This is a genomic window from Streptomyces sp. NPDC107471 (assembly GCF_055582845.1).
The window spans coordinates 1-56,405 of record NZ_JBVJPC010000020.1; the positions used below are offsets into that span (position 1 = coordinate 1).

General features: G+C 71.4%; 48 protein-coding genes and 3 pseudogenes. 21 read left to right on the plus strand and 30 right to left on the minus strand.

Features of this window, described 5'->3' with window-relative positions; translation table 11 throughout:
• The 6 genes and pseudogenes from ACZ66S_RS39420 to ACZ66S_RS39445 form a co-directional block, all read right to left on the minus strand.
• Nucleotides 1-122 (minus strand): annotated as a pseudogene (locus ACZ66S_RS39420) (transcriptional regulator); the annotation flags it as partial.
• A gap of 105 nt (nt 123-227) precedes the next feature.
• Nucleotides 228-1,088 carry an alpha/beta fold hydrolase gene (locus ACZ66S_RS39425; RefSeq protein WP_469906402.1) on the minus strand — a complete coding sequence of 287 codons (861 nt, stop codon included), beginning with the start codon at nt 1,086-1,088 and terminating at the stop codon, nt 228-230.
• Nucleotides 1,089-1,242: 154 nt separating this feature from the next.
• Nucleotides 1,243-2,001, minus strand: a complete 759-nt coding sequence (locus tag ACZ66S_RS39430) for a creatininase family protein (RefSeq protein ID WP_469906403.1) — start codon at nt 1,999-2,001, stop codon at nt 1,243-1,245.
• 219 nt (nt 2,002-2,220) lie between these two features.
• Entirely contained in the window at nt 2,221-3,288 is a 1,068-nt protein-coding gene (locus ACZ66S_RS39435; RefSeq protein WP_469906404.1) for an alpha/beta fold hydrolase, read from the minus strand.
• A 239-nt stretch (nt 3,289-3,527) separates the two neighbouring features.
• The gene (locus tag ACZ66S_RS39440) at nt 3,528-6,275 is read right to left on the minus strand and encodes a helix-turn-helix transcriptional regulator (protein WP_469906460.1); all 2,748 of its coding nucleotides are present in this window, start codon (nt 6,273-6,275) and stop codon (nt 3,528-3,530) included.
• 233 nt (nt 6,276-6,508) lie between these two features.
• Nucleotides 6,509-6,994, minus strand: a pseudogene (locus tag ACZ66S_RS39445) (TetR/AcrR family transcriptional regulator); the annotation flags it as partial.
• Between the two features lie 189 nt (nt 6,995-7,183).
• Between ACZ66S_RS39445 and ACZ66S_RS39450 the strand changes: the two are divergent.
• Nucleotides 7,184-8,626 (plus strand): aldehyde dehydrogenase, encoded by a 1,443-nt coding sequence (locus tag ACZ66S_RS39450; RefSeq protein ID WP_469906405.1) that lies wholly within the window; start codon nt 7,184-7,186, stop codon nt 8,624-8,626.
• 91 nt (nt 8,627-8,717) lie between these two features.
• Here the strand turns inward: ACZ66S_RS39450 and ACZ66S_RS39455 are convergent, their stop codons facing one another.
• Both ACZ66S_RS39455 and ACZ66S_RS39460 read right to left on the minus strand, forming a co-directional pair.
• A complete protein-coding gene (locus ACZ66S_RS39455) occupies nt 8,718-9,575 on the minus strand; it encodes an SDR family NAD(P)-dependent oxidoreductase (RefSeq protein WP_469906406.1) in 858 nt (285 codons plus the stop codon).
• A gap of 75 nt (nt 9,576-9,650) precedes the next feature.
• Nucleotides 9,651-10,490: an oxidoreductase gene (locus ACZ66S_RS39460; RefSeq protein ID WP_469906407.1), complete on the minus strand. Its 840-nt coding sequence runs from the start codon at nt 10,488-10,490 to the stop codon at nt 9,651-9,653.
• A 311-nt stretch (nt 10,491-10,801) separates the two neighbouring features.
• Here ACZ66S_RS39460 and ACZ66S_RS39465 point away from each other — a divergent pair, with 311 nt between their 5' ends.
• The 3 genes from ACZ66S_RS39465 (at nt 10,802) to ACZ66S_RS39475 (ending at nt 13,198) form a co-directional block, all read left to right on the plus strand.
• Nucleotides 10,802-11,830 carry an alpha/beta fold hydrolase gene (locus tag ACZ66S_RS39465; RefSeq protein ID WP_469906408.1) on the plus strand — a complete coding sequence of 343 codons (1,029 nt, stop codon included), beginning with the start codon at nt 10,802-10,804 and terminating at the stop codon, nt 11,828-11,830.
• Nucleotides 11,831-11,945: 115 nt separating this feature from the next.
• The gene (locus ACZ66S_RS39470) at nt 11,946-12,143 is read left to right on the plus strand and encodes a hypothetical protein (RefSeq protein ID WP_469906409.1); all 198 of its coding nucleotides are present in this window, start codon (nt 11,946-11,948) and stop codon (nt 12,141-12,143) included.
• A 254-nt stretch (nt 12,144-12,397) separates the two neighbouring features.
• Nucleotides 12,398-13,198 carry an SDR family NAD(P)-dependent oxidoreductase gene (locus ACZ66S_RS39475; protein ID WP_469906410.1) on the plus strand — a complete coding sequence of 267 codons (801 nt, stop codon included), beginning with the start codon at nt 12,398-12,400 and terminating at the stop codon, nt 13,196-13,198.
• A gap of 27 nt (nt 13,199-13,225) precedes the next feature.
• Here the strand turns inward: ACZ66S_RS39475 and ACZ66S_RS39480 are convergent, their stop codons facing one another.
• The gene (locus ACZ66S_RS39480; RefSeq protein WP_469906411.1) at nt 13,226-13,846 is read right to left on the minus strand and encodes a TetR/AcrR family transcriptional regulator; all 621 of its coding nucleotides are present in this window, start codon (nt 13,844-13,846) and stop codon (nt 13,226-13,228) included.
• A 181-nt stretch (nt 13,847-14,027) separates the two neighbouring features.
• Here ACZ66S_RS39480 and ACZ66S_RS39485 point away from each other — a divergent pair, with 181 nt between their 5' ends.
• The 4 genes from ACZ66S_RS39485 (at nt 14,028) to ACZ66S_RS39500 (ending at nt 17,225) form a co-directional block, all read left to right on the plus strand.
• Nucleotides 14,028-14,963, plus strand: a complete 936-nt coding sequence (locus ACZ66S_RS39485; protein ID WP_469906412.1) for an SDR family NAD(P)-dependent oxidoreductase — start codon at nt 14,028-14,030, stop codon at nt 14,961-14,963.
• A 45-nt stretch (nt 14,964-15,008) separates the two neighbouring features.
• Nucleotides 15,009-15,713, plus strand: a complete 705-nt coding sequence (locus tag ACZ66S_RS39490; RefSeq protein ID WP_469906413.1) for an alpha/beta fold hydrolase — start codon at nt 15,009-15,011, stop codon at nt 15,711-15,713.
• A 65-nt stretch (nt 15,714-15,778) separates the two neighbouring features.
• Nucleotides 15,779-16,342: a TetR/AcrR family transcriptional regulator gene (locus ACZ66S_RS39495; RefSeq protein WP_469906414.1), complete on the plus strand. Its 564-nt coding sequence runs from the start codon at nt 15,779-15,781 to the stop codon at nt 16,340-16,342.
• Nucleotides 16,343-16,433: 91 nt separating this feature from the next.
• On the plus strand, nt 16,434-17,225 hold the full coding sequence (locus ACZ66S_RS39500; protein ID WP_469906415.1) for a GNAT family N-acetyltransferase: 792 nt from the start codon (nt 16,434-16,436) through the stop codon (nt 17,223-17,225).
• A 91-nt stretch (nt 17,226-17,316) separates the two neighbouring features.
• Here the strand turns inward: ACZ66S_RS39500 and ACZ66S_RS39505 are convergent, their stop codons facing one another.
• The 6 genes from ACZ66S_RS39505 to ACZ66S_RS39530 all read right to left on the minus strand — a co-directional run bounded on the left by ACZ66S_RS39505 (nt 17,317) and on the right by ACZ66S_RS39530 (nt 22,932).
• A complete protein-coding gene (locus tag ACZ66S_RS39505; RefSeq protein WP_469906416.1) occupies nt 17,317-17,703 on the minus strand; it encodes an ankyrin repeat domain-containing protein in 387 nt (128 codons plus the stop codon).
• A gap of 29 nt (nt 17,704-17,732) precedes the next feature.
• Nucleotides 17,733-19,184, minus strand: a complete 1,452-nt coding sequence (locus tag ACZ66S_RS39510) for a catalase (RefSeq protein ID WP_469906417.1) — start codon at nt 19,182-19,184, stop codon at nt 17,733-17,735.
• Nucleotides 19,185-19,321: 137 nt separating this feature from the next.
• The gene (locus ACZ66S_RS39515; protein WP_469906418.1) at nt 19,322-20,542 is read right to left on the minus strand and encodes an ABC transporter permease; all 1,221 of its coding nucleotides are present in this window, start codon (nt 20,540-20,542) and stop codon (nt 19,322-19,324) included.
• Nucleotides 20,539-21,255, minus strand: coding sequence for an ABC transporter ATP-binding protein (locus ACZ66S_RS39520; RefSeq protein ID WP_469906419.1), 717 nt, complete (start codon nt 21,253-21,255; stop codon nt 20,539-20,541). The genes ACZ66S_RS39515 and ACZ66S_RS39520 overlap by 4 nt, the downstream gene beginning before the upstream one ends.
• Nucleotides 21,252-22,361: an efflux RND transporter periplasmic adaptor subunit gene (locus tag ACZ66S_RS39525; RefSeq protein ID WP_469906420.1), complete on the minus strand. Its 1,110-nt coding sequence runs from the start codon at nt 22,359-22,361 to the stop codon at nt 21,252-21,254. Before ACZ66S_RS39525 ends, ACZ66S_RS39520 begins: the two co-directional genes overlap by 4 nt.
• A complete protein-coding gene (locus ACZ66S_RS39530; protein WP_469906421.1) occupies nt 22,345-22,932 on the minus strand; it encodes a hypothetical protein in 588 nt (195 codons plus the stop codon). The genes ACZ66S_RS39525 and ACZ66S_RS39530 overlap by 17 nt, the downstream gene beginning before the upstream one ends.
• 157 nt (nt 22,933-23,089) lie before the next feature.
• Between ACZ66S_RS39530 and ACZ66S_RS39535 the strand changes: the two genes are divergently transcribed.
• Nucleotides 23,090-24,163 (plus strand): trypsin-like serine peptidase, encoded by a 1,074-nt coding sequence (locus ACZ66S_RS39535; protein ID WP_469906422.1) that lies wholly within the window; start codon nt 23,090-23,092, stop codon nt 24,161-24,163.
• 3 nt (nt 24,164-24,166) lie between these two features.
• Here ACZ66S_RS39535 and ACZ66S_RS39540 read toward each other — a convergent pair whose 3' ends face one another.
• From ACZ66S_RS39540 to ACZ66S_RS39560, 5 genes and pseudogenes are all read right to left on the minus strand, one after another.
• The gene (locus ACZ66S_RS39540) at nt 24,167-26,044 is read right to left on the minus strand and encodes a sensor histidine kinase (protein WP_469906423.1); all 1,878 of its coding nucleotides are present in this window, start codon (nt 26,042-26,044) and stop codon (nt 24,167-24,169) included.
• Nucleotides 26,034-26,789, minus strand: a complete 756-nt coding sequence (locus ACZ66S_RS39545; RefSeq protein WP_469906424.1) for a response regulator transcription factor — start codon at nt 26,787-26,789, stop codon at nt 26,034-26,036. Before ACZ66S_RS39545 ends, ACZ66S_RS39540 begins: the two co-directional genes overlap by 11 nt.
• A gap of 146 nt (nt 26,790-26,935) precedes the next feature.
• Complete coding sequence (locus ACZ66S_RS39550; RefSeq protein WP_469906425.1) at nt 26,936-28,666, minus strand: dolichyl-phosphate-mannose--protein mannosyltransferase; 1,731 nt, start codon at nt 28,664-28,666, stop codon at nt 26,936-26,938.
• A complete protein-coding gene (locus ACZ66S_RS39555; RefSeq protein ID WP_469906426.1) occupies nt 28,666-29,028 on the minus strand; it encodes a hypothetical protein in 363 nt (120 codons plus the stop codon). The genes ACZ66S_RS39550 and ACZ66S_RS39555 overlap by 1 nt, the downstream gene beginning before the upstream one ends.
• 157 nt (nt 29,029-29,185) lie before the next feature.
• Nucleotides 29,186-29,686, minus strand: a pseudogene (locus ACZ66S_RS39560) (SigE family RNA polymerase sigma factor); the annotation flags it as partial.
• Between the two features lie 290 nt (nt 29,687-29,976).
• On the opposite strand from ACZ66S_RS39560, the gene ACZ66S_RS39565 reads away from it, so the two are divergent.
• The gene (locus ACZ66S_RS39565; protein WP_469906427.1) at nt 29,977-30,621 is read left to right on the plus strand and encodes a TetR/AcrR family transcriptional regulator; all 645 of its coding nucleotides are present in this window, start codon (nt 29,977-29,979) and stop codon (nt 30,619-30,621) included.
• Between the two features lie 228 nt (nt 30,622-30,849).
• Here the strand turns inward: ACZ66S_RS39565 and ACZ66S_RS39570 are convergent, their stop codons facing one another.
• Entirely contained in the window at nt 30,850-31,980 is a 1,131-nt protein-coding gene (locus tag ACZ66S_RS39570) for a glycosyltransferase (protein WP_469906428.1), read from the minus strand.
• Nucleotides 31,981-32,189: 209 nt separating this feature from the next.
• Here ACZ66S_RS39570 and ACZ66S_RS39575 point away from each other — a divergent pair, with 209 nt between their 5' ends.
• The 5 genes from ACZ66S_RS39575 (at nt 32,190) to ACZ66S_RS39595 (ending at nt 35,597) form a co-directional block, all read left to right on the plus strand.
• Entirely contained in the window at nt 32,190-32,615 is a 426-nt protein-coding gene (locus ACZ66S_RS39575; RefSeq protein WP_469906429.1) for an organic hydroperoxide resistance protein, read from the plus strand.
• A gap of 91 nt (nt 32,616-32,706) precedes the next feature.
• Nucleotides 32,707-32,904, plus strand: coding sequence for a hypothetical protein (locus tag ACZ66S_RS39580; protein ID WP_469906430.1), 198 nt, complete (start codon nt 32,707-32,709; stop codon nt 32,902-32,904).
• A 159-nt stretch (nt 32,905-33,063) separates the two neighbouring features.
• Nucleotides 33,064-33,510, plus strand: a complete 447-nt coding sequence (locus ACZ66S_RS39585; protein ID WP_469906431.1) for a VOC family protein — start codon at nt 33,064-33,066, stop codon at nt 33,508-33,510.
• A 45-nt stretch (nt 33,511-33,555) separates the two neighbouring features.
• Nucleotides 33,556-35,001, plus strand: a complete 1,446-nt coding sequence (locus tag ACZ66S_RS39590; protein ID WP_469906432.1) for a dihydrolipoyl dehydrogenase family protein — start codon at nt 33,556-33,558, stop codon at nt 34,999-35,001.
• Entirely contained in the window at nt 34,998-35,597 is a 600-nt protein-coding gene (locus ACZ66S_RS39595; protein ID WP_469906433.1) for a GPP34 family phosphoprotein, read from the plus strand. The genes ACZ66S_RS39590 and ACZ66S_RS39595 overlap by 4 nt, the downstream gene beginning before the upstream one ends.
• 140 nt (nt 35,598-35,737) lie before the next feature.
• Here ACZ66S_RS39595 and ACZ66S_RS39600 read toward each other — a convergent pair whose 3' ends face one another.
• The 3 genes from ACZ66S_RS39600 to ACZ66S_RS39610 form a co-directional block, all read right to left on the minus strand.
• A complete protein-coding gene (locus ACZ66S_RS39600) occupies nt 35,738-36,292 on the minus strand; it encodes a hypothetical protein (RefSeq protein WP_469906434.1) in 555 nt (184 codons plus the stop codon).
• A gap of 206 nt (nt 36,293-36,498) precedes the next feature.
• The gene (locus ACZ66S_RS39605) at nt 36,499-36,957 is read right to left on the minus strand and encodes a YbaB/EbfC family nucleoid-associated protein (RefSeq protein ID WP_469906435.1); all 459 of its coding nucleotides are present in this window, start codon (nt 36,955-36,957) and stop codon (nt 36,499-36,501) included.
• Nucleotides 36,958-37,240: 283 nt separating this feature from the next.
• Nucleotides 37,241-41,332: a discoidin domain-containing protein gene (locus ACZ66S_RS39610; protein WP_469906436.1), complete on the minus strand. Its 4,092-nt coding sequence runs from the start codon at nt 41,330-41,332 to the stop codon at nt 37,241-37,243.
• Between the two features lie 754 nt (nt 41,333-42,086).
• On the opposite strand from ACZ66S_RS39610, the gene ACZ66S_RS39615 reads away from it, so the two are divergent.
• On the plus strand, nt 42,087-42,590 hold the full coding sequence (locus ACZ66S_RS39615; protein ID WP_469906437.1) for a sigma-70 family RNA polymerase sigma factor: 504 nt from the start codon (nt 42,087-42,089) through the stop codon (nt 42,588-42,590).
• Here the strand turns inward: ACZ66S_RS39615 and ACZ66S_RS39620 are convergent.
• From ACZ66S_RS39620 to abc-f, 4 genes are all read right to left on the minus strand, one after another.
• A complete protein-coding gene (locus ACZ66S_RS39620; RefSeq protein WP_469906438.1) occupies nt 42,587-44,737 on the minus strand; it encodes an AfsR/SARP family transcriptional regulator in 2,151 nt (716 codons plus the stop codon). The genes ACZ66S_RS39615 and ACZ66S_RS39620 overlap by 4 nt on opposite strands.
• Nucleotides 44,738-45,124: 387 nt before the next feature.
• A complete protein-coding gene (locus tag ACZ66S_RS39625) occupies nt 45,125-45,688 on the minus strand; it encodes a CGNR zinc finger domain-containing protein (protein ID WP_469906439.1) in 564 nt (187 codons plus the stop codon).
• Between the two features lie 114 nt (nt 45,689-45,802).
• Entirely contained in the window at nt 45,803-47,476 is a 1,674-nt protein-coding gene (locus ACZ66S_RS39630) for an ABC-F family ATP-binding cassette domain-containing protein (RefSeq protein WP_469906440.1), read from the minus strand.
• Between the two features lie 81 nt (nt 47,477-47,557).
• Nucleotides 47,558-49,192 carry a ribosomal protection-like ABC-F family protein gene (gene abc-f / locus ACZ66S_RS39635; protein ID WP_469906441.1) on the minus strand — a complete coding sequence of 545 codons (1,635 nt, stop codon included), beginning with the start codon at nt 49,190-49,192 and terminating at the stop codon, nt 47,558-47,560.
• Nucleotides 49,193-49,573: 381 nt separating this feature from the next.
• Here abc-f and ACZ66S_RS39640 point away from each other — a divergent pair, with 381 nt between their 5' ends.
• The 5 genes from ACZ66S_RS39640 (at nt 49,574) to ACZ66S_RS39660 (ending at nt 54,167) form a co-directional block, all read left to right on the plus strand.
• Nucleotides 49,574-50,296: a molybdopterin-dependent oxidoreductase gene (locus ACZ66S_RS39640; RefSeq protein ID WP_469906442.1), complete on the plus strand. Its 723-nt coding sequence runs from the start codon at nt 49,574-49,576 to the stop codon at nt 50,294-50,296.
• Complete coding sequence (locus ACZ66S_RS39645; RefSeq protein ID WP_469906443.1) at nt 50,244-50,945, plus strand: cytochrome b/b6 domain-containing protein; 702 nt, start codon at nt 50,244-50,246, stop codon at nt 50,943-50,945. Before ACZ66S_RS39640 ends, ACZ66S_RS39645 begins: the two co-directional genes overlap by 53 nt.
• A 256-nt stretch (nt 50,946-51,201) precedes the next feature.
• A complete protein-coding gene (locus ACZ66S_RS39650; protein WP_469906444.1) occupies nt 51,202-52,824 on the plus strand; it encodes a DUF6351 family protein in 1,623 nt (540 codons plus the stop codon).
• Nucleotides 52,825-52,868: 44 nt separating this feature from the next.
• Nucleotides 52,869-53,459 carry a DUF308 domain-containing protein gene (locus ACZ66S_RS39655; protein ID WP_469906445.1) on the plus strand — a complete coding sequence of 197 codons (591 nt, stop codon included), beginning with the start codon at nt 52,869-52,871 and terminating at the stop codon, nt 53,457-53,459.
• Nucleotides 53,460-53,690: 231 nt separating this feature from the next.
• Nucleotides 53,691-54,167 carry a DUF6924 domain-containing protein gene (locus ACZ66S_RS39660; protein ID WP_469906446.1) on the plus strand — a complete coding sequence of 159 codons (477 nt, stop codon included), beginning with the start codon at nt 53,691-53,693 and terminating at the stop codon, nt 54,165-54,167.
• Nucleotides 54,168-54,273: 106 nt separating this feature from the next.
• Here the strand turns inward: ACZ66S_RS39660 and ACZ66S_RS39665 are convergent, their stop codons facing one another.
• Together ACZ66S_RS39665 and ACZ66S_RS39670 are read right to left on the minus strand one after the other, a co-directional pair.
• Entirely contained in the window at nt 54,274-55,131 is an 858-nt protein-coding gene (locus ACZ66S_RS39665; protein ID WP_469906447.1) for a Bax inhibitor-1/YccA family protein, read from the minus strand.
• Between the two features lie 202 nt (nt 55,132-55,333).
• Nucleotides 55,334-55,807 carry an SsgA family sporulation/cell division regulator gene (locus ACZ66S_RS39670; protein WP_469906448.1) on the minus strand — a complete coding sequence of 158 codons (474 nt, stop codon included), beginning with the start codon at nt 55,805-55,807 and terminating at the stop codon, nt 55,334-55,336.
• Between the last annotated feature and the right edge of the window lie 598 nt (nt 55,808-56,405).

The window sequence follows — 56,405 nt, forward strand, 5'->3', positions numbered from 1 at the left end:
CGCAGTCCTGTGACGCGGCGGGTGGAGTCGGTTGCGGGCAGGCCGCATTCCTGGGGGTCCAGTTGTGCCCGCCGAGCCCGCAGAAAGGCACCGAGGGCATGCGGGTCGGGATGTGAGCTCATGTCGTCGATTCTCCTGCGGATCACACACATGGGCGATGTGCGACGGGATCGGGAACGGCCGAGGGCGGCGGGACCGTCGATCGGTCCCGCCGCCCTGCGGGGGTGTCAGCGGACGGTGGCGCGGGCCGCGCGCTCGATCACGTTCGCCACCAGGCGGGGGTGGGAGACGGCGACCGAGTGGGAGGCGGCGACCTCCGTGGTGTGCGCGTGGGCGCGCTTGGCCATGAAGCGCTGCACGGCCGGCGGGATGTTGAGGTCCTCGGTGGTGATGATGTCCCAGCTCGGGATGGTCTTCCAGGCCGCGGTGGTGGCCTTCTCCTCCAGGGCGGCCTGGGCGATGGGGCGCTGTTCGGCGGCCATGAGGGCGGCCTGGCCGGCCGGGACGTCGGCGGCGAACTGGTGGTGGAACTTGTCCTGCTGGATGTACAGGTCGGTGGCGGTGGAGCCATCGGCCTGCTGGTAGGTGACCGGGTCCAGGGTGCCGGGGAGGGTGGAGCCCGGGTACTTGTTCGTGAGCTCCAGGGCGCTCTCGCCGGGGGCGGGCAGGAAGGCGGCCACGTAGACCAGGGCCTTGACGTCGGGGTCGTCGGTGGTGGCCTGGCTGATGACGTTGCCGCCGTAGGAGTGGCCGACGACGATCTTGGGACCCTTGACGTGGTCGAGGACGGTGCGCAGGGCGGCGGCGTCGGAGGCCGGTCCGCGCAGCGGGTTGGCGGCGGCGACGACCGGGTAGCCGTCCGCGCGGAGCTTGGTGATGACGCCGTTCCAGCTCGAGCCGTCGGCGAAGGCGCCGTGCTCCAGGACGATGGTGGGCTTGGCGTGCTTGGTGGCGCCGCCCGCCGCGGCGGTCTCGGTCGCGCCGTTGGCGGTGCCGCTGAGGGCGAACGCGCCGAGCGCCACACCTGCCGCCGCCGTCGCGACCGCGCCCGTCACCAGCCGCCTGCGTCCACCCTTGATGCTCACCACGACAAAACCCCTCTCAGGAATGCTTCTTGGTCTCGGTACTCACGGTGTTCCGGTTCACCCGGAACGCGTCACCGTTCTGACTGGTGACGAATCTTTCACGTAGATCATCACCTGTCAAGGTGGTGACGAATGAAAGGTCGGCGGATGCGGCCGGCTACTTCGCCCAGGGGTCGCGCACGATGATGTCCGCCAGTGCCGACGCGCAGCCGGAGAGCATCCGCTCGCCCTTCTCGGCGCTCGCGACCCGGGCGTCGCCGGCGACCCCCGACTCGGTGATCCGGTCGAAGGGCACGGCCATGTACACGGGGTCGGTGGACTCCGCGGGCAGGGTGATCCGCGGCCCGTGCGCCTCGGGCAGGTGCTCGGCGCGGATCAGGTCCGGGTGGGCGGCCATCATCATGGACGTCTCCCCCTCGCACGCGTGCATGAGGCCGTCCTGGGTCTCCAGGGTCTCGCGGACCACCTCCCGGCCGGCGCCGAAGTAGCTGGCGAACGCGATCGGCGTCGACAGCTCCGTGGTCAGCTCGGTCGTCAGGGCGTTGAGGGCGGTCATGTTCCCGCCGTGTCCGTTGACGATGAGGATGCGTGCGAAGCCCGCCCGGATCACGGAGCGGCAGATGTCGCGCAGCAGCGCGTGCAGGGTGGGCAGGCTGAGGGTGAGGGTGCCGCCGAACGCCATGTGGTGCTCCGACAGGCCGGTCGGCACGGACGGAGTGACCACCACCCCGGTGTGCTCGGCGGCCAGGAGCGCCGCCCGGTGGCACACCTCCGCGGCCAGGAAGTCGTCGACGCCGGTGGGCAGATGGGGACCGTGCTGCTCGGTGGCCCCGATGGGCAGCAACACCACCGCGTCCCGTGCCGCCAGGGCACGCAGCTCGGCGGCGGTCAGCCGGTTCCACTGGACTTCGCTCATCAGGGGCTCCTCCTGGGCGCCCCGGCACGGTGTGCGGGACGCCCGGTGGGTGGCGGGGGGTGGACGGGCGCGGACGAGCGCGCGGGGGTCCGGGCGACGGCCGTGCACGGTCGGTACTCGCGTCCGGTGCGGGGAGGCGTCCGGTGCGATGGCAGATGGCCGTTGCCGGGTGCGGTGGCCGTTTCCGGGCGGTGGCCGGGACTTGAAGGTGGCCGGGACTCAGAGGTGGTCGGCGTCCACCACGGCCTGGGCGAAGGCGGTGGGCGCCTCCTGCGGCAGGTCGTGACCGATGTTCTCGATCGTCCGGTGCAGGTAGGGGCCGGTGAAGTGGTTGCGGTACGAGGAGCCGTCGCCCGGTGCCGTGAACGGGTCCAGGGCCGCGTCGAGGGTGACGGTGGGGACGGCGATGGAGGGCTGGGCGGCCAGCAGGCGCTCGTAGCGGTCGTAGCGGTGGTCGCCCTCGATCAGGCTGATGCGCCAGCGGTAGTTGTAGAGGACGATCTCGGCGTAGTCGGGGTTCTTGAAGGCCTCCGCGGTGCGCGCGAAGGTGGCGTCGGAGAAGTTCCAGTTCGGGGAGACGAGCGTCCACACGTAGCGGCACAGGTCGATGCGCTTGTCGACGTCCGTCATGGCCTGCACGCCGCGGTCGGTGGCGAAGTACCACTGGTACCACCAGTTGTGCTCCACGGCCGGGATCGCGGGACCCAACTGCGCCTTGCGGTCGGTGATGAGGTAACCACTGGTCGACACCAGGGACTTGACGCGCTCGGGCCACAGCGCGGCGATGATGTCGGCGGTCCGCGACCCCCAGTCGAAGCCGGCGAGGACCGCCTTCTCGATCTTCAGGGCGTCCATGAACGCGATGATGTCCAGCGCGATCGCGGACTGCTCGGCGGTGCGGGGCGTGTGGCGGGACAGGAAGCGGGTGCTGCCGTGGCCGCGCAGGTACGGGACGAGGACCCGGTAGCCGAGGTCGGCCAGGAGCGGGGCCACGTCGACGAAGCTGTGGATGTCGTACGGCCATCCGTGCAGGAGCACGACGACCGGGCCGTGCGCGGGGCCCGCCTCGGCGTAACCGATGTCCAGGACACCGGCCTTGACGTGCTTCAGCTTGCTGAACTCGGTGTGCGTGCCGGGCGTGATGGCCGGCACCGTCGGAGCCGCGGCGCCGCTCGACTGCTGCGAGCCGGTCGCGGCGGACGCCTGGGTCTGCAGGCCGGCCAGGGAGACCGCGGCCGCGCCGGTGCCGAGGCCGACGGCCTTGCTGAAGGTACGCCTGTTGATCATGAGAAGTCCTCCGAGGTGCGTTCGAGATGACCGGCCGTGCTCGTCGAGCCCGTGGCGCGACGACCCTCGCACAGCGTGCGTCACCTGTCAAACAGGTGACGACCGGGGGTGATGCCCATACTCTCTCCCGTAACGAAACCGGACACATCAGTCATGTGACGGTCGGATCCGTCCGGTCGGCACAGGTGTGCGGAGCTCAGCCCGGTCAGTCATTCGACTGAGGGAACACTTCTCGCCGGTCAGACGCTCTGCTCGCCCTCCCACTTGGCCAGGGCGTCGCGTAGGGCGGCTCGGCTGGTGATGCCGAGTTTGGGGAAGACGCGGTAGAGGTGTGAGCTGACGGTGCGGGGGGAGAGGTGCATGCGTTCGCCGATCTCCTTGTTGGTGAGGCCGCCGGCGGCGAGGTCGGCGATGCGGCGTTCCTGCCAGGTCAGCGCCGCGAGATGGGCCGCCGTCGTACGGGTGGCCAGGCCCGTCGCGCGCAGTTCGGCGCGGGCGCGTTCCGCCCAGGTCTCCGCGCCCAGCCGCTCGAACGCCTCCACGGCCTGGACGAGGAGGTGGCGGGCGCTCTTCGGCCCTTGGGTGTGGCGTTGGCGGGTGCCGTGGGCGAGGCGGATGCGGGCGAGTTCGAAGGGGAAGGTGGTGGCGTCGGGGTGGTTTTGGGCGTGGTGGTAGTGGGTGTCGGCTTGGGTGGGGTCGGGGGTGGCGAGGGCGAGGGCGCCGTGGGTGAGGAGGTGCAGGCGGGGGGAGATGTCGGGGAGTCCGGCCTGCTGGGCGGCGGTGGCGTGTTGGTGGGCTTGTTCGGTGCGGCCGGTGTGGAGGGCTGCTTCGGTGAGGTCGAGGAGGGTGCGGGGGGCTTGGTGGGCGTAGGGCTGGAAGGTGCCTGGGGCGGTGATGCCGATGGCGTGGAGGTAGGCGGCTTCGTAGTCGCCTTCGGCGAGGGCTGCGGTGGTGCCGATGGTGTCGGTGATCTGGGTGAGGAAGCCGATGCCGCGGGGGCGGGCCCATGCGTCGACGCCTGCTTGGAGTTCCCGGGCGCGTTCGACCTGGCCGCGCAGTGCGGCGAGCAACCCCAGATAGGCCTGCGTGTGGTGAACGAGCAACACATAGCCGTGCGACGTGGTGAGTTGCAGGCAGCGCTGCCCGGTACGCTCGGCTTCGTCCCACTCGCCGACCGCGATCTGGTCCAGCATGATCAGGTGCAGCGCGGTGCTGCTGTTGCGCAGGAACCCCGTGTCGGCCTCGGCGTCCACGGTGCGCTGGAGGTGCGGTCGGTACCGGCTCAGCGTGTCCACGTGGTAGGCGGCCACGGCCAGCCGGGTGAGGTCCCACGGCTCCATGTCCGCGAGACCGGCGAAGGCGCGGTCCACCCGCTCCGCCACCCCGGCGCCATGGCGGACCACGTCACCCCACGCGTCGCGGTAGAGCAGCGAGCGTGACGGGACCAGTCGGCCCAGCGAGCCGAGCAGCGTGCGGGTCTCCTCCCACTGGGCCGGGTCGCCGGCGTACTGGTCGATCGACAGCAGCAGGTTGACCAGCCGTGTGAGTGTCTCGGACGTTTCCTGCGGCCCTTGCGCGTGCAGCCGCTCTATCGCCGCTGTCACCTGCCGGTGCGAGCGCCGTACGTCGCCGTCCTCGAACAGCGCCATGTAGGCCGAGGTCACCACCGACGCGGGGGACTCGTCCGCGCCCGGTGCCCGATCGGAGCGCACCAGCCGTTGCGCCTGGTCGAAGTGTCCCGCGTGTCCGGCGACGAAAGCTGCGTCGCCCAGCCGGCGGGAACGGTCCTCGTGGTGCTCACTGAGCTCCGCGGCACGGGTCAGCCAGGCGACCGCGGCCGCAGCGCCGCCCCGCCGGGTCGCGGACGCGGCCGCCGCCTCCAGCGCCGTCGCCACCTCCTCGTCCGGGTCGACCGTCGAGGCCGCCAGGTGAGTGGCCCGCCGCTCGACGTCGTCGCGGTGGACCCGGGCGAGGGCGGCGTGGGCCGCACGCCGTTCGTTGGGGGTGGCCGTCTGCACCACGGTGGACCGCACCAGCGGATGCCGGAACACGAAGTCGCCGCTGAGCGGGTCGATGTCCAGCAGCCCGGCGGTCACCGCCTCGTCGGCGTCCCGCATGCGGTAGCGACCGGGCGCGGATGCCGTGCCCGGAGTCGCACCGACACCGTCGAGCGCGCCCCGCAGCAGCTCCTCACGGACACGGCTGTCGAGCCGCTTGATACGTGTGCCGTAGACGTGTTCCAGACGCCGGGGCAGTGGCAGTGCGGTGTCGCGGAGACCGAGGGCTCCGGCGGTCGTCAGTTCCGTGGGCCCGACTTCGATGTGCGCGGGCAGTTCCAGCAGGGCCAGCGGGTTCCCCCGGGCGTGGTCCAGCACCAGTTGGCGGAGCGGTGCGGCCAGGCCCGGATGGCGCTGGTCCAGCAACTGTCGGGAGGCCGCGTCCGGCAGCGCCGTGACCGGCAGTTCGGGCAGGGCCGCGGTGTCGAAGTCCGAGGCGATGTCCGAGCGCAGCGCGACCACGAGCCGCACCGAGCCGCCGGTGAGACGGCGCCCCACGAAGCCGAGCACCGCGACGCTGGAGGAGTCCAGCCACTGGCCGTCGTCGAGGACCAGCAGCAGTTGCTGTGCCGAGGACGCCAGCGACAGCAGGTCCAGGACGGCGATGCCCAGCGACATCACCGACGGAGGCTTTCCGGAGCTGCGCCCGAACGCGGTCTCGAACACCGCGCGGTGCACCTGGTCCAGGCTGTCGGCGGACGGCAGCAGGGAGTGCAGCATCTGATGCAGACCGGCGAACGGCAGGCCGGACTCCGCCTCGACTCCGGCGGCCCTGACCACCGTATGGCCGGACCGGGCCGCGGCCTGGGCGACATGGTCGAGCAGGGCGCTCTTGCCCACGCCGGTCTCTCCCCTGAGGACGAGGGCCTGGCCCTCGGTGGCCGTCACGAACGCGGACAGCCGACCTCGCTCGACGTCCCGACCGATCATCGTCATGACCGACTCCACGGCACCCCACTCCTCCCACTGACGAACTCGTCACATGTGTGCACATGTCGAGCCTAGGTGTGTGCTGCTCTGTTTTCGCGGCGAAGCGAGTCGCGGGGCGCGGCCTGCGACGACTCCGGCCACTCGCCTGTCATGGTCAACTGCCCTTCCGTACCCGTCGGGTGCGTGCCCCCGCTCGCTCCCGGGTGCGCGGTGCGGTCACCCGGAAGACCGGCCGTGCCGCCGAGCCCGCGGAGATACGTGTCGACCGCCACGTCGGCCGCCTGTCCCGGACTCAGGTGGGCGAGCTGATGTGCCGCCAGATGCACCAGCTCGGGCAGCAGCGGTCCCGCCCAGCCCCGTGGCTGGTCCCGGCGCAGCAGGCCCTCGTCGGCCGCCCGCCGCAGGAAGGTCTCCACCTCGGCGATACAGGTGTTCCGGCGCCGCCGGATCGCCTCGTCGGTGAGCATGCGGGCGAGGTCGACGGGCCAGGTGCGGTTGACGGTGATGATGTTCTCGACGTAGCGGTGCAGGGCGACGGTGACGGGTGCTTCGCGTAGTCGGGCGTCGTGGATGGCGTGTTCGATGGCGGTGAGGCGGGCGTCGTAGATGGCTGCGAGGAGGTCTTCGCGGGAGGCGAAGCGTCGGTAGACGGTGCGTCGGTCGACTCCGGCTTGGGTGGCGATGCTGGCGATGCTCGTGCCGGGGTCGGCGGCGAGCATGCGTGCGCCGGTGGTCAGGACGGCTTCGAGATTGCGCGCTGCATCAGCTCTCATCCCACAAGAGTAACGCTCATGTAGAAAATGAAGCCCTTCAGGGCACGCTTATGAGAACTTAACCAAACGAAGTGCTACATTGAAGTGGCAATTAGAAGTCACGGTCTACGAACTGCACGGGAAGAGAGAACGCACATGATCACCTACGGCCGACTTTTCATCGGAGGCACCTGGGTCGAGCCGAGCAACCCGGAGCTGCTCGACATCTCCTCCCCGCACGACCGGTCCGTGGTCGGCCGCGCCGCCCAGGCGCAGCCGGCGGACATCGACCGTGCCGTCGCCGCGGCACGGGCCTCCTTCGAGAAGGGCGAGTGGCGTCTGACCCCGCCCGCCGAGCGCATCGCCACTCTGCGCCGGTTCAACGCGCTGCGTGAGGAGAACGCCGAGAAGATCGCCCACCTGATCTCGCTGGAGAACGGCTCGGCCGGCTGGTTCACCCGCGCAGGGCAGCCGGGCCTGACCCGGCAGGCCAACGCCTACCTCAAGGCGGCGGAGGAGTTCCGCTGGGAGGAGACCCTCGTGCCCTCCGACCCGGCGTCCCCGGTGCGCAGCGTGGTGCGCCGGGAGGCGATCGGCGTCGTGGCCGCTGTCATCCCGTGGAACTCGCCCTTCTCCTCCGCCACTTCGAAGATCATCCCCTCGCTGCTCGCGGGCAACTCGGTGGTCCTGAAGGTCTCCCCGGAGAACTCGCTGAGCATGGGCTTCCTGGCCGAGCTGCTGGAGCAGGTGGGCCTGCCCGAGGGCGTGATCAGCGTCCTGCCGGCGGACCGGGAGACCAGTGAGTACCTGGTGTCGCACGGCGACGTCGACAAGATCGCCTTCACCGGCTCCACCCGGGCCGGCCGGCGCATCGCCGCGATCGCCGGCGAGCAGCTCAAGCGGGTCAGCCTGGAGCTCGGGGGCAAGTCCGCCGCGATCATCCTGCCCGACGCCGACATCGAGAAGGCCGTCGCGGGCGTGAAGTTCGGCTCCCTGCTCAACAACGGCGAGTCCTGCATCGCCCAGACCCGCATCCTGGCCCCGCGCAGCCGGTACGAGGAGGTCGTGCGCGGGCTCAAGACGCTGGTGGAGTCGCTGAAGGTCGGCGACCCGAACGACCCCGACACCTTCATCGGCCCGATGATCCGCCCCGACCAGCAGGAGCGGGTGCGCAACTACATCCAGCTCGGCATCGAGGAGGGCGCCCGCCTGGTCACCGGCGGCCCGCACATCCCCGAGGGCCTGGAGAAGGGCAACTACGTCACGCCCACCCTCTTCGCCGACGTCGACAACTCCATGCGCATCGCCCAGGAGGAGATCTTCGGCCCGGTCCTGGTGGTCATCGCCTACGACGACGAGGACGAGGCCGTCCGCATCGCCAACGACTCCGAGTACGGCCTGTCCGGCGGCGTCTGGTCCGCCGACGAGGCCCACGCCCTGGAGGTGGCCCGTCGCGTCCGCACCGGCACCATCACGGTCAACGGGGCGTCCATCGCCTTCGACGGCCCGTTCGGCGGGTTCAAGGCCAGCGGCATCGGCCGCGAGTACGGCGCGGTCGGCCTCGGCACCTACACCGAGTACAAGACCATCACCGTCTGACCCGCACCGTGCGCACCGCACGGCCCACGACGAACGCCGACGGCGGCAGGTGGCCCGTACCACCTGCCGCCGTCGGCGTCGCTTCTCGCGTTCAGAGCACCGCGTTGTCCGCGGCCCCCGGGAAGTCCGTGCTGAACGCCAGCTCCCGGCCCGCCTCGAACTCGGCCCGCAGTTGGTCGAGCTTGACGCCGATGCGCCGCTGGGCGTCACTGCCCAGCACCACCCAGTGCGCCAACTCCGGTGCCCCGACGGCCTCGTAGATCGCCTCGGCGGCTCGCTCCGGGTCACCGGGGAACATCTCCGGGGTGAGGCTGCCCATCATGGCCCGGAAGGCCCCGGCGGTGGCGGCGTAGTCGTCGATGCCCTCACCGGAGACCTTCGTCCGGTTCTCTATGCCGGTCCGGAAGGAACCCGGCTGGATGATCATCGCGTGCAGGCCGATGGGCTCGATCTCCTGCCACAGGGCCTCGGTGAACCCCTCCAGCGCGAACTTGCTGGCGGAGTAGTAGCCGTTGGCGGGCAGACTCGCCAGCCCGTCCATGGAGGACACGTTGACGATGACGCCGTTGCGCCGCGCTCGCATACCGGGCAGCACCGCCCGGGTGAGGGCGACCGCGCCGAAGAAGTTGACCTCGAACAGCCTGCGGTAGTCGTCCTCCTCCTGTTCCTCCAGGGCGCCCACGAAGTCGATGGCGGCGTTGTTGACGAGGATGTCGATGCTCCCGAAGCGCTCCTCGGCGGCACGCACGGCGGCGATCCGGTCCCCGGCGTCGGTGACGTCGAGCTTGACCGCCAGCGCGGTCTGCGGGTAGCGCGCGGCCAGTTCGGTGGTGGCCCGTGTCGAACTCGCCGTCGCCACCACCTGGTCGCCCTGGGCGAGGACGTGTTCGGCGAGGGCCTTGCCCAGGCCGCTGGAGGCGCCGGTGATGAGCCAGGTCTTACGAGACATGGAGTGATCTCCTTCAGATGCGGTTGCGAATGAGAGTGAGGTTGAAGAGGCAGGTGAGACGGGGGAGGGGAAGGGCTACTCCCCGGCCGGGAAGTCCGCGGCGCTGCTCGCCTCGGCCCACTTGCGGGTCTCCGCGGCCCGCGCCTCGCCCGCCTCCAGGGCCATGGCCACGGCCTGCGCCCCGAGCAGCAGCCGGCGCGGCGGGTCGTCGTGCCGTACGACGTCGACGAGGACCCTGGCCGCACGGACCGGGTCGCCGGGCTGCGTGCCGTTGTTCTCCGCCCGGTACGTGTTCATGGCGCCGACGGTCTCCTCGTAGTCGGCACCCACCGCGTGCAGCTCCATCGACGAGCCCTGCCAGTCGGTCCGGAAGGCGCCCGGCTCGACGATGACGACCTTGACCCCGAAGGGCGCGACCTCGGTGGCCAGCACCTCGGAGAAGCCCTCCACGGCGAACTTCGCGCTCTGGTACGCCCCCATCCCGGCCGTGCCGCCCACCCGGCCGCCCAGTGAGGAGAACTGCACGAACAGGCCCGAACGCTGCGCGCGCAGCACCGGAAGGGCGGCGCGGGTGACATTGACGACGCCGAAGAAGTTGGCCTCGAACTGGCCGCGGAAGTCGTCCTCCGCCATCTCCTCGATCGGGGCGCTGTTGGCGTACCCGGCGTTGTTCACGACCACGTCCAGTCGGCCGAAGGCTTCGACGGCCTCCTGGACGGCGTCCTGGGCGGCGGCGGTGTCGGTGACGTCCAGAGCCACCGCCCGCACCCGGTCACCGTGGCGGGCGACCAGGTCCGCGAGCTGCTCCGGGCGCCGGGCGGTCGCCACGAGCCGGTCGCCGCTCTCCAGCACCGCTTCTGCCAGGGCGCGCCCGAACCCTCGGGACGCGCCGGTGATCAACCACGTACGAGCCATGACGTTGTCCTGCTTTCCGTTGCCCATCAGCGATGGGGCGAGAGGGGGTGAGGTGTCTCCACTCTCGCCGCGGTGGCGACGCGCGTCCTCCGTCGATTGGCTGTCGGTTCTCGCGCCCCGGCCACCGGCAGGCCCGTGACATGTAAGTCATTGGACTGGTTCGCCCGGTTCGCCGGACGCCCCGCTCACGCCTCACGCTTCCTTGACAGGGGCGCCCGGCATGATGATCCTCGTTACCTGTCAGAGCGGTGATGGATGCGAAGATGTGCACACGTGTCTCACCTGCTCCGGATCGAACGCGAGGGACCGACATGATCAGCAGACGGAGACTGACCCAGGCCGTGACCACGGCGGCGGCGACCGGGACCGCCGGTCTCGCCGGAGCGCGGCAGGCGTCGGCACGTACCAACGCCACTCCGGCCGGCCGGAGCCCGCACGGCCTGGGGCCGGTCCGCCACGTCCGCACCGACGTCCTGGACATCGCCTACCACGATGTCGGGCCGGCCCACGGCCAGCCCGTGATCCTCCTGCACGGCTGGCCCTTCAGCCCGGTCGGCTCCTACGCCGAGGTGGCACCCGTGCTCGCCCGGCGCGGCCACCGCTGCTTCATCCCCTACCTGCGCGGACACGGGGAGACCCGCTTCCTGCGGGTCGAGACCCCCCGCTCCGGCGAACAGGCGGCCCTGGGCGCCGACCTGATCGCCTTCATGGACGCGCTGCGCCTGCCCCGGGCGCTGTTCGCCGGGTACGACTGGGGCGGCCGGGCCGGTGACGTCGCCGCGGCACTGTGGCCGGAGCGCTGCACCGGCGTGGTCAGCGTCAACGGCTACCTGGTCCAGAACCTCGCCGTCGCGCAGAAGCCCCTGGCCCCCGAGCTGGAGGAGGGCTACTGGTACTTCTTCTACTTCCTCACCGAGCGGGGCCGGAAGGGGCTTCAGCGCAACCGGGAGGACCTGGCCCGGGTCGTCTGGCACCGCAACTCGCCTCAATGGCAGTTCACCGAGGCCGAGTTCGCCCAGACGGCACCCCTGTGGACCAACCCGGACTACGTCGACGTCGTGATCCACAGCTACCGGCACCGGCTCGGCGCGGCCCCCGGCGATCCCCGGTACGCGGAGCTGGAGGCGCGACTGCTGGGGCAGCCGAGGATCACCGTCCCCGCCGTCACCCTGGACGGACAGCAGGACGGCGTCATCCCGCCGACCGACGGCAGCGGCTACGCCGCCCACTTCACGGGCCCCTGGAAGCATCACGTCGTCCCGGGCGCCGGTCACAACCTCCCCCAGGAGCGGCCCGACGCCTTCGCCGCCGCGGTGCTCGAAGTGGCCGCCATGGGGTGAGGTGCACACCCGTCTCACGTCACCGGCTTGACAGGTGACGCATGAGGCGACATGCTGAGAACCGTCCGGGCGACAATCAGGACGCCGTCCACGATCGACGAAGTGGAGCACGGTCATGAACAAGGGACTCAGCAAGGAAGACGCCGAGGCGGCGGTACGGCACGCGCGGTTCGGCAAGCTTCCCGAGCGCGTACATTTCGAGGACATGACCGAAGCGGTCGAAGCCGCTCCGGCCGGCGGGGCGAACGGATCGTACGACCCCGAAGGCTCGTGGAATTACTACTCCTGCCTCGCCCTCGACCTGGGGCTGTAGACACCGGCCGTGTCCAGCGGCGTTGACGGCCCGGCACAACCGAATGAATGACCTGGATCGCCCGGTCGGCCATGTTCCCCATGGTGCCGACCGGGCGATCCGGCGTTCTAGGCCTCCGGGACTCCGGCATCGGGGCCTGCCGCGCGGCGACCGCAGGACTGTCCCGCGCGAGCTAAGTCTACCGGTGTAGACTTAACGAAACGCGGCACACGAACCCCTGCCGTCATGGCACGGAAATCCCGAGGAGAACAGACATGAACCTCAATCTGACCGGCAAGCGCGCACTCGTCACCGGTTCGAGCTCCGGGCTCGGCGAGGCCACCGCGAAGCTGCTGGCGGCGGAGGGCGCGACGGTCGTGGTGCACGGCCGGGACAAGGAGCGTGCGGACAAGGTCGCGGCCGAGATCCGGGAGGCCGGCGGGACCGCCACCACGGTCGTGGGCGACCTCGCCGACGACGACGCGGCCGCCGAGGTAGCCCGGGCGGCCTCCGCCGACGGCGCCGTCGACATCCTCGTCAACAACGCGGGTTTCTACCGCCACCTGTCGTGGACCGAGGCGAGCCCCGACGAATGGCGGAACACCTACAACGTCAACGTCGTCTCGGGTGTCCGGATGATCCAGCACCTGGTCCCGGCGATGCGCGAGCGCGGCTGGGGCCGGATCGTCACCATCGGTGGCGGTCTCGCCTCCCAACCCATGAACACCCACCCGCAGTACAACGCCACCCTGGCCGCCCGGCACAACCTCGCCGTGTCCCTGGCCCGCGAACTGAAGGGCACCGGCGTCACCTCGAACGTGGTGTCGCCCGGAGCGATCCTCGTCGAGGCCACGAAGGAACTCGTCACGGAGATCGGTCCCGCCCGCGGGTGGGGCGAGACCTGGGAGGAGATCCAGCCGAACGCCGTCAACGCCCTGATCCCCAACGACCAGGAACGCTTCGGTGAGCCCGACGAGATCGCCGCGGCGGTGGCGTACCTGTGCAGTGACTACGCCCAGTACGTCAGCGGAGCCACGATCCGGGTGGACGGCGGTCTGATCCGCTCCGCGTTCTGAGCCGACCGCGACACCGGGTGCCGACGGCTACCCGTGGGCGCGGTCCGGGCCGGCCTTGGACGGGTGGGGGAGGCCGGACGTGTGAGTGACGGGGCCGAGCATGTCGGCCAGGAGGCCCGTGAGACGGTCGTTGTCGGCGGCGGCGAGCGCGGTGGTGCCGAGAACGCTGCGCAGCAACCAGGTACCGGCGATCACCGCGAGTCCCAGTTGGGCGCGGACCTCCGTGTCGGGACCGTCGAGCTGCCCGGCGAGCCGGGCCCCCACATGTGTCTCGACACCCCGCCGGACGATGTCCACCGCCTCCGGGTCCGCGGCCGACCGGAGCAACAGGAGGAACGGGTCGAGTCGTTCGGCTTCAGGTCCCGTGCGCTCGGCGAGAGTCCGCGCGATGGAGTGCGCGAGCCCGGCTGCTTCGTCGCCGACGACGGTCGGCGGGCCGAAGGCACGGTCGACGGCCTGAGCGAACAGAAGCTCCTTCGAACCGAAGTAGCGGTTGATCATCATCGCTGTGACACCCGCTCGCTCGGCGATCTGCCGGACCCCGGCCCGCGCGTAGCCGTGCTCGGTGAACTCGACGACCGCGGCGGCGAGGATCGCCTCACGGGTCGCGGCGCCGTCGCGTCGGCGAACGGGATGTGCGGCACTCATGACGACGAGCATACGGGTCCCCGGACCCGCTCGCGCCAACTCCTCGGTGGTGACTGCCGTGACGGACGGAGACTCCTGGTCACATGTTTCTCGCCTTCGACGGTCGCGCGGCAACCTGTATGTATGAACACGTTGTATGGTTGCGGCACCGAGACACCCACCCCCCGAAGGCGGCACAGGTATGACTTTGACGACCACTCCGTTCGGACCGCGTGCCACCGCCGCGGAGGTGCTCGACGGAGTCGATCTGACCGGGCGGCGCATGATCGTCACCGGTGGGGCCTCCGGCCTGGGTGCCGAGACGGTCCGGGCACTGGCGGGGGCGGGCGCCGAGGTGACGGTGGCCACCCGTGGCCCCGCCGCCGCCGAACCGCTGGCCAAGGAGCTGCCCGGCGTACGTACCGCCGCCCTCGACCTCTCCGACCTGGCCTCCGTCAGCGCCTTCTGCGCCGACTGGAGCGGGCCCCTCGACGCCCTCGTCGCCAACGCCGGCGTGATGATGCTCCCCACCCGGCAGGTCAACGCGCAGGGCTGGGAGATGCAGCTCGCCACCAACTACCTCGGCCACTTCGCCCTCGCCGTCGGCCTGCACGCCGCACTCAAGGCGGCGGACCGGGCCCGCGTCACCGTCGTGAGCTCGGGCGCCCAACTGCGGGCCGGCTTCGACTTCGACGACCCCCAGTTCGAGCACCATCCCTACGACCCGTTCCTCGCCTACGCCCGGTCCAAGACCGCCGACGTGCTGCTCGCCGTGGGGATCAGCCGTCGGTGGGCCGAGGACGGCATTGCCGCCAACGCCTGCGCGCCCGGCTGGATCCACACCAACCTCACGCGCCACCTCGAACCCGCGACCATGCAGGCCCTCGGCGCCATGGACGCGGACGGCAACCTGATCACCCCGGACTACTACAAGAACCCGGCCCAGGGCGCCGCCACCACGGCGCTGCTGGCCGCGTCACCGCTCCTCGACGGCGTGAGCGGGCGCTACTTCGAGGACAACCAGGAGTCCGAGGTGGTCGACGGAGGCCCCGAACCGATGGCCGGTGTCGCGAAGTGGTCGGTCGACCCGGCCGCCGCCGACCGCCTGTGGGTCCTCGCACTGCCCGCGCTCGGCTGACCCCGCACGGCCCCGAACCCGCGCACGACCTACGAAGGAACCACCTTGCACGACGACACACGCGCCCCGCACTTCCTCCTGGTCCACGGGGCATGGCACGGATCGTGGTGCTGGGGCGAACTCCAGGACCACCTCACCGAGCGCGGCTGGACCAGCCACACCGTCGACCTGCCGAGCGTCGTTGCCGAGGGAGCGGACGGAAAGCTCCCCGGGCTGATGGACGACGCGCGAGTGGTCCGCGAGGCGATCGACGCCGCGGAGGCACCCCTCGTGGTGGTCGGGCACTCCTACGGCGGCGCCCCGGTCACCCAGGCGGCAGCGGGCGCGGCCGATGTGGCCCACCTCGTGTACGTGTCCGCCTTCGCCCTCGACGTGGGGGAGAGCCTGATGACGTGCTTCGGCGAACAGCCTGATCTCCCCACGGTGGAGGGCGTCATCCCCGTCCGCGAGAACCCGGAGGCGACGCTCTACAACGACGTGCCCGACGACAAGAGGGACGCGGCCCTGGCCCGCCTGCTGCCCCAGAGCGCGCTCTCCTTCGCCGAGCCGGTCAGCCGCGCCGCATGGCGGACCGTCCCCTCCAGCTACGTCCTCTGCGACGACGACCAGAGCCTGCCGCCGGCCTACCAGGAACCGTTCGCGCAGCGCACCGGCACCACCCATCACCTGCCCAGCGGCCACACCCCGCTGCTCTCCATGCCGGACAAGCTCGCCGACCTCCTCGTGGACATCGCCCGCAGCTCCCGATGAGACCCGTCACCCGACGCCAGGCGGATCACCATGCCGCGCGTTCGGCAGCGACCCGGGCACAGGTGATGCGCACCCTGGAGCGGCTGCTCGTCTCCGGCGAGACCTTCTCCGAGATCAGCGTGCAGCGGATCCTGGAGGAGGCCGGGGTGTCCCGGGCCACGTTCTACGCGCACTTCGACGGCAAGTCGGACGTCCTGGTCCGGCTCACCGACGAACTGCGGGAATCCCTGCTGGTGTTGGCGCGGCAGTGGGACCCGGGCGCCGAGGAGGACGGGGCCGAGCGGTTCACCCGGTTCTTCGAGGAGGTGATCACGATCCACCGCGCGCACCAGGGCGTGATCACCGCGGTCCGTGAGGCGGCGGCCTACGACCCGGCTGTGAGCGACTTCTACACGGCCGACCTGGAGGGCTTCGACGAGGCCGTGCGGCGGACCCTGCGCTCGGAGCAGGCGGCCGGAGCGGCTCCGGCCGAGCTCGACGTCACCGCCGCGAGCCGCGTCATCGTCTGGGGCGGCGCCCAGGCGATCGCCCACCACATCGCGGTCGACGACGGCAGCGGCGACAGCGCTCTCGCCCGCGAACTCGCCCGGACCTGGTGGTACGGCGCCTACCGCCGCCCCGCGGGCTGACCCGGACCGTCACCTACGCGGAGAGGACACACCTACCTCAGGCCAGGTGTGTCCTCAGTGTGCCTGGAACGTCGCGCCTATACTCACACGTATGACCAACCAACATACGGCGCACGAGGCGGCCGAGGCATTCCAGACGGCCACCGAACGCCTCGTCGACAGCCTTCCGGACGGCTTCCACGAGCGCGGCCCCGCCGGTGCGCTGCTGGCCGTCACCGGCTCCATGATCCCGCTGCTGAACAGCATCATGAGCGTCTCCGACATACCGGACGCGGACGAGATCGAGCTGCTCTGCGAGAAGGCGGAGCCGCATGTCCGGGATCTGCCCTGGAGCATCCGCCTGCGCGGCGAGGCGGGCGAGGAGATCAGCGATCTGGCCGAACGGCACGGCCTCACCACGCGGACGCCTCAGCCTTTCATGCTGCTCTCGCTGACGGACGAGCGTGCGGCCGTGATGGGCCATGAGCCGGAACTCCACCCGGCCGCCGTGACCGTGCGCCGACTGGAGGACGACGAACACGAGACCTTCGCCGAGGTCCTCGGTACGGCCTTCGGCGCCCCGCCGTTCGTCATCAGCAGCCTCTACACGCCTCATGTCCTGGGGCAGCCGTTCGTCAAGGCCTACGTCGGCGAAGCGGACGGCACACCGGTCGCGGCCGGGCTCGCGATCGTCACCGAGCGGCACGTCGGCCTTGCCAACATCGGCACCCTGCCCGAGCACCGGCGGCGCGGGGTCGGCCGGGCGCTCGTCGAGGCGATGCTCCGGGACGCCCGGGCGGCCGGGGCGCACACGGCGTATCTGCACTCCAGCGACGAAGCCCTCGGGCTCTTCGAACAGGCCGGTTTCCGCACCGAGGAGCCGTGGACCGTCTTCACCGCCTGAGCCTGCCCGCACATCTGCGGTCACGGCACAGTGGTCGGACGGTCGCCCGGGAGGTCCACGGCGACCGTCCGACCCTGCCGGCCGTCTGAGCTCAGCCCTCCAGGAGGTGCGCGCGGCCGAACAGGGCCGCGGCCGCCCGGCCCGTGGGCGTACCCGAGTCGAGGTCCGCACCGGCCTCCCGCAGCACCGCCACCACGTCGTCGGCGCCCTTGAACAGGGCGCCGGCGACGGGGGACTGGTCCCGGGCGTTGCGCAGGTCAGGGTCGGCGCCGAGCCGCAACAGGGACCGTACGGTGTCGGCGTGGCCGTGATACGCGGCCAGCATCAGCAGACTGTTGCCGCCCGCGTCGCACACGTCCACCGGGAGCCCGTGCGCCGCGAACTCCCGCAGCGGCTCGGTACGGCCCTCCCGGGCCAGGTCCAGAGCGATGGCCACGACCCGCTGTGTCTGCTCGGGCGTCAGACCGCCACTGCGCATGGGTATCCGCTCCTGTCCGGCCTCTCCGGTTACGCGATCGCCTCAATCGCCTTGCGGACCCCTTCGCCGTAGGCGGGGTCGGCCTGGGTGCAGTTGGCGATGTGCCGTTCGACGGTCTGCTCGGAGGCACCGCTGATGGCGCGCGCGGTGTTGTCGAAGAGGACCTGCCGCTGCTCGGGGCTCATCAGCCGGAACAGGTCACCGGGCTGCTCGAAGTAGTTGTCGTCGTCCGTACGGAAGTCGAAGCGGTCGGCGACGGCGCCCACCGTCTGGCGCGGCTCGCGGTAGGCGGGCTGCTCCTGCCAGCGGCCGTAGGAGTTGGGCTCGATGCCCGGAGTGGCGCCCTGGTTGCCGTCGATGCGCATGGCGCCGTCGCGGTGGTAGGAGTTGACCGGGTTCCTCGGCGCGTTGACGGGGATCTGGTGGTGGTTCACACCCAGGCGGTAGCGCTGGGCGTCGCCGTAGGAGAAGAGCCGGCCCTGGAGCATGCGGTCCGGGGAGAAGCCGATGCCCGGCACCACGTTCGCGGGGCTGAACGCGGCCTGCTCGACGTCCGCGAAGTAGTTGTCGGGGTTGCGGTTGAGTTCCCACTCGCCGACCTCGATCAGCGGGTAGTCCTTCTTCGACCAGACCTTGGTGAGGTCGAAGGGGTGGAAGCGGTAGGTCTCGGCGTCGGCCTCCGGCATGACCTGGATGAACAGCTTCCACCTCGGGAAGTCGCCGTTCTCGATCGCGTCGAAGAGGTCGCGCTGGTGGGACTCGCGGTCCTTGCCGATGAGGGCCCCGGCCTCGGCGTCGGTGAGGTTCCTGACGCCCTGCCGGGTGCGGTGGTGGAACTTGACCCAGAACCGCTCGCCCTCGGCGTTGACCAGGCTGTAGGTGTGCGAGCCGAAACCGTGCATGTGCCGGTAGGAGGCGGGGATGCCGCGGTCGGACATGACGATGGTGATCTGGTGCAGGGCCTCGGGAAGCCGCGTCCAGAAGTCCCAGTTGTTCTCCGGGTCCCGCAGGTTGGTGCGCGGGTCGCGCTTCACGGCGTGGTTGAGGTCGGGGAACTTCAGCGGGTCGCGGAAGAAGAACACCGGGGTGTTGTTGCCGACCAGGTCCCAGTTGCCCTCGTCGGTGTAGAACTTCAGGGCGAAGCCGCGGATGTCACGCTCGGCGTCGGCGGCGCCGCGCTCACCGGCGACCGTGGAGAACCGGGCGAACAGGGCAGTCCGCTTGCCGACCTCGGAGAAGATCCTCGCACTCGTGTAGCGGGTGATGTCATGGGTCACCGTGAAGGTCCCGAACGCGCCGGAGCCCTTGGCGTGCATCCGGCGCTCCGGGATCACCTCACGGTCGAAGTGGGCCAGCTTCTCCAGGAACCACACGTCCTGGAGGAGCATCGGGCCCCGCGGGCCGGCCGTCAGCGAGTTCTGGTTGTCGGGAACCGGTGCGCCGGCAACCGTCGTCAGCGGTTTCTGGTTGTTCTCGGGCAAGGCTGGCTCCTCGATACGTGGTGACGCGTTGCGTAGCGACACATCCTATGAAGGAACATATCTCGAACGAGAACGATCCGCGCGCACACGTGTGACCGTGCAGGTGTGAGTCCTCACTCGGTCTGAACGCGCGTAGTTCAGACGGCGGCCAGCGCCTCCGTCGGCGGCAGCCCGGACGCACGGACGGCGGGATACACGCCGGCGATCACCCCGACCACGACCGCCCCCAGCACGCCCGCGACCAGGGCGAGCGGCGGGAACACCACGGGCCAGGACCGGGACAGGGCGTACCCCGCAGCCCCCAGCGCCCCCAGCACCGTTCCGGCCCCGCCCCCCAGCGCGGACAACGCCACCGACTCCGCCAGGAACTGCCCCCTGATCTGGCGGCGGCTCGCCCCCAGCGCCCGGCGCAGACCGATCTCGCGCCGCCGTTCCAGGACGGAGACGACCATGGTGTTGGCCACGCCCACACCTCCTACGAGCAGGGCGACCCCCGCGAGGCCCAACAGCAGCACCGACAGCGTCTGTTCGGCGGCGCGCTTGGCGGCCAGCGCGTCCGAGGGGCGGCTGACCTGGACCAGGCCCGGCAGTTGCGGATGGACCGTGGCCGGCAGCACGGCACGCACCTCCTCTAGCTGCGCCTCGCGGGCCGTGACGTAGACGACGGTCGGATGGCCGTCGAACCCGAGCCGGTCACGGGCCGCGCCCCAGCCGACCAGGACGGCGGAGTCGAGATCGGGGGCGAGCGGCAGCGGGTCGAGGATGCCGACGACGGTGAACCAGTGCCCGCCGACGTAGAGCTGACCGGCCTCCCGACCGGCCCGCACCTGGCCGAAACCGAGTCGGGAAGCGGCCCGGAAGCCCAGCACCACGGTCGGGAAACGGGCCGTCGTCGGCGTGAGGAACGCGCCGGAACGGACCTTCCCGTGCACCGCCCCGAGCAGGTTCGTGCGGGCGGCCAGGACACTGATGCCGGCCGCGTCCGCGGGATCGGCGTGGTCCGAACGCAGCACTGTCGCATGGGTGTTGGCCACGGCGCTCGTCCCCGTGACCGGGCCGATGCGGGCCGCCATGGCGTCCGCGTCGGAGGGCAGCACCACCGGGGGATCACTGTCCGCCTGCGGTGCCACGCGCAGCATGTTCGTGCCGAGCGCGGAGAGCTCGTTCATCAGGGCTCGCTGGCTGGAGGCGGGAACGGCGGTCACGACGACGAGTGTCGCGATGCCGATGGAGATGCCGAGCGCGGACAGCGCGGCTCGCGGGCCACGCGTGGTGATGCCGAGCAGGCCGAGCCGGAGGATGTCGGAGAACGCCAGCCGGACCGGGCGCGGCCCGTGCCCCGTAGCCGTGCGCTTCATAGGGTGCTCACCTCGCGGATGTCTTCGGTGATGCGGCCGTCCCGCAGTACCACCCTGCGGGGCAGGCGAGCGGCGATGTCACGGTCGTGGGTGATGACGGCGATGGTCGTGCCCTGCGCGTTCAGTTCGACGAGCAGGTCCAGTACGGCGTCCCCGTTGGCCGCGTCGAGCGCACCCGTCGGTTCGTCCGCCAGGACCAGTGCGGGACGGTTGACCAGGGCCCGCGCGATGGCGACCCGTTGGCGCTCGCCCCCGGAGAGCTGCTGGGGGAGGTGCGCGTGGCGGTGCGCCAGTCCCACCCGGTCCAGCGCCTCCCGAGCCAGCGGCCGGCGTCCGCGGCGCGGGACTCCGGCGTACAGCAGGCCGGTGGCCACGTTCTCGGTGGCGTCCAGCCCGTCGGTGAGGTGGAAGTGCTGGAAGACGAAGCCGAGCGACCGGGCCCGCAGCGCGGACAGATGACGGTCGGGCAGCGTGTCGACGGCGTGCCCGCCGACCCGCACGGTGCCGGTGGTCGGCCGGTCCAGGGTGCCCATGATGTGCAGCAGCGTGGACTTGCCGGACCCGGACGGTCCGACGACGGCGAGGAGTTCACCCGCCTCGACACACAGGGACACCCGGTCCAGCGCGGTGACCCCGCCGGGGTGGCACTTGGTGACGTCCTCCAGGACGAGGACCGGCCCCGAGGCGGGCGGAGAGGGGAAGGAGGCGCTCACGAAGCCGTCACCACCTTGCTGCCCTCCGTCAGCCCCTGGCCGCTCACCTCGACGAGGCCGCCGGCGAACATGCCGGTCGTCACGGCGACCAGTGTGCCGTCGGTGCGTTGCAGGGCGTATCCGCCCTCGCGCAGGGCGAGCAGCGCGCTCACCGGGACGGCGAGCACTCCCCTGCGGGAGGTCGTGGTGAACCGGACCTGCACGGCCGCCGCGTCCAGGGCGTGCACGTCCGCGGCCCGGTCCGGGACGACGCTCACGTCGACGGTGGCCGGTCCGGTCTGCGCCGCGGAGTCCTGGGCACCGCCGCCCTGTACGGTGCGGCCGAGCGCGGTGACCGTCCCACGGACCGTCCTGCCGTCGGGCAGCGTGATGTCCGCCTTCACACCGACCTTGACGGTGCCCACGTCGGTGGCCTCGACCGGCACGGTGACGGACTTGGCGGCCGAGGTGTACGTGAGCAGCGGCGCGTCGGCCGGGTCGCCGGGCTGCGCCACGACGCTGTCGACCCGCACCGCACCGGGCAGGACGACGGCACGGCCCGGCACGAGGGTGCCCGTGGCCTCCTGGCCCGTGTCGTGCTGCCACCGCTTGAGGGCGGCGGCGAGCGCCGGGGTGAACTCCTCCCCGTAGCCGTAGCCGTAGCCGTAGCCGCCACCGGTGCTGCGCATGGTGCCGCCGGCCCCGGTGTCGTAGCCCAGCGCGCGCAGGTTGTCCCCGAGCACGCTCACGTCGTGGCCGCGCACCCCCGTCTTGGTCAGCGGGCGGAAGAACGGTGTGTCGCCGAAGAAGACGGGGACGGGCCGGTCGTCGATCCGGTACAGGGCCTTTCCCCGAACGGCACGGGCGCCCGGCGTCGGCAGCTCGGTGACCACGCCCTGCCCGGTCCCCTTCAACACGTGTGGCCTGCCGAAGCCGAGGGTGCCCGGCAGCGTGCGGCTGTCGGAGAGGTCGGTCCTGGTCACCGTGGCCGTCCGTACCCCCACAGGTGTCGCGGTCCGGGTGTCCTCGCCCGAGTGGGCCCCGCTCCACACGACCGCCCCGGCACCGGAGACACCGACGGCCAGCAGAGCGCTCAGCGCGGCGGCGACCTTAGTGTGCCTTGCCACCGAACGCCTCCATGGTGCAGCTCTTGTCGACCTCGTTCTGCCGGGCCTGGCTCATCGTGGTGTCGCCGTCGTACGTCCAGCCCGAGTTGTCGGGCAGCGCGGTGACCTTGAGCCCCTTGCGGTTCAGGCACTTCACGTAGGCCCGGTAGTCGTCGTCGTAGTGCGGATTCGTCGACCGCTCCAACTCGGGCGGCTGCAAGGGCAGTTTGCCGGCGCAGGCCTTGGTGGCCGCCTTGGCGGTGGGGCTGTTGTCCGTGTCGTCGACGGAGTCCGGGCCGCGCTGTGTGCGCATCCGGTGGCCGTGGTCCTTCAGACAGGTGGCGTAGACGTGCCAGTACTGGTCGCGTTCCGCGTCCGAACTGTCCAGCCGCAGTCGGGGACGGCCGTCCTCGGTGTCGGGCACCGCGCTGGTACGCGCGGCTCCGGTGGGTGCGTCGCTCTGCAGGGACGCCACGTCCTGCCGCGACGGCCCGCCGCCCGGACCGCCGCAGCCGGTGAGCAGGAGGGTGCCCGACAGGAGAACGGTCGCGCCGAGCACGCGGCGGCGACGGGGGATCATGGGGTGGGTCATGGGCAGCCATGGTGCGGGCCGAGTGTCGGGAAGCGGTCAGGATCCCTTGCGGGTCCGTTCGGACTTCGCATCCCGCCGATGGGCGAAGGCGCGGGCATCACACGACCCGCACCGATCACCGACAGGTTCCTGACCCCGCCTCCCTACGCTCCCGCCCATGTCGAAGAACACCAGCCGTACCGACGGCTTCCGGAACCGGACACCCAGCAACCTGCGGCGCGGGCTCGCACTCACAGCGGCGACGCTGGCCGCGGGACTCGCCCTGTCGGCGCCCGCCGCAGCGGCGCCGCACGGCGGCGGCACAGCGGTCCACCCGCAGGCGGTCACCGCGGCCCAGCAGCGGGCCGTGCTGAACTACTGGACCGCCGACCGCATCGCGGCCCTCACCGAGCCGTCCTCCGGCCGTCCGCCGAAGAGCGGCCCGGACGGGGCGCCCTGGACCGGGGCCGACACCCTGAGCCGGACCGTGGGCAGGCTGTTCTTCACCGACCACGGGGAGGACGCCAGTTGCACCGCCACCGTCGTCACGAGCGCCAACCGCAGCACCGTCGTGACGGCCGGGCACTGCGTGAACAGCTCGGACCTCCTCGGCGAGGACAACCAGTGGACGACGAACGTCATGTTCGTCCCCGGTTACCGCGACGGCCGCGCCCCCTACGGGAAGTTCGTCGGCAGGCTGGGCGTGGCCGACGCCACCTGGCTGCGGTACGACGCCATCGACTCGCTCAGGTTCGACGGCTACGACCAGGCGTTCGTCGTCCTCAACACCGACAGCCGGGGCCGTGGCCTGCAGGACGTGGTCGGTGCCGCCCAGCACATCGCCTTCGACCGGCCGGGCGACCGGAGCGCCCACGAGTTCGGCTACCCGCGCTCCACGTCCGATCCTGAGCGGGAGGGCCTGCCCGAGTACACCGGCGCCCGGCTCGCCTACTGCGTGGGCCCGACCCGCGAGGACCCCGGCACCCCCGACTTCCCCGAACCCCGGGGGGAGTGGGGCAACGCCTGTGTGATGGGCGGTGGCGCCAGCGGCGGGCCCCGCATGGCCGGCTTCGATCCGGCGACCGGCCTCGGCACGGTCGTCGGGGCCAACACCCACAGCGCCTTCCTCACACCCGAAGGCGAGGTGTGCGCCGACGCGGACACCGCCACCTGCGACCGTCACCTCGTCGGCCCGCAGTTCACCACGGCCATCACCCGCCCGCTCTACGAGGCCGCGCAGCACGCCGGCTGACCGTCACGGCGGGCGGAGGCCCCCGGAACCGGCGTCCCCGGTGTGAGCGCCGGACTCCGTGCCCGCCGGGGAGCTCCCGGGCCCCCGGCGGGGCAGCCGCAGCGAGAACACCGATCCGGTCCCGACCTCGCTCGACACCCGTACGCTGCCGCCGTGCGCCTCGGCGAGCTTGCGGACGATGGACAGGCCCAGACCGCTTCCGCCGCTCTGCCGGCTCCGCGACTTCTCCGCCCGCCAGAACCGGTCGAAGACCTTCGGCAGGTCCTCACCACTGATCCCGGACCCGGTGTCCTCTACGCGGAACACCACCTCGTCGCCCTCCGGGTGCGCGGACAGCGTGACGGCGCCACCGGCCGGGGTGTGCCGTACGGCGTTGGAGACGAGGTTGCCGACCGCCTGCCGCAGCCGGACCGGATCGGCGGACAGCACGAGCCCCTCCCCGGCCCGCGTCCGCAGCTCCACCCCCGCCGACCCGGCGCCGCCCTGATGGGCGCGGACGACCTGGCCGAGCAGGGCGGCCGCGTCGACGTCCTCCGGATGCAGCTCCAGCGCGCCGGCGTCGGCCGCCGACAGATCGCGCAGGTCGTCGATGATGTGCTGGAGGAGCACCGCCTCCTCCAGCAGGGAGGACACGAGGCTCTCGTCGGCCGGTACGACACCGTCCTCTACGGCCTCCAGCCACCCCCGCACATTGCTGACCGGGGCGCGCAGCTCATGGGCGACGTCACTCACCAACGCCCGCCGCAACTGCTCCAGTTCCTGTCGTCTGCTCGCCATCAGGTTGAAGGCCGCGGCGAGTCTGCCGAACTCGTCGTCGCCGACCACCTCTACGCGCGCGCTCTGGTCGCCGTCCGCCATGCGCCGGGCCGCGCCGGTCAGGGCGCGCAGCGGGCGCACCATGCGCGTGCCCGCGACGAACGTGACCGTCACGGTCGTCAGCAGGACCGCGACGGTCACTCCGGCGATCCGCAGACGGTTGCCGCCCGAAAGGTCGAAGAACGTGGCGATGTCCCGGTCGGGGGCGGTCGCGAAGAGCAGAGCGGGCGGCGCCACGTACGGGTCGAGCTGCTCACGGCGGGCGGTGGAGAGACAGGCCGTCACCGCGCGGGTGTCGGGGGCGCCGCGAACGCTGGAGGGGACCCAGCTCAGGTCGTCGGCCAGGCGTACCGGCGGGGCGTGGCGACCGGCGAGGCAGTCATCCACGAGCGCGCCCAGTTGAGCGAGCGCGCGGTTCTCGGTCCCGGTGCGGCGCAGCAGCACGTCGACCCCGCAGCGGTCTCCCGAGTCCAGGACATGCCCGTCGACCTCGACCTCCGGCCGCCCGTTCGGTGCCCGTGTCACCTCGACGTCCTGCGACGGACCGGGTCCCCGCATGCACCGCGCGACCCGGGACGCCATCGCCTCCAGCTCGGCCCTCTCCCGGCTGTTCAGACGGAAGGGGCCGACCGCGCGCGGGTCGACACGGTCGGCGAAGGCACTGTCGGGGCGGCGGGTGACGGCGGTGTCGACCGCCAGGGCGTCGACCGTCGCCGACGCCCTGGCGGGCAGCGACCTCCGTGAACTCCCGTCCCCGCTCGCGGAGTCCGCCAGCGGACGGCGGCCTTCGTCGGTCAGGGTGATCCGCCGGCCCGTCCGCTGCGCCAGGTCCCGTACCGTCGGGCCCACCCCCCGCCAGTCCGGATGGGTGGCCGCGAACCCGACGAGCGTGTCGTAGATCCGGGCGTCGTCCGCGAGGACCTGTCCCCGCTCACGGCCGATGGCTACGGCGGTGAGACTGACGACCAGCCAGGCGGTCGCGACGATCGAGCACAGCGAGACCAGCGCGGACAACCCCAGCAGCCGCGACCGCAGACTCCCGCGCAGCGGCAGGTCACTTGGCACGCGAAGCCCCTCCGTCGTCGGTCGCGGCATCCGCGGAGCGGACCTCGGCGACCTTGTAGCCGACCCCGTAGACCGTGAGCAGCACCTCGGGCCGGGTGGGGTCGCGTTCGATCTTGCGGCGCAGGTTCATGACGTGTCCGTCGACCGTGCGGGTCGTGACGTACCGGTCGATGCCGTGCAGTTGCTCCAGGATCTGTTTTCTGGTGAACACCCGCCCGGGCGCCGACGCCAGCGTCTCCAGCACCCGGAACTCGCCGGGGGTGCACTCGGTCAGCCGCCCGTCCACCCGCACCTCGAACCGGGCGGGATCGACCACGAGTGAACCCACGGCCAGCACGGGCTCCTCGCGTGAGCGGCTTCCGGTGCCGGGGTCAGGGGTCTGGCCGGCGCGTCTGAGGAGGGTGCGGACACGGGCGACCAGTTCGCGGGGGCTGAACGGCTTGGTCATGTAGTCGTCGGCGCCGAGGTCGAGGGCGAGCAGCAGGTCGTCCTCCTCCGCTCGCGCGGTGAGCATCAGGATCGGCACCGTGGACTCCCGCCGCAGCACCCGGCACACGTCCAGTCCGTCCGTGCGCGGCATCATCCAGTCCAGCACCAGGAGGTCGGGCATCCGCCGCCGGACCTCCTCCAGGGCGGCCCGCCCGTCGTGGACGACGCCGACCGCATGGCCTTCCCGCTCCAGATAGCGCCGGATGAGATCGGCCTGCTTGGGATCGTCGTCGGCGAGCACCACATACGCACACATGCGGTCATCGTAGGAACCGCTTCGGTCCTCGCACCGCCGCCGTCGCGAAACCCGGCAGGAGGGCATCGGACGGCGACGGGATCCCGACATGTTTCTGACATTCGGCCCCGACCGGTGGTGAGAGCACCTTCGACGGGCCGGCGGTCTCATATCCAGGTGTCGAACCACATCCTGGCGTGCCAGTCGGCGTACGGAATCGTCTGCCCGGTGTAGATCGGGAAGAACCAGATGAAGTTCCAGGCGATCAGCAGCACCACCACGCCCACGGCCACCGCGCCTTGGACACGCCGTCTGCGCTGCGCGCCCGGCGGGCCCCAGAGGGCGCCCAGCGTCATCGCCACGGCCAGGCACAGGTAGGGCACGAACACGACGGCGTAGAAGGAGAAGATCGTCCGGTCCTGGTAGAGGAACCAGGGCAGATAACCGGCCCCCACTCCGCACAGGACGGCTCCGGCACGCCAGTCGCGGCGCAGGGCCCACCGGTAGAGCAGATAGCCGAGCGCACCGCACGCCGACCACCACAGCGCCGGCGTGCCCAGCGCGAGGATCGTCTGCGAACAGTCGACGGTCGTGGCGCACCCGTCCACCCCAGGCTTGGGCGACTCGTAGTGGAACAGCACCGGGCGGCCCAGAATCAGCCAACTCCAGGGATTGGAATCGTACTTGTGGGGTGAGTGCAGCCCCACGTTGAACACGTACACCGCGTGCTCGTAGTGCCACAGGCTCCGCAGCGGCGCCGGGATCCACGCCCACGGACCGCCACGGCCTTCCGCCCAGTGCCGCCCGTAGCCGTCGTCGGACAGGAACCAGCCCGTCCAGGTCGCCACATACGTCACGACGGCGACCGGGACGAGGGACAGCACCGACCAGCCGGCGTCCCGGCGCAGCACCGCGCGGAAGGGACGGTACGCTCCCGCGACGCGCCGGGCACCGACGTCCCACAGCAGCGTCAGCACCACGAAGAAGGCGAGGAAGTACAGGCCGTTCCACTTGGTCGAGGCAGCGAGCCCGAGGAAGAGGCCGGCCGCGAGCCGCCAGGGGCGCAGTCCCGTTCCCGCGTGGTCACCGGTGGGCCCGTGCGGGCGTACCAGGCCTTCCTCGTCCACCGGAAGGGCCGCGGCGAGCCTGGCCCGGGCGGCGTCCCGGTCGACGAGCAGACATCCGAACGCCGCCAGCACGAAGAACGACACGACGAGATCGAGGAGAGCGACGCGGCTCATCACCAACTGCAGGCCGTCCATCGCCAGCAACATCCCGGCCAGACAGCCCAGCAGCGTCGAACGGAACAGCCGGCGCCCGGTGCGGCACAGCATGAGCACCGACAGCGTGCCGAGAGCCGCCGTCATGAAACGCCAGCCGAACGGTGTGAGGCCGAACATCCACTCACCCGCGGCGATCACCCACTTGCCCGTCGGCGGGTGCGCCACGAAGACCCCGCCGTCGGAGAGGGGGATCACCTGGGGGTGGGCCAGTATCTGCGGGTCGGCGATCTTCCGGTCCGGCCAGGTGCCCTCGTAGCCGAGCCGCAGCATGGCCCAGGCGTCCTTGGCGTAGTACGTCTCGTCGAACACCACGGCACGCGGGTCGCCCAGCCGCCAGAAGCGCAGCACCCCGGCGAAGAGCGCCACCAGCAGCGGTCCGCCCCACCCCGACCAGCGGGCCAGACGAGCCGCCGTCCCCGGGGACAGACCGAGGATCCGCCACGGCCGCAGCCCGGGTTCGGGGAACGGCACCACCAGGCGGTCGCGCACGGACGCGCGGGGACCTGCGACGTGACCGAAGCGCCGCAGTCGTCGCTCCCAGGAGCCCGGCTCGGAACCCGCGAGCACCTCGGGCCCGTCGACGGGCGGGGACGTGTTCTCACGTATCACGGGCATCAGCGCGTCGAACCCGACCAGGTGGCCACATAGGGCGTGTCGGACATACGTGTCGGCACCGGGACGCCCTCGGCAGTGGCGCCGGACGAGACCGTCGACGGTGTCGGCACCGACTCGGCGGAGGTGACCGGACGGGGCTGCGGGCTGTTGGACACGCCCTGCGCGAACGCCCCCGTCAGAAACAGCAGTCCGACACCGGCGCCGGCGAGGGTCAGCACCGATGCGGTGGCCATCCAGGCCCTCCGGATCCGCTGCCGGGCACGGACTCCGGCCCGCAGCCGGGCCCGGTGCCGTTCCTCGTAGGGGGTGTCCCGGTGACCGTCACGCATCATGCGTGCCAGTTCCTGCTCGAAGTCATCCATGGCTCCTCCTTCACTCGACCGGCTCGACGGGGTTCACGGACTCGTCAGGGTCGACGGGGCCCACCGACGGGACCGGCCCGACCGCGGCGACCGACTGGACGGGGCCCACCGACGGGACCGGCTCCACCGCTGCGACCGACTTGACCTCTGCGACCGGCTCGACCGGCTCAGCCTCGGCCATCAGCCCCCGCAGCCGTGCGACACCCCGGGACGTGAGCGAACGGGCCGTCCCCACCGGGCACCCCAGCACCCGTGCCACCTGCTGCTCGGGCAGGTCCTGGTAGTACCGGAGCACCACCGCGGCCCGCTGCCGGGCCGGCAACAGCGCCAACACGGCCTCCAGCCGGGTCCGTTCGTCCACTACGGCGGACTCGTCGCCCACCCCGGGCGGGTCGGGCAGCTCGTCCACCGGCTGCTCGCCCCACCAGCGCCGCCGCGCGGAACGTGCCGCGGCACGGACCAACACCCGGCGCACATACGCCTCGGGTGCCTGCTCCGCCACCCTCGGCCAGGCGAACCACAGCTTGACCAGCGCCTCCTGGAGCAGATCCTCCGCCCGGTGCCGGTCGCCACCGGTGAGCAGCCGCGCCAGATGGTGCAGCGCCGACCATCGGGCCGCCACGAACCGGTCGAACTCATCGGTCCGCAACCGCCCCATCGGAGCCGCCCCCCTGTCCCTTGCCGCACATGTGCTCTTCCTCTACTTCAAAGGCACTGGGCCCCCCGCCGCTATGCACTCCGAACACGTGGCGTGGATCACATGACAGTTTTCCCGGCGCACCGGCAACTGGACGCAACGGGCGGCGAGTCGCGGGCCGCGGGCAGGGGGAGGGTATCTCCACCCTCGATCCGGGTCCGGTCCGGCAGGGCATCATGGGCAGGACGGACAGGTCGGACAGCGCAGAACGTGTCCGTAAGCACGCGTCCGTCGGTGCCGGAGAGGACAGCATGAGCGCAGGGACCAGCGGCCGGCGGCCGTACCGCAACGACAGACGGGCGGAGGCCGCCGCGGGCACACGGGCCGCCATTCTCGACGCGGCACTGACCCTCTTCGTCGAGCACGGGTACGCGAAGGTCACGATCAGCGACATCGCGAGAAAAGCCGGCACCGCCGTGCCCACCGTGTACGCCAGCACCGGTGGCAAGGCCGCCATCCTGACCTTCCTGATGAAGCAGGGGGTGGACGACCCGGTCGTCGAACAGACGCTGGACGAGGTCCGCTCCGCGTCCGACGCCAAGGCGGCGATCGAGGCCATGGCCCACGGAGTGCGCCTGGACAACGAACGTCATCTGGACATCGTCCAGGTCATGATCACCGCGGCCGCCGTGGAGCGGGGAGTCGAGGAGGAGCTCCACCAGGTCGCCGCCGCCTACCGGCAGGCCCTCGGGGTGCTCGCGGAGCGTCTGGCGGAGCTGGGGGCGCTGCGCCCCGGGCTGAGCCACGAGCGGGCCACCGACATGCTGTGGTTCCTGTTCGGGCTGCCCTCCTGGCGCCTGTTCGTGGCGGAGCGCGACTGGTCCTGGGACGAGACCGAGCGCTGGCTCGCGGAGCAGGCCGCCGCCGCTCTCCTGGCAGGGCCGGACGGCCGCTGACAGCGAGGTCCCGGAGCGCTTCCGGCGCCGCCCCGCAGTGCGCGTGGTGCCGCGACCGCGTCGCGAAACGGCAGGTGCCGGAAGTGAGGCGCCAGAGCGGGCGCCGCGAGAAGGCGGCCGGCAAGACCACGACACGGCGGGGTTGTTCCCCCGCCGTGTCGGGCTGGCTGATCGCAGAGACAGAGACAGAGACAGAGGCAGAGGCAGAGCCAAAGCCAGGGGCAGAGCTCAGCCGAGACGGCTGACCAGTTGCTCGGCGACCTCGCCCGGGGAAGGCATCGCCGCGATCTGCTCGGCCGCGCGACGCGCGTTGTCCCGGTACTCCGCGTTGCCGAGCACCTCGTCCACCGCTGCCACGACGGCCTCCGCCCCGGCGGGCGGCATGACGGCCACGCCGGTGCGCGAGCCCGCGACGGCACCCGCCTGGAGGAACTGGTCGGCACCCTGCGGTACGACCACCATCGGCAGGCCGCGCGAGAGGGTGCCCAGGGTGGTGCCCGCTCCGCCGTGGGTGACCACCAGGTCGATGCCGCCGAGCAGTTCGGCCAGCGGGGTGAAGCCGACGAACTCGACCTGGTCGAAGCCGTCGCCGTAGTCCGCGGCCGCGGCGGTCAGACCGAGGGTCACCACCAGGTCCGCCTTGGCGGACAGGGCGTCCGCGATCGGGCGCAGCACCTCGGGTGCGGCGAAGTGCGTGCCGAAGGAGAGCAGCACCTTGGGCCGGGTGCCTGCGCCGGCGGACACCGTCGCGGCCGTGTCCGGTGTGTCAGGGCCGCGGTGGGCCTCCGGCCGCAGCGGAAGGCGGCCCTCGGGCGCCTGCCAGTCCGGGCCGCGGAGCGCTTCTGGGCACGGGTCCAGGTACCAGGTGGGCCGCGGAGCGGTCAGGCCCCGTTCCTTGTAGCGGCGCTCGGCCACGGCGTCGAAGACGTCGGTGAACTGGGCGGGGATGAGCGGCCCGAACGCGAGCTTGGCGTAGGGGACTTGGAGGGCGGCCGCGACGAGCGGACCCACGTAGTCGGTGGCCTCGGCGACGATCAGATCCGGGCCGAACTCGCGCGCCGCCGCGATGGCCGCGTCCGCGGTGAGGTCGATCCGCGCTCCGGCGAACAGTTCGGCGGCCACGGCGGGGTCGGGCACCGTCGGGTCGTCCACACCGGCCAACCGGGCCGCTTCCACGAGGAGTTCGGGGATCTCGGGCCCGACGGGGAGCAGGGTGATGCCTTCGGCGGCGAACAGGGGCCCGAAGGACGCCGAGGTGATCACGGCGACGTCGTCGCCGCGGTCACGGAAGGCGCGGGCGAGGGGCAGCTCCGGCAACAGGTGTCCGTGCTGCGGAGTGCTGGAGAAGAGGATACGCATGTGAGGAGCATAGGACATTCAATGAAGTGTGCCTTCATCGAATATGCCGCCGGTCGACATGTGTCCCAGTATGCGGTTCGCCATTCGTCACTGCCTTGACGGGTGATGCGGCGACTGCCATGATTACGTCACCGCCTCAACCGGTGACACGAAAAGTGTGCAGGTCGGAGGCGTTCACGACCTTTCGACTCAGATGGGGAGCATCAGCCATGGCAGTCAGCTACACCGCCGTTGTCGACGTCGACGGAGAAGGCCGGAACGGCGGCCACGTCCACTCCTCCGACGGTCTGCTGGATACCGGCCTCGCCCTCCCCAAGGAGCTCGGCGGTGCCGGCACCGCGACCAACCCCGAGCAGTTCCTGGCCGCCGGCTGGGCCGCCTGCTTCCTCGGCGCCCTGCGCCGCGCGGCCACCACCCGCAAGATCCGGCTCACCAGCACGACCATCACCGCCGAGATAACGCTCACCCACGGCGACGACGGCGAGTTCTCCCTCTCCGCGGTCCTCAGCCCCGTCCTCGGCGGTGTCGACCAGGCCACCGCGCAGGAACTCGCCGAGGCCGCGCACCAGATCTGCCCGTACTCCAAGGCCACGCGCGGCAACATCCCCGTCACCATCAACGCCTCCGCCGCCTGAGCGACCCCCTGACCGCGGGTCCCGTGTCCCCTGCACGGGACCCGCACCCCCCTTCCGCACCCCACCACCGATCGCAGAGCGAGGGCAGGACATGGCCGCCACGACGCACACCCACGTACGGACCGCCGCCCGACCCCGCTCGGATCGCGAGGGTGCCACCGCCGAACGGCGGCCCCGAGACGCGGCGACACCCGAGGACCAGGACCGGCCGACCGACACACAGGTGTGGAGCTGGGCGGGGAGCGTGACCCTCTCGGGATACGGCCCGTCCACCCTCGACTTCCTGTGATGCGCGGCTGGACCGACGAACGACCCAAGGGACCCGGGACGCGGGTCCGTACGAACACACCGTCAGGTGACTGAGGCGGCACATGCCGACCGCGGCCGACACTGAGCGCACGGCCCCCGCCGGCGCCCGGGAACGAACATCGAAAGTGAGATCACAGCCATGGACATGAAGCTCGAAGTCGTCATCCTGCCCGTCTCCGACGTGGACCGGGCCAAGGGCTTCTACGTGGAACAGCTCGGCTGGCGCCTCGACGCGGACTTCCCGATCAACGACGGGTACCGGATCGTCCAGGTGACCCCGCCCGGTTCCGAGTGCTCCGTCATCTTCGGCGAGGGCCTCACCCGGCAGGAGCCGGGCACGCTCCACGGCCTCCAACTGACCGTCACCGACATCCTCGGCGCCCAGGAGGAGCTGACCTCCCGCGGTGTCGAGGTCTCGGGCCCGTTCCGCGACGAGACCGGCGCCTTCCACCACGCCGGTGACGCCCACCGCGTGCCCGGCGTGCACCCCGAGCGGGCCAGCTACGGCACCTTCGCCGCCTTCAAGGACCTCGACGGCAACGAGTGGTTCCTCCAGGAGGTCACCGAGCGCGCCCCCGGCCGCTGAGCCACTCCACCCCCTACCCACCGGCAACCGGCCACCGGAGGACACATGCCGACCGAGAACACCCACACGTACGACGTCATAGTGATCGGCGCGGGCCCGGTTGGTGAGAACGTCGCGGACCGCACCACCGCCGCAGGACTCAGCACGGTCCTCGTGGAGAGCGAACTGGCCGGAGGCGAGTGCTCCTACTGGGCCTGCGAACCCAGCAAGGCCCTGCTGCGCCCGGTCCTGCTGCGCGCCGACGCGGCGCACGTCCCGGGTCTGGCGGCGGCCGTCGAGAAACCCCTGGACGCCGATGCCATCCTGGCGCACCGCGACCGTATGTCCGCCGACTGGAAGGACGACGGCCAGGTCGAGTGGATCAAGTCGGCGGGGATCGACTTCGTCCGCGGTCACGGCCGGCTGGCGGGAGAGCGGGAAGTGTCCGTGTCGACCCCCGAGGGCGACACCGTACGACTGCGGGCCCGGCACGCGGTCGCCGTGTGCACCGGAAGCGGCGCGGCCCTGCCCCCGCTTCCCGGAATGGCGGAGCTGCGGCCCTGGACCAGCCGGGAGGCGACCAGCGCCCAGCGGCCGCCGCAGCGCCTCGTCGTCGTAGGCGCCGGGGTGGTGGGCGTCGAGATGGCCACCGCCTGGCAGGGCCTGGGCAGCCGGGTGACCCTGCTAGCCCGGGAGGACGCACTGCTGCCGAAGCTGGAGCCCTTCGCGGGCGAGCTGGTCACCGAACGGCTGCGGGAGGCCGGCGCGGACGTGCGGTTCGGCATCTCGGTCGTCGCCGCGCAGCGGGTCGGCGACGGTGACGGCGAGGTCCGGGTGACCCTGTCGGACGGCGAGGTGATCACCGCCGACGAGATCCTCTTCGCCACCGGCCGCGCCCCCCGCTCGCAGGACATCGGCCTCGACACCGTCGGGCTGGAACCGGGGGACTGGCTCGCCACCGACGACAGCCTCACCGTCACCGCCGTCCCCGGGAACTGGCTGTACGCCGTGGGTGACGTCAACCGACGAGCACTCTTCACCCACCAGGGCAAGTACCAGGCCCGCGTCGCCGGAGCCGTGATCGCCGCCCGCGCCCGGGGCGAGCGGCTCGACACCGGCCGCTGGGCGCCGCACAGCAGCACCGCCGACATCGAGGCCGTCCCCGGCGTCGTCTTCACCGACCCCGAGATCGCCTCGGTGGGGCTGACCGTCCGCGAGGCCGAACGCACCGGACGGGACGTCGAGGTCGTCGACTACGACATCGGCCACCTCGCGGGCGCCGTCCAGTACCGCCCCGACTACCGGGGGCGGGCGCGCATCCTCATCGACCGGGACCGGCAGGTCGTCGTCGGAGCCACCTTCGCAGGACCGGGCGTCGCCGAGCTGCTGTACTCGGCCACCGTCGCCATCACCGGGGAGGTGCCGGTCGAGCGTCTGTGGCACGCCGTACCCGCGTTCCCCACCATCAGCGAGGTGTGGTTGCGCCTGCTGGAGACGAGGAGGGACTCATGACCACCGCACGCGATCTCACCCTGGTCGTACTCGGCCTGCCCGACGAGCGGCCCGTGGGTCAGGGCGACCTGTCCCTCGCGCTCGCCGGTGCCGAGGCGATCGACCTCCTGGAGAGCGGGGTGCTGAGCCTGGACGGCGACCGCATGGTCCCCGGCCCGGCGACGGCGACCGGTGACCGTCTGCTGGACGAGGCGTCGGCCTCGCTGACCCGGCGGGAGCCGTACGACACGGTCGCCGAGTGGCTGTGGCGGCGCGGCGCCGAACTCGCCGCGGCCTACGCCGGTGATCTGGAGCGGGACGGGCTCGTCGTCCACCCGCGGGGACACTTCGGGTTCCGGTCCGCCCACACCCTCCTGGTCGACTCACCGGCCCGCCGTGCGGCCGAGGAACGCTGGGCGGAGCGCGAGCCGGTGCTCGCCGCGCTGCTGGCGGCCGCGGGCATCGAGGAGGAGCCGGACGAGACCGCCGAGAACCTCACCGGCGACGCGGTCACCACCGTGCTGGCCGCGGTCGGTGACGCGGTCACACAGTTGGAGGCCGTACGGCTGCGGCGGGACGTGGAGAACGCGGCGTTCGACAACGTATGGCGGGCGTAGGCACCGATCGGCGCTGCACCGACGGGCGTGACCGACAGATGTCACACCCACCTGTCACACACGTGTGACGGGTGCCCTGAAAGTCCACCCTTCTGGTGAGACCTCCAGGGCACCCGTCGCCCGATCGACCGATACCGGTCTCAGTCGGAGTCCTTCTCGACCAGGGTGTACATCACGGACCGCTGCTGCTTGTGGCGCCGGATACGGCCCTTGGCGACCAAGGACTCCAGGGTGTTGCGCACCACCTGCGGGGTGGGGTTGCGGTCCGGGTGCTTCTCCAGGAGTTCGTCCCGCAACTCCTTGGCCAGACGCGGTTCGTCGTACTGGCCGAGCAGTTCCGTCAACAGGTCACCGAGCAGCGGCTGGTGCGACTTCCCCTTCGCACCGGCCTTCGCCGTGGTGGTGGCCGTGGTGGACTTAACCGGCGCGGAGCGTCGTGCGGAGGCGCCGGTCGGCTCCTTGTCCGCCTTTGCGACGGCCGGCTCGTCCTGCACCTGCTCGGGCAGACGGGACGCGTCCGCGAAACCCTCGTACCGCTCGGCGAGGTTGAGGATGTCCGCGAGGAGAGCCTCCTCCTGCTTCAGGACGGTGATCCTCTCCGCCAGCTCCTTCTGTCGCCGACGGTTCTCCTCCAGGTCCGACGCGGCTTGTGCTACGTACCGCGATCGGAGCGTGGCGGCTGATTGGCTGGTCACAACCGTTCACTCCCTCGATATGAATGACGTTGCGCATGGTACCCACGCTCCAGGGGCCCGTGCGGACAAGTGTCACCGCCAGTTGGTTCGTCCGGCATGCCCACTTCTCACGATAGGTGCTGACGCACCCGCACGCGGTGCCCCTCGTATGTACTGCCCGGTAAGTGTGTCGCAGAACCGCCGCCATGGCGATCCCTCGGACCGATCTACGTGTGGGGGCCGTCTTGCGCTGTCCGGGGGGCGGCCCCGTGGGGTTCCGACGGGAGGAGTGTGCGGGACGTGGCTCCTCGGCCCCACAGCGGCTCCTGGGGTCGTGACCCGGCAGGCTCGTTCCTCGGTGCGGGTTGCGCAGGGAGCGCGGGCAGGAGGTGCACGGCCGCCGTCACGGCGGTCGCGCGGGCCGCGATCTCGGCCCGGGCCGTCACCAGCGCCTCCAGGACACTGTCGGCGAGCTGCGCGGCGGGCATCTCGCGGAACCGCCGGTCGACGAAGCGGATCCGTGTCGGCCGACCGCGGGCGCCCAGGGTGACCTCCACGACGCCGTCCTTGGACGTCGTCGTCACCGACAGCGCCCTGAGCTGTTCCCGGGCCCTGGACAAGGTGGCGTGGCGCTCGGCGAAGTCGGCGAGGACGTTCTCCAGACGGTCTGCCCGTGACGTCTCCATCGTCCTCCTTCGCCGCTCCGGCCGCTCGTGGGTGGCACACACATCCTCGTCGCCCGCCTCCTGAAGGGGAAGGGGCCGGGTGTGCCAGGAGGGAAACCGGTCCGGACTCCCGACACATGAAGGACACGAGCGGACGGCACATCCGGTTCACATGTGACCGCATGTGTTCTCGACGGCCGTCCGACCGGTCGGCAGGAACACCACCGGTCGACGGGAGAACGAGCGCGGGCGCCCCGTGAAGGGCGCCCGCGTGGAGGGGGGAGGGCAGGGCCCTCCCGACGGCTCAGCCGCGAACCGTCACCGGGGGAGTGTTGTACCCCTCCACCCGCAGCCTCGGCCGGTTCGACGGCAGGGCGGACGCGGGCCACGACAGCGTGACCGTCCGGGACTCACCGGGCAGCAGCCACAGGTAGTTGTCGTCGTAGAGCGTCGGCAGCACCCGGGTGCCGTCCTCGTCCAGCAGGGACAGCCGGACCATCGCCGCGACCATGGACCCGCGGTTGCGGACCGTGACGGTCGCCGTACGCCTCTCCCCGTCCCGCGACACCTTCGTGAGGGAGGCGGACAGCTTGGCCTGCGGGACCTTGTTGAGGGCGCGCAGGGCCTCGGGGGTGCGGCAACGCCAGTAGGTGTTGCGCGAGCGGACCTTGCCGTCCCCGTCCGTGAGGGTCAGCCGCAGCAGGTGCAGATCCGGCAGGTCCGCCGCGGGTGCCGCGGTGAACGCCGGGACCGAGGCGGCGGGCTCCACGTCCACCCGGGCGGTCCGCGTGTCCGCGATCCGGCGGCCCGACAGGTCGTACGTCTCCGCCCTGACCGTCGCCCCCTTGAGCGCCTTGCGGGTGTGGTTGACCGCGATGACCTGCCACTTCACCGGGTCGGCCTGGACGTGCAGGGGCTCGCAGGCGCTCCGGCAGCCGAAGTAGGCGCCGTTGACGTCGAAGTCGTAGTCGTACGTCTGCCAGACCGTGCTGTGCCAGGCCGGGTGGGACATCCACAGCATCAGACCGCTGGCGTTGTCCCACAGGTTGGCGTTCCACGCCTCGAACATGGCGCGGAAGTTCTCGTAGTTGACGAACTGCGCCTTGCGTGTGAAGTCGTCCAGGTCGCGGGCGGTGCCGAGACGTGTCTCGATGGCCGCCTTGTAGTTCTGCGGCGCCTGGTTGCCGCGCTCGCTCCAGTCGTGGAGGTACCAGGCACCCCCGATGGGCCACTCGGGCCCGTCCTCGCCGACCATCGCCCGAGTGCTGGCGGCGGTGGACACGACGGGCATGCCGATCTCGGTGTGGAAGCCGAAGTCCTTGCTGCCGTACGTCGACGGGTCGAAGTAGCGCTCGGGCTCGACCCAGCCGTAGGGGCCGCCGCCGGTGACGATGCCGCCCGCGGAGTTGTTCTGGTAGAGCACGCCGGGCACCTGGCTCTCGACCGCCTTGCGCATGCCGTCGTCCACCGCGGCCGGCGGGTTGCCCTCGTTGGCGCCGCACCACACCGCCACGCTCGGGTGGATGCGGTAGCGCAGCACGGTGTCGCGGGCCGTGGACAGGAACGCCTCGTGGTCCGGCGGGTCCATGCCCCAGGCGTTGGGGAAGTCGTTCCACACCAGGATGCCGTGCGCGTCGCAGGCGGCGTAGAACTCCTCGCGGTTGCTGCTGCCGACCCAGTTGCGGATCATCGTGAAGTTCATGGCCCGGTGCATGCGCACCGCCGCGTCCATCCGCTCGGCGGGCATCCTGCGCAGCAGCTCGTCCCAGCCCCAGTTGCCGCCGCGCACCAGCACCCGGACACCGTTGACGCTGATCTTCAGCGGGTCGGGGGTGTTGGTGACCGTGGTGACATCGGTCCAGGTGTCGCCGTCGTCGGAGACCTGAATGGTGTACGTCTTCGGGTACGCCTGCTCCCAGACGACCGCCACCCGGTCGAAACGCCGACCGGCGCCCAGGTCGACCTGGAGCCACTGGTTGTCCTCGTAGGCGGAGGACCAGCGGGTGCCGGGGTCGCCGTCGGTGGCGTGGGCCGCCAGGTGGCCGTCCGCCTCGCTGGAGGCCCTCGCGTCCCGGTGCAGGGCCAGGTCGGTGCCCGGCTCCGCGCTGTCGATGACGGCGAGGGACCACAGGGAGTTGCCCCAGCTCGTGTTGCGCACGCCGCAGGACAGCCGGACGTAACGGGCCGTACGGGCCTCGAAGTCGGTCACCCGCAAGCTGGCGTCACCGCTGTTGAAGGGCAGCGGCACGGCCGTGTTGTCCACGGACGCGGCGTCCGTCCACTGGTCGCCGTCCGTGGAGACCTGCACGACGAAGGTCCGTGCGTAGGCCTGCTCCCAGACCAGGTCGATCCGGTCGAAGGACTGCACCGAGCCGAGGTCGACACGGATCCACTGGTCGTCGTCGAAGGCGGAGGACCAGCGGGTGCCGGGGTCGCCGTCGGTGGCGTTGGTGGCGGCGTGGCCGTCCTCGTCGGTGGTGGAGGCCTCGGCGTGGGCGTGCAGCGCGAGGTCGGTGCCGGGGCGCGCGCTGTCGAACACCGACAGGGTCCACAGCGAACTGCCCCAGTTGGTGGCCCGGGTCAGGCAGCGCACGCGGACGTGCCGGGCGCGCTGGTCGCCGAGCTGGACGGTCTGTGTGTAGGCGTCGGAGGAGGGGGTGAACTTCAGCGGGGTGTCGTACTCGTAGCCGAACTGCCGTATGCCGAAGCGGGTGGTGCGGCGGTCGCTCTCGGTGCCGCTGGCGCGGGCGACCAGGGTGAGCTCGTGCAGGGTGGGCTCGCCCAGACCGTTGGGCCACCACAGGTCGGGGTTCTTCACCCGCAGCGCGCCGAACGCGTCGGGAGTGAAGATGACATCGATGTCTTTCCCTGCCGGGACGGTGACCGTGCGCGAGACGCGTACGTCGCCGAAAGCGGCGGAGACGGTGGCCTCGTGGTCGGTCGTGTCGGCGTTGCGCACCGGCACCGTGAGGGTGAGCTCGGCGACCGACAGGTCCGGCAGCTTGGGCAGCGCGGTGTCCACCTGCGGGTCACCGATGACGATGTGCCCGGTCGATCTCAGCCGTACGTGGTTCCAGATGCCGGCGGCCCGGTCGCGCACCGCGGGCATCCAGTCCCATCCCGAGGAGGCGAGATACGTCGGCGAGTTGAGGTTCATCGTGTTGGCCCCGGCGTCCACCCAGGCCTCGCCCGCCGGGCCCTTGTCACCGGGGCTGCCGGGCACCGGCATGGGGGTGACGCGGACGGCGAGCGCGTTGCCGCCCTCGGCGGCCAGCAGGCCGGTGATGTCGTGGGCGGAGCGGGCGAAGGGGAAGGTCACCTCGCCCACTCCGTGTCCGTTGAGCCAGATCTCGGCCTTGTGGTTGACGCCGTCGAACTCCAGCCAGACGTGCCGTCCGCCGCCGGTGCGCAGCCCGCGGGGCAGGTCGAAGTCCCGCCGGTACCACCAGGAGTGACGGGACAGCGCCTCGGGGATGTGCAGGTTGTTCAGCCCGGCGACCGGGTCGGGCAAGTGGCCCTGGTCGACCAGGGTGCCGAGGACGGTGCCGGGCACGGTCGCGGGCAGCCAGCGGCTGGTGTCCGTGCCGGTCCGGGACAGGGCAGGGCCGTCGCCGTCCGCCCAGTCGTCCATGGTGAGCGTCCAGCCCGACTCGAGCGGCACCGTGCCGTCGGCGGCGACCGTGAGCCGGGGCGTGTCGTGGTGGTGGGTGCCCCAGTCGGTCCAGCCGGTGGCCTTGGGGCGGTGGCCCGGCGCGGTGCCGTACACCGCGAAGCCGTTGACGCCGAGCGGGTTGTCGCTGGAACGCCGACGGGCCGTCATCCGTACCCAGCGCGCCGTGACGGGGACCGACAGCGGGATGTCCACCACGCCGCCGGTGCCGGCCGTGGTGCGGTAGACGCTGCTCCAGGAGTCGTGGTCGCGGGACGTCTCGACGACGAACTCGCGGGCGTAGCTGGAGAGGATCTCCTTGCCGGTGGTGCCCGACCGGGGGTTGCCCTCGGTCGGCGGGGTGAACACCGGGTCGCTCGCGTCGGCTTCGAAGGTCAGCCGTACGCGGTCGACGCGGCAGTCCGCCTGCAGATCGACCTCGATCCACTGCGGGTCGCCCGCCTCGGCCCGCCAGCCGGTGCCGCGCACCCCGGTTCCGGGGAGCGCGTCCACCGCGAACTCGGCGGGGGTGGGCGCGTAGGCCTGCGAGGAGACCCGGACCGGGCGGTAGGTGGCGAGCTCACCCGGCGCGGCGGAGGCGGTGGTACCGGTGGCGTCGGCGGTTCGGGAGGCGGCTTCGGCAGCCGGTGCGAAGACCGTGCCGAGGCCGAACCCGGCCAGCAGCGTCGAGCCGGTCGCGACGAGAGTGCGTCGGGATGGGTGTCGCGGAGACGCCTGATCGACCATGTGTAGTCGTCCAATCACAACGGGTGAGAGAGGGTGGTGCGGATCGTCGGTGGCGGGGGTCGCCCCTCGCTCTGACAACGTTGCCATAGGCTGTGGCGGCGGACACGTCCCTGTCAAGACCTGTGACGACATGTGGGGCATTCACCCCGGTCGCACCGAGAGGGGGGCATCGAGGAAGACGCCGGTCGTGCTGAGGTTGCCGCCGTGTGTGCGTTTCCGCGCCGGACGGCTCGGTGACGGTGCTGCCGGTGGCGTGCACGTCGTTGGACGTCGCAGCCGGAGTCGAAGTGGCTGAGTGTGCGCCGCTGGACGAGGCCGTAGCGGGTTCCGTCGTGGTGGTGCCGTTCCGTGCTTTGGCCTGGTGGGACGGTGACCTGGGGCTTGGCGCCGAGCGGCACACGTGTGTCATGGGCTGGCAGGTTCGTGCCGTTCGTGCACTACCGCTTCGGCGGCCGCGACACGTGTGACACAGGACTCATGTGTCGCTCGGGTTTGGTGTGCGTGCCGCAGGGGAATTCCTGCCGGGGAACGGCGATTCCCCTGTGCGCAGGCGCCCGCCCGGCTTGGCGAGGCACGCGGAAAGCCCATGTGTTGTCCGGTCGTCGAGCACGGCACTGCGACGACACAAATGCGGCACGACCGTGGCACATACGGCTGCCTACAGTGCGGGCGCGGGGGCTACATCCGGCTCCCGGTCGCCGCACGACAGAGAACCAGGATGGTTCAGCACGCTATGGCTACGCCGCTCACGGCCATGTCCCGATCCGACCTGCTCGGCACCATCGTTCGGGAACACCGCGACAGCCTCGTCGCGTACGCGGAGAAGATGCTCGGGGACCACGGACTCGCCGAGGACATCGTCCAGGAGACCGTCATCCGGGCCTGGCGGAACATCGACCGGCTGCTCGGGATGGAGGGGTCGGTCCGCGGCTGGCTGTTCACCGTCACCCGGCACCTGGTCATCGACTGGGTGCGCAAGCCGCAGGCTCGCAGGGAGGTCGTCGGGGTGACGTACAACGACCCCGTAGGGGGCACCGACGCCACCGAGGCGGTGCACGACGCCATGGCGATCCGGCCCATACTGGGCCGGCTGTCGCCCGATCACCGGGCCGTACTGGTCCACATCTACCTGTGCGACCGCAGCATCCAGGAGACCGCCGGTATCCTCGGCGTCCCGGCCGGCACCGTCAAGAGCCGCCACCACCACGCCCTGCGCAAGCTGCGGAGCGTCGTACGGACGGAGGCGGTGGCAGCCTAGAAGCAGGGCGAGTCGAGACACGTCTCCAGCGCCGAGGTCAACAGCCGTCGGAACGACTCGCCGCGGGGGTCCTGGCCGACGGCGCGCAGGAGTTCCGGCAGCAGATGGCGCTCGGCGACGATCCACCCGGCGGCGTCCGCGCGGTCACCGAACTCCTGCGGCCGTACGCCCGGTCGCGGCGGCGGCAGGGTCACCGGCCCGCAGTGCGGGGCGAGCAGCGTGGTGGCGGCCGTCGCGCTGTGGAGATAGTGCTCGAACATCCGGGAGAGCGCCTCGGACCGCGCGGCGGGGGAATCCAGGAGCGCGCTCAGTTCGCGTGCGTACGTGCGGGGCAGCTCGTGGCAGGTGTAGCGGCCGGCGGTGAGTTCGACGAACAGATGGTGGTCCGTCAGCTCGGTCACGTCCTGCCGGGTGCGGCGCGCATCGGTACCGGCCAGGCTGGCGGCGGCCGGCAGGGTGATGTCGCGGGTGGGGTGCAGGCCGAGCAGCCGGAACAGCCGGGCGGCGCCGCTGCTCAGCGCCTCGTAGGAGCGGTGGAACGAACTGCGCAGGTCGGTGCGGGCGTCACGGCCGGCGAGGGCGTCGAGACAGCCGTCGGGGTCCCGCAGCCGGGTCGCGAGCGCGGTCAGCGGGAACCGCGGCTGGGCCAGGGCCCGGGCGGCGGCGACGGCCAGTGCCAGGGGGAGCCCGCCGCACAGTTCCACGATCTCCTCCGCCGCGGAGTTCTCGGCACGCGTGCGGTGGGCGCCCAGGCGCCGGTCGAGGAGTTCGAGGCCCTCCTCGTGGGACATGGGGTCCAGGGTGACGATCCGGGCGTCGTCCGTGACGGCCAGGCCCTCCAGTCGCCGTCGGCTGGTGACGATCGCGAGACACCCGGGTGTGGCGGGGAGCAGCGGGCGCACCTGCTCGCAGTCCTCGGCGTCGTCCAGGACGAGCAGCAGCCGCAGCCCGTCCAGGGCGCTGCGGTAGGCGGCGGCGAGCGCGGCGGCGCTGCGGGGCTCGCGGTCGTGCCGCACACCCAGCGCGTCGAGCACCTCGGCGACGGCCTCGGCCGGGTCGAGCGGGGCGTGGGAGGCGTGGTGGCCCCGGAGATCCAGATGGATCTGACCGTCGGGGAAGTGGTCGGCGACCAGGTGGCCCCAGTGCACGGCCAGGGTCGTCTTGCCGACCCCCGCCATCCCGCAGAGGGCCACGGTCATGGCGGGGGGCCGGCTCCCGCCGTCCAGCGGCAGCAGCTCCAGGCAGCGGTTGAGCGCCTGCCGGCGACCGGCGAAGGAGGCGCAGTCCGCGGGCAGTTGGGCCGGCTTGCCGGTGTCCCGGGGGCGCAGCGGGGGAGTGTCCGCGGTCGGGGCGGCCCTGCGCCGGAGCAAGTGCTGCTGGGCGGCGCGCAGTTCGGGTCCGGGCTCCACGCCCAGCTCCTCGGCCAGGGCACCGCGGATGGTCTCGAACTGGCGCAGGGCCTCGGCCTGTCGGCCGGTGCCGGCCAGGGCGGCGATGACCCGGGCGTGGAGTGCCTCGTCGAAGGGGTGGCTCTCCACGGCGCGCCGCAGCATCGCCAACACCTCCTCCGTCAGTTCGGGGGCCGCGGTGAGGACGGCGTCGGCGGCCTCCTTCACCGTGGCGACGAACTCGTGGCCGACCGAGGTGAACACCGGGTGCCGGGCCACCGAGGTGCCCGCGGCGACGACGGTCCCGCGCCACGGTCGCAGCGCCTCGACGAAGTCCTCGGCGGCCTGGGCGGGGGCGCCGCCCCGAACCGCGAGCTGGGCCCGCGCGCGCAGGTCCCGGAAGCGCAGCAGGTCGGAGGTCGAGGTGTCGACCAGCAGACGGTAGCCGTCGGCGGCCCGGACGAGGTGTTCGGCCTGCGTACGGCTGCGCAGTTCGGGTTCGAGGGTCCGGCGCAGCGCGCCGATGTGCCGGTGCACGACGTTGACGGCGCTGGCCGGCGGGTCCTCGTCCCACAGGATGTCGACCGCCTCGCTCAGGGTGAGCGGGCCGGGGGCGCGGACCAGCAGCAGGGCGAGCAGGGCCAGCCGTTTCGGGGGGCCGAGGTCGATCTCGGTGTCCCCGCGCAGCGCCCGCACGGTGCCGAGGACTGAATAGCGCACTGTCGCGTCCATCTCGCGGCTGGCCTGGCCCTTTCTCATCAGGTCTGTCGGTCGCCTGTCGTCACCGCACCCGCCGGCGGACCGTGGCCGTCCCCGCCCGAGAGGCTTGCGGCCGGGTCCGCGAAGTGTAGCCACGATGGGTGACACGTTTCCGCTGGTCGGTGCGGAACGTGTGTCGCGATGAGGAACCACGGCGGCTCTAGTAACCTGTCTAACTGGTGACGACCATGGCACATGATCGCGTCACCTGTCAAGATGGTTACGGAAGGGGTGGCTTCTCGGTGGTGACTGCGCTGTGCGGGACGATTGCCTGACACGTATCTCGTGTGCCAACGGCGTTGGCCGCGCCTCGCCCGGAGCCCCTGAACGTCTTGAGCCCAGCGCACCACCGGTGCGCTGGGCTCAAGTGACTCTGTCGCGGGAAGGTCAGCGGGCGGCCGCGGCCGGCGCGGACTTCTTCCGGGCACGGTACGCGGCGGCCTTGATCTTGTTGCCGCAGGACTCCATGCCGCACCACTGGCGCCGCATGCCCCGGGAGCGGTCGATGTAGACCCGGGTGCACTCGGGGTTGCCGCACTCCTTCATCAGGGGCACGTCGGGGCCGCTGAGCAGCTCGACGGCCTGTCGGGCGACGGTGGCGAGGGCCTGCTCGGGCGTCGCGTCGGTGTGCCGGCCCGACAGGGTGAGCTGCGGGGTCGCCGGAGCCTTGCGCGCGGCCGCGTTGAGCACGGCGAGCGCCTCCCGGTCGAACTGCTCGCCGAGCCGGCGGTCGGTGACCAGCCGGTAGACGGCCTCGCGCACGGTCGTGGCTTCCCGGACGTCCTCCTCCTTCCCAGGAGTGATGGTGTCCACCAGTCCGGACTCCAGGTACCAGGCGTTCAGGCGCTCCGGCGTCACGAACATCTCGAACCGGGTCGAGCGTCGGGCCCGGAGCGTGGCCGCGAAGTCGAGAGCCGGGTGCCCGCATACGAAGACATGGTCAAGATTCACATCACCATCTTGACAGGTGACTCAGGTTGAATGCAAGAACCGTAACCTCTTCAACCGGTTGCTGACTGCCGCAGAGGGACCGTGATCGTACGACATCGGACGCGATCGCCCTGATCAGAGCGGACGAGAGGGGCGTTCGGCGAGGGCGGGTCCCGACTCCTTCCGCTGATCGGCTCCCGGTGTCAGCCGTAGCTCACGGCCCTGCCAGCGGCGGCGCAGCCAACGGTCGTGGCTGGCGACGACGATCGCACCGGGGCCCGGACCCAGGGCCGCTTCCAGTTCGTCGCACAGGGCGGGCGAGAGATGGTTGGTGGGCTCGTCGAGGAGCAGGAGCTGCGGCGGGCGGGCGACCAGGAGGGCCAGCGCGAGGCGCCGGCGCTGGCCCACGGACAGGTGGCCGACCGGCTTGTCCAGATCCGCCTCGTGCATCAGGCCGAGCGAGCTCAGCGGCACCTTCTCGGCCCGTCGGGCGCCCAGTGTCTGCTCGTAGGTGTCGCGGACGGTGCGGTCGTCGTGCTCGAAGGTCGTGTCCTGGGTGAGCAGCCCCACCGTCAGCCCGCGCCGCCGGTGCACCTCGCCCTCGGCCGGGAGGCGCCCGGCGAGTACGGCCAGGAGCGTCGACTTGCCCGCGCCGTTGTCGCCCGTGACCAGCAGCCGGTCGGTCGGTGAGATCTCCAGGCCGCCCATCGAGAGCCGCCCGGTAACCCGTACGTCGAGCAGCGAGACCAGGGGGCCGGTGTCCTCCCCGCCGCGCGCGGCCAGCTCCCCGGCGGCGAACCGCAGCGGGCGCGGCGGCTCGCCGACCCGGGTGCGCTCCAGCTCCTCCAGGCGCCGGGTGGCGTTGCGGACCCGGCGGGAGATCTGGTTCTGCACCCGGCCCGCCCGGTGGCCATAGCCCATCTTCTCGTTGTCGGTACGGCCCCGGTCCGGCGCGACCCGGTGCGCGGTGACGCCCGCCGTCTGCCGCAGCTCCGCCAACTCCTCCTCTTCCTCGGCGTACCGGCGCTCCCAGCGCTCCCGTTCGGCGCGCTTGTGCGCGAGGTAGGCGCTGTAGTTGCCGCCGTAGCGGACCGGTCCGTCCACCGCCGGTTCGAGGTCGATCAGATCGGTGCAGACGGCGTCGAGAAAGGCCCGGTCGTGACTGGCGGCGACCACGGTTCCGGGCAGGTCGCGGAGCTGCTCCTCCAGGAAGGCGGCGGCTCCGTCGTCCAGGTGGTTGGTCGGCTCGTCCAGCAGCAGCGCCGAGGGCCGCCGTACGAGCAGGGTGGCCAGGGCGAGACGGCCGCGTTGCCCGCCGGAGAGCGAGCCGAGCGTGCGGTCGTGACCGAGCGCGCCGAGGCCCAGTCCGTCCAGTACCAGGGCCGCGCGTCGGTCGGCGTCCCAGGACTCCCGGTCCTGTGCCTGTTCCAGGCGCCTGCCGTAGGCGGCGAGGAGGTCCTGGTGGGCGGGGTCGACCTCGGGGACGTCGGCGAGTTCCGCCCCGAGCCGGTCCAGCTCGGCGAGGTCCTCGCGGGCCTCCCGCAGCGCCTCGTCCAGCACTACTGCGATGGTGGCGTCGGCGTCGTAAGGCATCTCCTGGTGTAGGAAGCCCAGGTCGGCGGGGCGGGTGACGCTGCCGGCGTCGGGGGTGTCCACACCGGCGAGGACGCGCAGGAGGGTGGACTTGCCGACGCCGTTCTCCCCGATCAGGCCGATGCGCCGGCCGGGGGCGGCGGTCAGGGAGACGCCGTCGAGGACGCGGCGGTCGCCGAGGGTGCGGACGAGGTCGTGGGCGAGCAGTGCGGACACAGGTGTCCCCCAAGGGTGAGCGGTGGGCGGCCCGCCGGGCGCAGGGCGCCTCGGACGCGGGCCATGTCACACGTCAGGTGCTCACACCTCGGGTGCCCCGGTCTCCTTGAGGTTGCCGTCGGCCAGCCGCAACCACCGGTTCACACCGATCTCGGCGAGGAACCGCTCGTCGTGGCTGACCACCATGAAGGCGCCCTGGTAGGAGTTGAGCGCGCCCTCCAACTGGCCGGCGCTGACCAGGTCGAGGTTGTTGGTCGGCTCGTCGAGCAGCAGCAGGTGCGGGGCCGGTTCGGCACACAGGACACAGGCGAGCGTGGCGCGCAGGCGCTCGCCACCCGAGAGGACGCCGACCGGCAGGTGGGCGCGGGCGCCGCGGAAGAGGAAGCGGGCGAGCAGGTTCATGCGTTCCGCCTCGGGCCGCTCGGGGGCGAACGCGGCGAAGTTCTCCGCGACCGTGCGGTCCAGGTCCAGCAGGTCCAGGCGCTGCGAGAGGTAGGCGATCCGGCCGTCGTTGCGCTTGATCTCGCCGCCGTCCGGGGCGAGGTCACCGGTGATCAGACGCATCAACGTGGTCTTTCCGGCGCCGTTCGGCCCGGTCAGCGCGATGCGCTCGGGGCCGCGGACGGTCAGGTCGATCCCCGTGGGGGCGAACACCTGCCTGTCCCCGAGCCGGGCCTGCATGCCCTCGCCGATGAAGAGGTTGCGTCCGGCGGGCACCTGGGTGTCGGGCAGTTCCAGGGTGAGGCGCTGTTCGTCGCGCAGCGCGCGTCCGGCCTCGTCCAGGCGCGCCTTGGCCTCGCTGACGCGGGAGGCGTGCATGGTTCCGGACTTGCCCGCGGCCTCCTGCGCACCGCGCTTCATGTTGCCGGCGAAGATCTTGGGCAGACCCGCGTTCTTGAGGTTCTTGGACGCGTTGCTCATGCGGCGCTCGGCGCGCTCGCGGGCCTGCTGCATCTCCCGCTTCTCCCGCTTGAGCTCCTGCTCGGCGTTGCGGACGTTCTTCTCGGCGACCTCCTGCTCGGCCCGCACGGCCTCCTCGTACTCGGTGAAGTTGCCGCCGTAGAAGCGGAGTTCGTCGCTGCCCAGCTCGGCGATGCGTTCCATGCGGTCCAGGAGCGCGCGGTCGTGGCTGACCAGCAGCAGGCAGCCGGTGAAGTCCGAGAGCACGTCGTAGAGCTTGTGCCGGGCCTCGGTGTCGAGGTTGTTGGTGGGCTCGTCGAGCAGCAGGACGTCGGGGCGCCTGAGCAGTTGGGCAGCGAGGCCGAGGGAGACGACCTGGCCGCCGCTGAGCGTGCGCAGGCTGCGGTCCAGGGTGAGGTCGGCCAGGCCCAGGCGGTCGAGCTGGGCGCGGGTGCGCTCCTCGATGTCCCAGTCGTCGCCGATGGTGGCGAAGTGCTTCTCGTCGACGTCCCCGGACTCGACGGCGTCCAGGGCGCGGATCACGTCGGCGACCCCCAGCACCTCGGCGACGGTCAGATCGCCGGTCAGGGGCAGGCTCTGCGGGAGGTAGCCCAGGGTGCCGGCCACGGTCAACGAGCCGGTGGCGGGACGGAGTTCGCCGGCCACCAGCTTGAGCAGGGTGCTCTTGCCGGAGCCGTTGGGGGCGACCAGGCCGGTGCGGCCGCTGGTCACGGTGAAGGACAGGTCCCGGAAGACAGGGGTGTCGTCGGGCCAGGCGAAGGAGAGGTTCGAGCAGACGATCGCGGCGTCGGACATGGAGGTGACCTCGAAAGGACGGAGGGCAGAGCGGATACCTCTGCCCTGGGCAGACGTGGGAGAAGGGGTCGACGAAACGGACCACCTCGGCAGCGCTCCTGAGCGCCGGCCGGTGGCCGTCAGATCCGGATCTCACCCGGAGATGTCGTCTTCACCCACCACGTCTGTGACTCCTCGATCAACGGTCAACGTCTCCGCGAGTTTAACAGCCGACGTCCCGTCCGGTCGACCTGAGCGGCCCAGGACAGCCCTCATACGTGTGCAGGAAGGACTCGGCTGTTTGACAGCTCCGTGGCCCCATGACAGCATCGTCACCAGTTGAACCGGTGACGAGGCCGAGCGAGCTCGGCAGGATCACATGTGTCGGAGGGAGCGCACACCATGGCGGACAAGCCGAAACCGAGGACCGGGGGTGCACCGGTGGGGCGGCGGGCGATGCTGGGCATGCTCGGCGCGGGCGCCGCGGGGCTCGCCGCCGCGCCCTACCTCCAGCGGGGCTGGGAGGGCTTCCTGGCCACGGCCTCGGAGGTCGACGCGACGGGCCTGACCGGACTGCTGCCCAACCCGGGCGGCTTCCGCTACTACAGCGTCGTCGGCTCGGTCCCGCACAAGGACGAGACGAACTACGCGCTCACCGTCGGCGGACTGGTGGAGCGGCCCAGGACCTACACGCTCGACCAGTTGCGCGCGATGCCGCAGACCCGGGTCGTCCACGACGTCGTGTGCACCGACGGATGGCGGGTCGAGAAGACGCCGTTCGACGGGGTGAAGCTCGCGGACATCCTCGACGACGCCGGCGTGCGCTCCTCGGGCGCCGCGATCCGGTTCACCTGCTTCGACGGCGCCTACACCGAGAGCCTCACGCTGGAACAGGCGCGCCGCTCGGACGTCCTGGTGGCACTCAACATGCAGGACAAGCCCATCACCCACGCACACGGCGGCCCGGTCCGCCTCTACGTGGCACCCATGTACTTCTACAAGTCGGCCAAGTGGCTGTCCGGCATCTCGGTCACCGACAAGGTCGTTCCCGGCTACTGGGAGGAGCGCGGTTATGCGGTCGACGGCTGGCTCGACGGAGCCGACCGGCACAGCGACGCGGCCTGAACACGGGGGCCGGGTACGCCGGTTCAGCACCGCCGAGCGGATGGTCCACCGGGCCACCGGCTACCTGATGCTGCTCTGCCTGGTCACCGCCGCCTGCCTCTACCTCGGACCGCTGGCACAACTCGTCGGCCGGCGGCACCTGATGGTCACCGTCCACGAGTGGTCCGGCATCGCACTGCCCGTCCCCTTCCTGCTCGGCCTCCTCTCGCCCGCCTTCCGCGCGGACCTGCGCCGCCTCAACCGCTTCGCGGTGTACGACCGCCAGTGGCTGCGCGCCGTGCGCAGGCGCCGCACCTCGCCCGAGGCGCGCCCGGCAGGCAAGTTCAACGCGGGGCAGAAGCTCTACGCGGGCTGGATCGCCGGGGCGGTGCTGGTGATGATGTTCACCGGCCTGCTGATGTGGTTCATGGGGCTGCTGCCCTTCATCTCCCGCACCAGCGCGATCTTCGTCCACGACATCCTGGCCTGGGCCATCACCTTCGTCCTGCTCGGACACATGCGCAGGGCCTTCGAGGACCCCGAGGGGCGGCTGGGCATGCGCACCGGCTACGTCAGCCTCTCCTGGGCGCGGCAACACCACTCGCGGTGGCTGCGCGAGGAGCAGGTGGAGGACGGTGCCGCGGACGCGGCGGACCGTCGGATGACCTAACGCGTCCGCGACAGGGCGCGCCCGACAGTCGTGGACACGGACCGTCAACTGACTGTCGTCGGCACATGCGGGTGCCTGCCAGCCTGGGGCCAGGTCGAGAGCCACCAGGTCCGATCGGCCTCCGCATCTCGACGCACACCTTCTTTCGTCACCGCTTCAACCAGTGATACAGTCCGATCAGTCCTCGGCCCGCCTCATGTGCTGCACACATGTGTCGCCCGTGGCCGGACGCCTTTACTTCTTCGATGGGAATCCCATGAGACGACTTCTGACTGTCCTCGCGGCCGGTGTTCCGCTGGCCGCGGCGGTGTACCTGCCGACCGCCTCGGCCGAGACCACGGACGCCTCCGCCACCACCACCGCGTCCGCCTGCTCGGCGCCCTCCGTGAAGGCTCCGGCCGGCACCCGGGTGGAGTCCGTGACGGCGGTCAGCCGGGAGGGCGGCACCATCGCCGGCACCGGAGTCCTCGGCGGTTCGGTCTCCGGCGTCCCGGCCTACTGCGAGATCACGGTCACCCTCACCCACCCCGGGGACGACGACCACGCCAAGGTGCGCACCTGGCTCCCCGCCACCGGCTGGAACGGCCGCTTCCAGGGACTCGGCGGCGCCGCCTACCTCGCCGGCGACAACAACGTCGGCCTGGGCACCGCCGTCAAGAGCGGCTACGCCGCCGTCAGCACGGACGCAGGTGTCGGCGACGCCCTCGACACGAGCTGGGCGCTGAACAGCGAAGGACAGGTCAACACCGCCCTGTTGAAGAACTTCGCCTCCCGCTCCCAGCACGAGGCGGCGGTCGTCGGCAAGGAGGTCGTCGACGCGGTCTACGGCAAGCGTCCGTCGTACTCCTACTTCACCGGCTGCTCCACCGGTGGCCGCCAGGGCTACATGGAGGCCCAGCGCCACCCCGGCGACTACGACGGCATCCTCGCCGACGCGCCCGCCGTCAACTGGGACGAGTTCGAGGTCGCCACCCTGTGGCCGCAGGTCGTCATGAACAACGAGAAGACCTACCCGTCCCAGTGTGAGTTCACCGCCTTCACCAACGCCGCCGTCAAGGCCTGCGACTCCCTCGACGGTGTCAAGGACGGCCTGGTCAACGACGCCTCCCGGTGCGACTTCGACCCGCGCCGGCTCATCGGCACCAAGGTCCTGTGCGAGGGCAAGGAGCTGACCGTCACGGCGGCCGACGCCACCGTCGTACGCAAGATCTGGGACGGTCCGCGCACCGCCTCCGGCAAGAAGCTCTGGTACGGCGTCCCCGTCGGCGCCGACATCTGGGCCCTGGCCGCGCACACCGACCCCGACACCGACGGCAACGTCGCCGGTGCGCCCTTCCCGGTGCCCGCCGCCTGGCTCAAGCTGTGGGTGGCCAAGGACCCGTCCCTCGACCTCTCCACGATCACCTACAGCCGGTTCACGCAGTTGTTCAAGCAGTCCCAGGCCGAGTACGACAAGGTCATCGGCACCGACGACCCGGATCTGTCGGACTTCCGCAAGTCCGGCGGCAAGCTGATCACCTGGCACGGCGAAGCCGACCAGTACATCCCCACCCAGGGCACCGTGCAGTACCGCCAGAAGGTCGAGCGGGAGCTGGGCGGCACCAGGAAGGTCGACGACTTCTACCGTCTCTTCCTCGCCCCGGGCACCAACCACTGCGGTCTCAACGGCGCCGACGGCTCCGCTGACGGCCTCGCCGCGCTGACCGCCTGGGTCGAGCACGGCAAGGCCCCCGGGACCCTGCCCGCCACCCTGGTCGACGCCCAGGGCCAGAACGTCTCCCGCGACCTGTGCAGCTACCCGCAGGTGTCCCGCTACACGGGCCACGGCGACCCGGCCGTCGCGTCCAGCTTCAAGTGCGCCGCACCGTCCCGGTACTGACCGGCCGGACGACGACCGACTGACCTGAGAAAGGCCGAACCATCATGAGCACCCAGACATCGACCCCCGCGCCCGCGGCGGCCACGGACGAACGCGCCTCCCTGCTGAGGCTGTACCTGAGCCGCGGTGTCCTGGCCGTGGCCTGGGCCCTGGCGTTCGCCGGCGCCCACGAGGACGTCGACGCCGTGGCGATCACACTCCTGGTCGCCTATCCGCTGATCGACGCCGTGTCCTCACTGCTCGACTACCGGGCCACCCCGAACGGTTCGGAGCGCCGGGTCACGGCGTTCAACGGGGTGCTCAGCACGCTCGCCGCCCTCGCACTCGGCATCGCCGGTGCCGGGGGTGTGGCGCCCGTGCTCCATGTGTTCGGCGCCTGGGCGCTCGTCTCCGGAGCCGCCCAGGTGGTCGTCGGACTGCGGCGGCGCGGCCCCGAACTGGGCAAGCAGTGGCCGACCCTGATCTCCGGCGGACTGTCCTTCCTCGTCGGCATCACCTACAACATCCAGGCCGCGGGCGACAACCCCTCGCTCGACGTGCTGTCCGTGTACGCCACGGGTGGCGGCGTCTGGTTCATCCTCCAGGCGCTGCTCCTGGGCTGGAAGTCCCGCCAGCTCCGCACCCGGACCACCTGACCTGCTCCTGCCCCACCACATCGCCCCGCGGCCCTCTCGGCCGCGGGGCGAAGTGCGTTGGGGGCTGTTGCTGTGCAACGGCGAGGGTGGGGCACCGGCGGTCCGTCTCCAGGACGAGCCGGCAGCGCTGGAGCTCGTGGCCCGTGAGCGGCCGGCCGGACCGGCTTCCTCGCAAACGGCCCGTGAGACAGTCGGGCCCGGTTCACCGATCGCCACCGAGGAGAGGGATCCATGCGAGCGTTGCCCGCCGTCACCGGCCGTGACGAGTTCGACGTCCTGGTCGTCAGGACCGACTACAACGACGACCAGGCGTGGCGCGACGTGAAGGCGGCGCTGAGGGAACCCTGGGGGGACGGCCGGTACGAGGCACACGTCCACTTCATCGACGCCCCGGCCTGGGCGGGAGCGACCGTTGACGAGGTGTTGCATGCGGTCCGCGCCGACGAGGACCTGGCGGTTGTCTTCCTCGCCGACCGGACGACCATGCAGGGCGAGAGCCACGACTTGCTGGCGGTCACCACGCTGTCGCGAGAGGAATGCGTGGACGACCAGGACTACGAGCAGATGACCGAGTTCGGTCGTGAATTCCGTACCGTCCCCGCGGGGGTCCACGATGTCCACGCCAACCTGAGCATCGGCAACCTGGGCTTCGAGGAATACGCCGCATGGGCTCACGATGATCCGGAGGGGATCTACCGGTCCTTCTGAACAGAGCTCACGCAACTGCAGGGCGACTTGACGCAAGCCATCGCCCGACGCGGAAACGACTGGAGGGGCCCGCGCGTCGCGCGGGCCCCTCCAGTCGCGGATGAACTCAGTTGTCGCTGTTGAAGATGGTCAGCACCCGGAGCACCTCCAGGTAGATCCACACCAGCGTCAGGGTGAGCCCGAAGGCCGCCAGCCACGCCTCCTCGCGGGGAGCCCCGTACGCGACGGCGTCCTCGACCTGCTTGAAGTCCATGGCGAGGAAGGCCGCGCCGAGCAGGATGCCGACGACACCGAAGACGATGCCGAGCCCGCCGCTGTGGAAGCCGAGGCCGTTGCCCGCGCCGAAGGCGGAGAAGAGCAGGTCGGCGACGAGCAGCAGGACGAATCCGGTCGCGGCGGCGGCTACGAACCCGGTGAACCGCTGCGTCACCCTGATCCACCGCATCCGGTACGCGACGAGCACCCCCGCGGACACCGCGAAGGTGCCGAGCACCGCCTGCACCACCACACCCGGCGCGACGTATGTCGAGATCGTGCTGGAGAACACCCCGAGGAAGACACCCTCGAGCGCCGCGTACCCGAGGATCAGCGCCGGGGACGGGGTCCGCTTGAAGGACTGGACCAGCGACAGCACGAAGGCGACGAGGGCCGCGCCCACCGCGATGCCGTACGAACGGCCGAGGTTCGCCTCGTCGACGGGGAGCAGCAGCCAGGACAGGACGGCCGTCAGGGCCACGGTGCCGAGCGTCGTCGCGGTGCGGACGACGACGTCGTCCATGGTCACCGCGGTACCGGCGGTCCGCCGCGCGGTGTCCGCGCCGGGGGCGTAGGGGTTGGTGGTCGCGGGATCGGTCGCCGGCGCGCCTCCGACCGCCGCGCCCACCGGGCGCCGAGCGTAGGCGTCGGACGGGCCCGCGTCACGGGCTGCGCCCCAGCGGGAAAAGATCGGGTTGCTGGTCCTCATGTCATTCCTCCTCGTTCGCCGCACACTCGCGGCCTGCGGCAAAGCGTTGTCATCGGGTGCCCGGGACGGCATACGTGTGGCAGTGGGCGGCGACGACCGGGCCGACGACGGCAACCCTGTGCGTCACCACTCTGACAGGTGACGCGAGAGGAGGCAAGTCATCCCCGGCACATCCGGCAGCGGTCGTCGCGCGGGGCTGCGGTCATTCGGCGGTGGGGGCCACCGGTCCGTCGAGAAGCTGCCTGAGAAAGCCGTCCCAGTTCAGACCGGCCGTCTCCGTCTCAGCCGGGGCGATCTGGTAGGTCGCGTCCAGCCACTGCGTCAGCGGCACCGTGGGGACCTCGAACAGCGCCTCCACCTCCTGCGATTCGAGGAGCAGCCAGGACGAGGGTCGCTCCCTGGGCAGCGCGGGCCACATCCGTACGTCGCCGCAGCCGCTCATCGCCGTCAGACCGCGGTGCAGGAGCTCGCGGCCGAGGTGCCAGACGAGGCTCGGCCCGCGCTCCGCCAGGAACTCCACCGTGATCACCGCGGGCATGTCCGCGTCGAAGTGGAACTCCGCACGTATCGGCAGCGGGGTGAACTCGTCGAGCATCTGATTGAGCTCCAGGAACAGCGGGGGCATGTGCTGCGGGGCCGCCGTGGGCGCCTTCAGGGATGACTGGTCGCGGTGCATGACGGGAGTTCCCTCCGTGGGGCGAAGTCTGTGTGTCCCACTCTTCGCCGGGAACGACACCCGCACATCGGTCAGTTGACGGTCGGCCTTTTTCGCCGGTGAGGACGCGGTGCAACCGCGGCGGCCATGGAACGGCTGCGGAGGACCGCTCAGAGGACCGCGGTGACGTAAGTCATCGCCCCCGTGTGTCGCGATCTCAGGTCACGGGTTCCAGGTCGGGGCCCGTGGTGCCCAGTGTGTCGGTGGACACGATCGGCGGCCCCGGCCAGGTCACGCCCTCGGGCGGCCAGGTCTGGCAGGTCGCCTTCAGGAACCGCGCCGGGGGCTCTGCCGGCTCATGTCGGCGTTGTCGGTGGCCAGTCCGCCGGTGCAGGCCGCAGCCGGGGGAGTCAGCGGGGTCAGCTCGGTCGGAGAGGGCCGCGCCCAGAAGATGGCCGGTGTGCTTGACGGGTCGACGTGGCGGTGCGGCCGGTATTCACACGTATCTGCCGCGCGGACAACGTCCTGCACCACCCCAGGAGCGCGGCTCGGGCACCACAGCCGTGGCGGACGGTGCTTCCGGGGACACTGGCCTCGCCCGCGGGACGGGGGCCGCGTG

Excerpts from the sequence above, each read along its gene's own strand:
- ACZ66S_RS39430 (WP_469906403.1), bottom strand. The coding sequence starts at position 2,001 with ATGAGCGAAGTCCAGTGGAACCGGCTGACCGCCGCCGAGCTGCGTGCC.
- ACZ66S_RS39435 (WP_469906404.1), bottom strand. The coding sequence starts at position 3,288 with ATGATCAACAGGCGTACCTTCAGCAAGGCCGTCGGCCTCGGCACCGGC.
- ACZ66S_RS39440 (WP_469906460.1), bottom strand. The coding sequence starts at position 6,275 with ATGATCGGTCGGGACGTCGAGCGAGGTCGGCTGTCCGCGTTCGTGACG.
- ACZ66S_RS39450 (WP_469906405.1), top strand. The coding sequence starts at position 7,184 with ATGATCACCTACGGCCGACTTTTCATCGGAGGCACCTGGGTCGAGCCG.
- ACZ66S_RS39455 (WP_469906406.1), bottom strand. The coding sequence starts at position 9,575 with ATGTCTCGTAAGACCTGGCTCATCACCGGCGCCTCCAGCGGCCTGGGC.
- ACZ66S_RS39460 (WP_469906407.1), bottom strand. The coding sequence starts at position 10,490 with ATGGCTCGTACGTGGTTGATCACCGGCGCGTCCCGAGGGTTCGGGCGC.
- ACZ66S_RS39465 (WP_469906408.1), top strand. The coding sequence starts at position 10,802 with ATGATCAGCAGACGGAGACTGACCCAGGCCGTGACCACGGCGGCGGCG.
- ACZ66S_RS39470 (WP_469906409.1), top strand. The coding sequence starts at position 11,946 with ATGAACAAGGGACTCAGCAAGGAAGACGCCGAGGCGGCGGTACGGCAC.
- ACZ66S_RS39475 (WP_469906410.1), top strand. The coding sequence starts at position 12,398 with ATGAACCTCAATCTGACCGGCAAGCGCGCACTCGTCACCGGTTCGAGC.
- ACZ66S_RS39480 (WP_469906411.1), bottom strand. The coding sequence starts at position 13,846 with ATGAGTGCCGCACATCCCGTTCGCCGACGCGACGGCGCCGCGACCCGT.
- ACZ66S_RS39485 (WP_469906412.1), top strand. The coding sequence starts at position 14,028 with ATGACTTTGACGACCACTCCGTTCGGACCGCGTGCCACCGCCGCGGAG.
- ACZ66S_RS39495 (WP_469906414.1), top strand. The coding sequence starts at position 15,779 with ATGCGCACCCTGGAGCGGCTGCTCGTCTCCGGCGAGACCTTCTCCGAG.
- ACZ66S_RS39500 (WP_469906415.1), top strand. The coding sequence starts at position 16,434 with ATGACCAACCAACATACGGCGCACGAGGCGGCCGAGGCATTCCAGACG.
- ACZ66S_RS39505 (WP_469906416.1), bottom strand. The coding sequence starts at position 17,703 with ATGCGCAGTGGCGGTCTGACGCCCGAGCAGACACAGCGGGTCGTGGCC.
- ACZ66S_RS39515 (WP_469906418.1), bottom strand. The coding sequence starts at position 20,542 with ATGAAGCGCACGGCTACGGGGCACGGGCCGCGCCCGGTCCGGCTGGCG.
- ACZ66S_RS39530 (WP_469906421.1), bottom strand. The coding sequence starts at position 22,932 with ATGACCCACCCCATGATCCCCCGTCGCCGCCGCGTGCTCGGCGCGACC.
- ACZ66S_RS39535 (WP_469906422.1), top strand. The coding sequence starts at position 23,090 with ATGTCGAAGAACACCAGCCGTACCGACGGCTTCCGGAACCGGACACCC.
- ACZ66S_RS39545 (WP_469906424.1), bottom strand. The coding sequence starts at position 26,789 with ATGTGTGCGTATGTGGTGCTCGCCGACGACGATCCCAAGCAGGCCGAT.
- ACZ66S_RS39550 (WP_469906425.1), bottom strand. The coding sequence starts at position 28,666 with ATGCCCGTGATACGTGAGAACACGTCCCCGCCCGTCGACGGGCCCGAG.
- ACZ66S_RS39555 (WP_469906426.1), bottom strand. The coding sequence starts at position 29,028 with ATGGATGACTTCGAGCAGGAACTGGCACGCATGATGCGTGACGGTCAC.
- ACZ66S_RS39565 (WP_469906427.1), top strand. The coding sequence starts at position 29,977 with ATGAGCGCAGGGACCAGCGGCCGGCGGCCGTACCGCAACGACAGACGG.
- ACZ66S_RS39570 (WP_469906428.1), bottom strand. The coding sequence starts at position 31,980 with ATGCGTATCCTCTTCTCCAGCACTCCGCAGCACGGACACCTGTTGCCG.
- ACZ66S_RS39575 (WP_469906429.1), top strand. The coding sequence starts at position 32,190 with ATGGCAGTCAGCTACACCGCCGTTGTCGACGTCGACGGAGAAGGCCGG.
- ACZ66S_RS39580 (WP_469906430.1), top strand. The coding sequence starts at position 32,707 with ATGGCCGCCACGACGCACACCCACGTACGGACCGCCGCCCGACCCCGC.
- ACZ66S_RS39585 (WP_469906431.1), top strand. The coding sequence starts at position 33,064 with ATGGACATGAAGCTCGAAGTCGTCATCCTGCCCGTCTCCGACGTGGAC.
- ACZ66S_RS39590 (WP_469906432.1), top strand. The coding sequence starts at position 33,556 with ATGCCGACCGAGAACACCCACACGTACGACGTCATAGTGATCGGCGCG.
- ACZ66S_RS39595 (WP_469906433.1), top strand. The coding sequence starts at position 34,998 with ATGACCACCGCACGCGATCTCACCCTGGTCGTACTCGGCCTGCCCGAC.
- ACZ66S_RS39605 (WP_469906435.1), bottom strand. The coding sequence starts at position 36,957 with ATGGAGACGTCACGGGCAGACCGTCTGGAGAACGTCCTCGCCGACTTC.
- ACZ66S_RS39610 (WP_469906436.1), bottom strand. The coding sequence starts at position 41,332 with ATGGTCGATCAGGCGTCTCCGCGACACCCATCCCGACGCACTCTCGTC.
- ACZ66S_RS39615 (WP_469906437.1), top strand. The coding sequence starts at position 42,087 with ATGTCCCGATCCGACCTGCTCGGCACCATCGTTCGGGAACACCGCGAC.
- ACZ66S_RS39620 (WP_469906438.1), bottom strand. The coding sequence starts at position 44,737 with ATGAGAAAGGGCCAGGCCAGCCGCGAGATGGACGCGACAGTGCGCTAT.
- abc-f (WP_469906441.1), bottom strand. The coding sequence starts at position 49,192 with ATGTCCGACGCCGCGATCGTCTGCTCGAACCTCTCCTTCGCCTGGCCC.
- ACZ66S_RS39640 (WP_469906442.1), top strand. The coding sequence starts at position 49,574 with ATGGCGGACAAGCCGAAACCGAGGACCGGGGGTGCACCGGTGGGGCGG.
- ACZ66S_RS39645 (WP_469906443.1), top strand. The coding sequence starts at position 50,244 with ATGCGGTCGACGGCTGGCTCGACGGAGCCGACCGGCACAGCGACGCGG.
- ACZ66S_RS39650 (WP_469906444.1), top strand. The coding sequence starts at position 51,202 with ATGAGACGACTTCTGACTGTCCTCGCGGCCGGTGTTCCGCTGGCCGCG.
- ACZ66S_RS39655 (WP_469906445.1), top strand. The coding sequence starts at position 52,869 with ATGAGCACCCAGACATCGACCCCCGCGCCCGCGGCGGCCACGGACGAA.
- ACZ66S_RS39660 (WP_469906446.1), top strand. The coding sequence starts at position 53,691 with ATGCGAGCGTTGCCCGCCGTCACCGGCCGTGACGAGTTCGACGTCCTG.
- ACZ66S_RS39665 (WP_469906447.1), bottom strand. The coding sequence starts at position 55,131 with ATGAGGACCAGCAACCCGATCTTTTCCCGCTGGGGCGCAGCCCGTGAC.
- ACZ66S_RS39670 (WP_469906448.1), bottom strand. The coding sequence starts at position 55,807 with ATGCACCGCGACCAGTCATCCCTGAAGGCGCCCACGGCGGCCCCGCAG.